Here is a 57,671-nt window from a genome sequence, read left to right on the forward strand (position 1 = left end):
CCCCTTATGTAGACGCGCCAGATATGGCAGATTTACCCAAAGAGTACCATCACGAGCCGCAGCATGCCCTTGCCTCAGGCTATGATGGGCTTGATTTGAGTATGCAAATTGTTACGCAGGCAGTTGAGCATTTATGCGACGATGGTTGGCTGTTTGTGGAAGTAGGCAACAGCGAAGTGAATTTTAAAGAGCGATTTAAAGAGCTCGAAGTTAGGTGGTGCGAATTAACACGCGGAGGCAGTGGAATATTCGCAATCAGCAAGGCGCAGCTACTTGCGCAGCAAGACATATTAGATGAGTTGGAGTAAGCAGCAGGATGTCAGGTAATACCTTTGGAAAAATATTCAGCGTCACAACGTTTGGCGAAAGTCACGGACTCGCGATTGGTGGCGTAGTAGACGGCTGTCCTCCAGGATTGGAGTTAAGCGCAGATGATTTGCAAGGTGACTTGGATCGCCGCAAACCGGGTACTTCCCGCTACACTACAGCGCGGCGCGAAGAGGACGAAGTCAAGATTCTATCTGGCGTGTTCGAAGGCAAAACCACAGGCACAAGCATTGGCTTGTTGATTAATAACACAGATCAGCGCAGTCAAGACTACTCAAAAATTAAAGACACCTTTAGACCAGGCCATGCCGATTACACATATCAACAAAAGTTTGGCGATAGAGACTACCGCGGCGGAGGGCGCTCATCGGCCCGCGAGACGGCAGTAAGAGTAGCCGCTGGCGGTATCGCCAAAAAATATTTGAAACAAACTTACGGCATAGAAGTCCGTGGCTATCTTTCACAGCTTGGACCGGTTGCGGTTGAGACCGTTGATCATAACATTACGAATACAAATCCGTTTTTTTGCCCTGACGAAAGCAAGCTTGAAGCCCTTGACCAATATATGCGTGGCCTTAAAAAAGAAGGAAATTCGATTGGCGCAAAAGTGAGCGTATCCGCTATCAACGTGCCGGTGGGGCTTGGTGAGCCAGTGTTTGACCGTTTAGACGCGGACATCGCTCATGCGATGATGGGAATAAATGCCGTAAAAGGTGTAGAAGTGGGTGATGGCTTTGATGTGATCACGCAAAAAGGGACAGAGCATCGTGATGAAATGTCGCCTGAGGGCTTCCATACCAATCATGCCGGTGGCGTGCTTGGCGGTATTTCTACCGGACAAGAAATACTCGTGCATATTGCGCTCAAGCCAACATCAAGTATTTCTATATCTGGCGATACCATTGACGTGCACGGTAATGCTGCAGAAGTGATCACAAAAGGGCGACACGACCCCTGCGTCGGTATTCGTGCAGTGCCAATCGCTGAGGCAATGCTTGCCTTAGTATTGATGGACCACCTGCTTCGACATCGTGCGCAAAACTCAGATGCTAAATCCATTACGCCTGTTATTCCTGCTCAGCGCTAATGACGAGCGCATGCAGGCAGTGAACTGAAAACCAGCAACTAAAAAGGTGGCCACCCGCTTGCTAGCAAAGCTTTTAGGCTCCTTTGCCGATCTAAACACTGGCGTTTATACCGCACGACAAAACCGGATTTTGCTGAGTATTACCTACGCCTTTTATTTTGGTCAATTGGGTGTGTTTGTACCTTACGTTGGCATCTATTTAGACGACAAAGGCTTAAGCTCCTCTCAAATTGGCACATTACTCGCGATTGTGGCGCTATCGAGAATTATTGGCCCCAACCTGTGGGCTAATTACGCGGACAGAAGCGGTCAAGCAGGTGAGGTACTTCGCTTTGGTTGCCTACTGTGCTTGTTGACTTTTGTGAGCATTTTGTTTGTTGATAGTTTTTGGGGAATGACGCTAGCCTTTTCCTGCATGATGATGTTTTGGACTGCCGTACTTCCGCAATTAGAGGTAATCACATCACAAGCGACAGCCGAGAGTAAAAGAGGCTATGGTGCGGTAAGGCTATGGGGCAGTATTGGCTTTATGCTGTGCACACTCAGCGTGGGAAGTTTATTAGATGTATTCGCTCCTGTAGTGATTGTTTATGCTTCCATAATGACGCTTGCAGGTTTGTTCATATCCTCAATGCTAATTGTGTCGGGGAACCATCAAAAACCTCTTGTATCAGAGCTATCGCATGAGAAAACACAGCCTTATGACAAGGCTGTTTCAAACTCGCTTGAACAAGCAAAAACGCTATCTGATTCATTAAGAGTAAATCCAATTTGGACCTTAGGTTTTATTGCTTTTTTGCTAGGAAATACACTATTACAAATGAGCTTTGGAAGCTTCTATAACTTCTTCACGCTATATATGCAATCGCTCGAATACAGCGGCATGCAAACGGGCATTTTTATCTGTCTCGGCGTTGCCGCTGAAGTGTTAATATTTATACATGCGAGTCGCTTGATAAAGCGATTTGGCGTAAAAGCCTTGTTGGTATTTAGCTTATTATTTACAGCAATGCGATGGTTACTGCTGGGATTGTTTGCAGAATTCACCGCAGTGATAGTATTTACTCAGCTTATCCATGCACTGAGTTTTGGTTTAACTCACGCGGTCTCAGTATTCTATCTTCAGCAAACTTTTCCAAAGGTATTTCAGAGCAGGGCGCAAGCTTTGTACGTCAGCATTGCATTTGGCTTCGGTGGTGCAGCCGGTAGCTATATAGCGGGGCTTACTTGGCAGGACGGGGCAGGGGCGGTGGTAAGCTTTTTCTTAGCAGCTGCTTGTGCCTTTATTGGCGCTATTTGCTTCTTGGCTATAGACGAAGATAGAGAGTATGGTGAAGAGCAGGCTAAATAATGTTAGCTGTCGTTCAAAGCGTCAGATGCTCCATCTGCCATTCCCGCAAAAAAGTCTACAATGCTGTCAAATCCAGCTATAAAAAGCATGAATATTAAGATTGCAAAGATAATGGTCTTTTGACGTTTGGTCATTTTTAGAATTCTCCTAGTTTCGAGCGAGTTTGCGGTAGATACAATCTACCGCCATATACATATATGCTTTACACTAATTTAGCTTCTCATATAGCCAAGCGCCTAAGTCTCTGCCGGCGTTACCACTTACAACGTATGCCGCTCCGTATCCCACATCATACCCGAGATCTCTTACTGTGTAGCCACCAGATACTAATTCTAGATTTGAATCATTTATTTCTGTCATCAATAGATCCTCCTCTAGTGTTTCTTGTGTAAAGCGTCATAAATACCAGCTCCAAGCCCACTACCAAATTCGGTTAGTTCGTTGAACGAACCAAGGTAACCCGTTAATAGCGTGAACGCTAAAGCAGCACTGCCACCTGTTACAGTCTCTAGTTTATTAGAACAAATTTCTTTCATAAATATCCTTATTTGATTAATACCTGACATTCTTGAATAGCACCAAGAACGATAATTATATTATGGTAATTCTAGATTATATAAAACTGGCCTTTCGTAGAGTAATTCGTGCTGGTAGCAAGGCGACCATTCGCGTAAAAGCGAGGAATTAAAAATCAGCATCGTAGAATAATAATGCTTGAGTATTTGGTGGAAATTACTTCTTTTAAAAAAGGAGTTTATCGGGAGCATCTTTAAAGGACGCTCTCGCAGCCGTTAATGTTCAGCAGACCATGGGTGATAATTTTTCTTGTATTGGTTGGTATTCGTTTGCTGACAGTAACTTAAAAAACATCAATCTGAACGTTTCTTGTTAGTTATAAAGACCTGAGTCAGCTTTATGTTGCGACAACTTTAAAAACGCCCTGAATAATCAGGGCTTTTTAGACTAACTATTATGTCTATTACGCAAAGTTGCTAGATGCAAATTCCCAATTTGCAAGTGCCCAGAACCCTTCAAGGTAGTTAGGACGAACATTGCGGTAATCAATGTAGTACGCGTGCTCCCACAAATCGACTGTGAGCAGCGGTGTTACGCCGTCATCGGTAATGGGTGTGCCAGCGTTGCTAGTATTAACGATGTCGAGACTACCGTCAGCGGTTTTCACTAACCATGTCCAGCTAGAGCCAAAGTTGTTGACTGCTTTATCGTTAAATGCTGTTTTAAAGTCAGCAAATGAACCCCACTTTGCATTGATTGCGTCAGCAAGTGCGCCGCTTGGCTCACCGCCGCCATTTGGACTTAGGCTATGCCAATAGAAGGTATGGTTCCAAATTTGAGCCGCGTTGTTAAATACACCGCCATCACTGCTTTTTACAATCTCTTCAAGAGATTTGTCGGCATAATCGGTACCTTCAATTAGGCCATTAAGCTTTGTTACATAGGTTGCGTGGTGTTTACCATAGTGGAAATCGAGGGTTTCAGCTGAAATATGTGGTTCAAGCGCGTTTTTTTCGTAGGGTAGAGCGGGTAATTCAAAAGCCATGTGTATTCTCCGTGTGAGTTTTGCTAATTCGAAACTGAAGTGCGGACGAAGGATTAAATTTCAAGCCTTCATGCCTTTAATTGTATTCCAATGAAGATGCAGTTTATTTCGTATTTAATGGCAAACAAGATCACACTTATTTACGATATATGGTGATATAACAGGCTAGATGTGTAAAAGCATGTGCTTGTGAACAATATAATGTGCTTAGCGCTTGATATTATGTAAACTCACCCATACTGTAGAGTGTGAATCCAAATTAATGTTGGTATACGTAATAACGTGTGTGCCGAGAGCGTGCGCCCCTTGTTTTGCACCAATTGCCCTTTAACATTTACATGAATCATGGTTTTGAAATGGAAACAATCGATAAAATTAAAGAACAAATTAGCGAAAATGCTATCCTTTTATACATGAAGGGATCCCCTAAGCTGCCGAACTGTGGTTTTTCTGCCCAGGCTTCTCAAGCGCTTATGTCGTGCGGAGAGCAATTTGCATATGTGGATATTTTGCAAAACCCTGATATCCGAGCTGAGTTACCTAAATTTGCAGACTGGCCAACCTTTCCGCAATTGTGGGTGAATGGCGAACTAGTGGGTGGCTGCGATATCATTCTTGAAATGTTTCAACAAGGAGAGTTACAAAGTTTGATAAAAGAAGCTGCGCCAAAGGACTCACCAGAGGCTTAGTTTTACTTTGCATAAACGATACAAAAAAGCCGGATTTTTTGACAAATCCGGCTTTTTCATTAATAGCTTTTATTTTTGGCTTTACTAACACACTTCTTTGAATAAAGACTCGTCAATAATTGTTCGGTCGATAATTGAGACCGCCATGTCCACACAGGTGCCGCACTGAGAACCCACACCAAGATGCTTTTTCAGCTCTCTAATATTGCCAACGCTGTCTTCTCTAACTGCGTTTTCAATTTGCTTATCGGTTATGCCGTAGCACATACAAACGAACATCTGCTCACCCATATAATTTACATGCAAATGATAATAGTTGTTGTTTACATTAAAGGCAAGTCTTTTTTACCTCGGGATTTATGTTGATGAGAGTGGCCAACCGCCAAGCGTATGATATTTATTGAGAATGTGGCAAAACAGCTCGGCAGTTTTATGCGTGTCATACAAGGCGCTGTGTGCTTGTGACTGCTGAAAATCAATCTCGGCAGCCTCACATGCTTTCACTAAGACGGTTTGCCCAAGGCTTAGAGCGGCAAGAGACGTAGTGTCGAAGGAAACAAAAGGATGAAACGGACTGCGTTTAATGCCATGTCGTTCAAGTGCCGCATTCACAAAGCTTTGATCAAAGTGCGCGTTGTGTGCAACTATCACGCTACGCTGACATTCGGCTGCTTTTTGCGCTTTGCGGATGTGTTTACATAAAGCCTTGAACACTTCTTCTTCAGGGAGGGCGCCTCTGAGCGCGCAAAAAGGATCAATACCGTTAAATTCAATCGCCGCCTTCTCAATATTCGCCCCCTCAAAGGGTTGAACATGCTCATGAAAGGTTTGGTCGAGTGAAAATGTCCCATCTTCACCGAGTTTAAGGGTGATAGCCGCAATTTCTAGAATGGCATCCGTATCGGCATTAAATCCTGCGGTTTCTACGTCAATCACGACGGGGAAGTAGCCACGAAAACGCTCAGAAAGTTGAAAAGATGTATTGTTGGACGCTTGAGATTTTTGCGAACTATCCGTACCCAAATTGCTGTTGTTCATTTATCGCAAATGTTCCTTATTTAAGGCTCAGCTAACCGCAGATTATTGTACATTCACGCTAGCAATGACTTTGCGCGTAGTATGCCGAACTTCAGCTATGAAGGCAAAGCTCACAGGCAATTTAGAGGCGTATTGAGCCTAAACATTTTCCATCGGAAGCCGATAGTCTTCATAAGAACCATATTTGGCTTTGCAAGAGACTGGCCGACGAATTTAGAGGTGTGTAGATGAATCCAATGATTGCTCGTTATGCAAAATCAGTTTCTATTGCGATAGTCACTATTTTGCTGATGATTTCGACAGATAGTTACGCCAGCTTGCGTCACTATGTAGTTGATGTTGAGCAATCAGATTGGAAGTTAAGTGAGCAAACGCGGCTTAAATGCGAGCTCAAACATGAGATAGATGGTTACGGTACGGCATTATTTTATTCTGAGGCCTCAAAGCAGTTGAACATGGAGTTCACTCTAGACATGTGGCGTTTACCTTCTCGATATGACAGCGCAAGAGTCTACTCTATGGCGCCTCGATGGATGTCGGGCGTTGCAAATCGTGAAATAGCAAATATGGATTTGCGCAAGCAATACGACGGCGATTTGCCCTCTGAATCTGCATGGCAAATGTTAACCGAATTGGAAAAGGGCTTTTTGCCTACCATTGAATACAGCGATTGGTTAAACCCCAACGATGGCGTAGCAGTTTCTTTAAATGCAAGTAAGTTTGGAGATAGTTATCATCAGTTTAGTCGCTGTATCACAAATTTATTGCCATACAGCCTTGAGGATATCGCCTACACCGTCCTTGCATATAAGAAAAACAGTACCGAGCTAACGCCATACTCTAAGCGTCGTTTAGACATGATAGGTGAATACTTAAAGGAAGACTTAGATCTTGATTTAGTGCTAATTGACGGCTACACCGATAGTTGGGGTGGATCGTACAACAACGAAAAGCTTTCAATTAAACGCGCGAATGAAGTAAAAGACTACTTTGCTGGCTTAGGGCTGCTTGAAGATAGGATCCAAATAACTGGCCACGGCGAAAAACGACACTCTTCTCCAAATGATACACGCTTAGATAGAGCTAAAAACCGTCGAGTGGTTGTGAGGCTTTCTAAAGAGTCCTAGTGTTCTGTCTCTTTAGTCTGGGCTATGAGTGCTGCTAAGCGCGGTCTCTTATTCAGAGTTCGGGTTCTTTCGGTTTATGTAGCATGTAGGGCATAACATGATCAGTAAATATGCCGTCAAGCCCAAGTGCCTGTAATCGAGAAAATGCGACGTCGGCCGGCATGGCTTGATTAATAACATCGCTTCTGAAAGTAAAAGGGTGTACAGCTAAACCGTGCTTCTGAGCGCGCTGCACCAGTCCGGTAGATGTATCGGTGTTTATATCAATAACTTTCGGGATCCAAGGCCCAATTGCCTGCGCGTAGCTAGCGATATTGCGTAAGCCTTCGTCACTAGTCAATAGCTCGTAATCAACCTGATTCAAATCCCAACTGTTGCTTGCGAGGAGCTGCGTCATTTTGAATTTAGCGCCCATGTCAAATCGTAAACGCTTGAGCACTGCTGGCTCAAAGCTCTGCACAAATATCCTTGCATCCGCTGAATTGAGTTGATGTTTTTTTAAGATATTAAATAGCAGTTGCGAGATGTCTTTCCCTTCGCTCAAATGCCAATGGTAGGCCTTAATCTCCGGGTAAATGCCAACTTGTTTATCAAAAGAATAATTGAGGGATTGGATGAGTTCTATATGCTCTTCAAAACTCGCGATGGTGAAGTGTGCATGCCCTTGATAGCGCTGAGCATAGACACGCAGCTTTTGATTATTTTCCCGCTCATGAACGCGCAATTGACGCAGCTCAGAAAGTGTAAAATCAACAGCGTACCAGCGCCCGTCTTCTCGAACTCGCTTAGGAAAGACTGACTCTACATCTGTTACGTTTTCTAAATAGATATCATGAAGAACGACTAGTTGGTTGTCCTTTGTTACCACTAAGTCTTGTTCGATGTAATCTGCGCCTTGCATGAAGCTAAGTACCAAGGCTTCTTTAGTGTGCTCGGGTAAAAATCCAGAAGCCGCTCTGTGAGCAATGATATCGATTGCCAAGAGAGGCTTGCACAGCAAGTACAACAACATAAACGTAAATGCTTTTACAAATAAGGTCTTACTAAACTTGACGATAATTAGCATGTGTTTTTTGAATCAGTCAGGTGTTTACTGTAGATGTCTTCATGATTATGCACATTCGCGGTCACAATAATAGGGCATGTTTCGATTCAAACATGACAGGCAATCACCTAATAATATTAAAATGTAAATTATTATTTAAAAATATGTTGCAATCATTAATGTTACCGATTACATTTCGTGTTAAGACCTTGTGAGTTAAGCCGTAGTGTTAAGGAAATGCATATAATATCAATAGCATATATCGACTTTGACGCAAATTGATGAAAAAGCACTTGTGCTCCTCTCACTTCCCCAAAAAAACAAAAAACAGTCTTAGCTGTTACTCAACAGCCTAACTTTGATAACTCGTTAGCTTTAATGATATGGCGTTGAAACGCCTTCCTTTTGGCTTGTGCATTGTGTGTCCTCTTATCGATTGCACACTTGGCGTAAGCAAAACCTTATATATTTATATTGGAGAATCCAATGAAACAAACAATTATTTCATTGCTCGCAGGTGCTTTTTGTCTCGTTAGTGCCTCATCAGCTTACACTGCAGCCCCGATTGATTCCGCGAACTTTGCAACGTGTAATGAATCCCCGGGAGGCTCTCGGACTGTGCGTTCAAACGGCTTTGTAAAGGGATTATTTGTTGTATCGTCTAATTTGCCGGGCGCAACGTTTTCAACTAATCCTAATGACGCAAATGGGCTTGCCGACCGCAATATTGAATGTGCGCATTTCGACGATAGAACGTCTGGTGGAACGGTCATTATCCCATGGCGTCAGTTTGACAGGGGACCAGGAGCACAAGGGGGCCGTTACAATTGGGATTTTGTCGAAAGCCAGATTCAGCCATGGGCTGACAGAGGGCAGGTGGTTAACCTGCTAGTGTGGCCCGCCGTTCAAAAGGAGTCACAGAAATTTCCGTCAGGTCAATCTGCGACTCCTCAATTTATATTGGATGAGCCCGGTGTAAGCTTCAAATGTCCAGAAGGCACGGCGCAGGGCACTGGCACAAATGGGCAACTTCCTTTGCCAAAATTTTGGGAAGGGCGAGTGAAAAACCCATATCGAACCGCTCTGAAAGAGTTGGTGAGACGTTACGAGAATGACAATAGAATCAACTACTTCAGATTTGGTATAGGGGTTGGCGCTGAATCCTATCCTGCAAACGGCACCACAACACCAACAAACTTCTGCCGAGATAAGTTCGTCAGTTTGTTCTCAGGCGCGAATGACACCGAAAAAGCGAATAAAGCTTTTACAACCTGGTTGAACTTCACCAAAGAAACCGTGAGAGTTTTTAGAAATTTTGATTCAAATAAGCCAATCGTGGTGACGTTGAATGATTTTCGCACGCGCAGTTCGCAAGGTGTAAACAAGTTCGCGAATGATACCGAAAATGAGGCAACACGGTCACTTGGCGGGGCACCGAAACTTGGCTTAGGCGTTCAGGGGGCAACTACTTCGGACCTTGATCGTTGGAATGCCAGCCCCCGACAGCGCTGCAATGCCAATTGGTGTAAGCTGTTCAATGACAATAAAAACGCAGGGATTGTATTACAAGTGCAAACGCCAACTCACAGCGGTGTGATTGGTCGTCCAAACGAGAATACTAACGTTCCTGAATGTGCTAGCGGTAATAATAATGGCGTGGCAGGGTGCATGAAGACAGGTAATTTAGTCGAGCTTATGGACTTTGCACGAAATCGCGGAGCTAATAGTTTTGAGCTGTATCCCTATGAGTGGTATGTCGTTAATGATACCGCGCTTAACTTTAATGCAAGCGACGGAGTCTCATACAGAAATGCAATGGATCGCGCTAAAAACTAACCCTGATTATTCTAGTAGGTAGTAACCCCTTCAATATCGTCCGTGCGCAAACTAGTGCATGGGCGTAACGCTAGCTGCTTAGCCGGTACGCACAAATATTTACTGCACTGGCTAAATTGAGCGAATCAATGCATCCGCTTCCTTTGATGGTAAAGGCATCTGCATTAAACGCTGACAGCGCTTCAAAGGGTACTCCTCGTGCTTCATTGCCGAATAAATAACAATCATAGTTGGTAAATTTTTCTGAACTGATGCTATTACCTTGCATATCCAAATACGCGAAATTTGTGAAACGTTCTTGCAAGTCCTCTAGGCTTATATCCAATTCAAGTGGCACATGAAAAATAGCGCCCATACTAGCCCGAACGACCTTAGAGTTGAATGGATCGACACTGTTGGCGCTGATTAACAAACGAAAATTTCCGAACCAGGCCAACGTTCGTATTATCGTGCCTAAGTTTCCGGGATCTTGCACTTCATGCAGATAAATACAGCGTTGTTGCTGCCCATGTGATTGTTCTTTTTGACTCAAAGCTTCGGGTTTCATTAGCGGTAGCGGAACACAGGCTATGATCCCTTGGGGTGTTTTTGTGTCACTAAGTTGAGCCATCTGTTTGGTAGTGACGCTGACTACCGTAAAATGAGATGCTAGCTGTGCGGCCCACTGCTGATAGTTATCAGTCACATATAGTGTGACTCCGTTTAAATATGGCTGCTTGAGTGCTGCTTTTTCCAACTCTAGAATGAGGTGTTCGCCCTCAACTAAATAATATCCCAGCTGTTTGCGGTACTTTTTTTGATGTAACTTTTTAACATCATCTAGCTTCATATAGCCCAACTTTAGATTCCTATTTGCCAACGCATAATAGCACTGCTCATTCATTTATGAGCTTAATTCGTTTATTTGCAACTACGAGGAATTTGCAAATACCTAAAGCCCGCTTACAATGAGCGTCGTATTTACAATCTTAATAGCTTAGTCACCTCATGGCACGATCAAAAAGCAGTAAAAAATGGCTTGAAGAGCACGTCAACGACCCCTACGTAAAAAAGGCTAAGGCTGACGGTTATCGCTCTCGTGCCAGCTACAAGTTGATAGAAATTAACGAAAAAGATAAGTTGTTTCGCCCAGGCAATGTGGTCATGGATTTAGGATCAGCACCGGGTGGATGGTCGCAGGTTTTGGTCCCCCTAGTCACTAATCGAAGCGACACAGGACGTGTGATTGCGTCTGATATTCTGCCTATGGACAGTATAATTGGTGCAACATTTATCCAAGGTGACTTCACTGAAAATGCAGTGTACGAGCAAATCTTACAGACTTTAGAAGGTGATAAGGTAGATGCAGTTGTTTCTGATATGGCGCCTAATATCAGTGGCGTGAATACGACCGATCAACACGCTTCAATATATCTTGTAGAGCTAGCGCTAGATATGGCTCGCAATGTATTAAAGCCAGGTGGCAGTTTTTGCGCAAAAGTGTTTCAAGGTGTGGGTTACGAAGAATATGTTAAAGATGTTCGTACTTCTTTTGACAAAGTACTCGTTCGCAAGCCAGCCGCCTCTCGGCCACGTTCTCGAGAAGTATATGTGGTCGCGAAAGGTTTCAAAGGCGCTTAGTTTTTAGGTGCTATCTCGTTATTTGCACGCGCAATGGCGGAAGTCACATTGGCCTATCTGCCAATGCCATAGTCTTTGTTTACATCGATAACACGAAGGCCAAGTTCCAAGGCTTTAACCGCGTCGAAAGAATCAAATTGTATTTTACATTCTGCATTTATCATTTCACGCCATACATGGCGCAGGCCGTCGGGACGGCGTCCAGTCCAGAAGTCTTCAGTTTTGTTGATATAGGCCACAACCGGCTCAATGTGCCCATCGCGATACAATTGGCGAATTAAGTTGAAGTCAGGGCCAAAAGCGCTTAATACTGCAGAATCACTGATTTCAATTGACTCCAATAACTCCTTGAAGGCTTCTTCATGCTTACCTTGTCTGTAGGCGAGCCAGGCTCGCGCAATGCCAACCGCGTGTGTTTCGCTGCTGAAGCTATCAAGCACGTAACCGGCTATTTGTTGCTCCTTACTCAACTCGTTAGCATGCTCGAAAATACGGTCTATTTTGGCATTAACCTCATCAAATGTGTCGAATTGGGCGCTATATCTGAGATGTCTACTTAGATCGCCAATCACCTGATACGGGTTGGCGCTTGTTGCGAGGCTTCGCTCATAATCGCTAAGGGTATCGTTCAGTAAACGTCGATTTTTTGTATCAAAACGATCAAATTGCTCTGCCATGTACTGATGATATTCAGGGTCGTTGCACCCAAGCGCATAGTCTGCATTAGCGCTAAAGTTCACCAACAAACTAATAAATGCAATTTTCCCAGCTAGCGCTTTTAACATCTGAAACACCTTTAATACACTCATATGATCTATCATCAAATTCGCGTTGACGAGACTTATGGAACACATAATGCCGCTAGGCTATGACTATTATTATCTGCTATGGTTTGGATTATATTGCTAACAAAATCAAGGTAAATGTCATCATGCAGAGAAACCTTTCCACTCTAATTCTCTTACTCACTGTTCTCACGAGTGCGTCAGGTTATGCTGCCTCAGCAGCGTCCTTTGATATTTATCTGATCCGCCATTTTGAGAAAGCCGCAAACACGAATGATCCTGACGTTCCTCTCAGCCAAAAGGGCGCATCCAATGCACAGTTGTTTTCGCAGTTGATGTCTGAACATCCCTTAAGCGCTATTTATTCAACAGATTACGTTCGAACACGTACCAGTGTCTCAGCACTCGCTAAGATCAAATCACTCGATATCAGTCTATACGACCCAAGGGCTCTTTCAGACTTTGCAATGGAGTTGCTTGCAAAGCAAGATAATGCTGTGATCGCTGGCCATAGTAACACGACAGGTGTTTTATATGCGGCTTTAGGCTGTGAGGAAGTCGTGCTTGGTGCAAACGATTACGGTGATATTTTTGTTGTACATGTTGATGGCGAAACCATCGAATGTTCCACAGAAAGCCTAGTTAGCTGGTCAGCTAATACCTCAAGCATCAAAGCTGACGAGGGCGCCGATGACTAACGAAACGACAATGCCGCAAACAACACAGCAAACAAGCAGGTTGTCAGAACTAGACTGGTTACGAGTGATACTAATTGTGGCCGTATTTGTGCATCATTGTTTTATGCCATTTAACGGCGATGGATGGCACATCATGAACGCTGACTCAAGCAAAGTGCTTGACGACATCATGGTATATTTTGAGCAGCTTCGCCTGCCTAGTTTGTTTTTTATTGCCGGGGCAGGAAGTTTCATACTGTTATCCAAATTAAGGTCTGTCAGCTTTTTAAAAGCTAAGGCGCTGCGGTTGTTATTGCCATTCACAGTAGGTGTGCTGTTAGTTGTGCCGCCTCAAACTTATTTTGAAAACATCGCTCAGTACCGTTCACTTATTTCCGCGTTTCCAACCTTAATGCTTGAGTTTAAGGTGAATCATTTATGGTTCATCGAATATTTATTGATATTCATGTTGCTCGCCATTGCAATTAAACCGCTTATTTCAAGTATATTTGCTTCACAAAGTGACAATGCGATCGCTAAGCGAATCGGCTTAAAAAGTGCGACGATTTTGATTGCGCTCATGCTTGCGATTTCAAGAGTGATATTTGAACATTTTTTTCCAGAGGATAATGCGTTTTTTATCAGTGAAATTTCAAACATCATTTTTTACTTGTCGTTTTTCATCATTGGAATGGTGTTTGTAGCACATCCTGTAGCTTGGAGAAGTTTTAGTAGTAATCGACGTTTTAGTCTGTATTGCTTTATTACTGTGAGTGTTGCGTTCTATGCTTATTATTTCCCTGACTATAGCGCCTATTTTTCATTGGCAACAAGATGGTCAATCTGGTGGTTTTTATGCACCCTGCTAAGCTATTTTGGGCTCGCCACAATGCTCGGTTATGCACAAACTTACATAAAATCGACACCCGCATGGATGCGAACTGCCAATCAGCTTATCTTCCCGTTTTATATTTTGCATCAAACCGTGATCGTAATAATTGCATTTTTTGTTGTACAGCTTACTCTCCCCGTTTGGTTAAAAGCGAGCGTGGTGCTGAGTGCTTCATTTTTGATAAGCGCCGGGCTTTGCAAGTACCTCATTTATAAGTTTGATGCTCTGCGTTTTTTATTCGGTTTGAAGCCTCGACATTAGTGAACTCCTTTTTTAGCGTCATCCATACTGAGTTGTTTGATTTCTCTTTGTATAGTTCGTCGTAGTGCAGATGTAGCGTTCCGGCTTGCTGATAGTCCCAATATTTCCAATAGGGCTTATGCTTGCCAAGTTCGTAATCCATTGAGTTCCAATTGTCCTCTCTGTAAGCGTAGAAGGCCCAATGCCATTTATGCTGATTAAAAATCTCCACTAAATCAGACAAATATTGAGCAGCACCGGGCATGGTTCTATCCACGCCGAACTCACTTGCCCAAATTCGGTTTGCAGGAATACTGTGCCGCTCAGCCCACTTAACTACCGGGGATAAAAATTGCTCAATGCTTACTTTGTTCATGTCAAAATTGTCTTCTAGGGCGGGGATAAACACCTTGCCGGGATACTCGAACTTGCCTTGGTTAATGCGTTTTGTTGTGTATTCATAAGGCTCATACATATGAAATGAATAGATCACGCGCTCATCATCCACTGGCTTAAGATATTTAAACGCCCAAGGCGTTGCGTGCAAGCCTGATTCAAGAACGATAGGGGTATGTTCATCTACTTCGCGAATGGCATTTACCATTTGTTGATTAAATCGATTAAGGTCACCAGATCCGCCTTTAACGCTCTGATACCACCTACCGTAATCACCGGTCCAAAATGTCTTTTTGTCATAGAACTTTTCCGGAAAGGGCTCGTTAATTAAGGTATAACCAATCACAGCAGGATGGTCTTTTAATTCGCCTGCCAAGTCCTTCCAAAAGTGCTTAGACTGCACTAAAAATGAAGTAGTATTGTTTGTAGAAACGACATTATCGACATTGTCGGAATTCTCAATCATGCCTTCCAACCAAAGACGCCCATCATTTTGATTGGCGTTGCTTTGTCGAAATCGTGCGCCAGGCAAACTTAGTGGTGTAATAACGACTTTGATATCGTACTCATTGGCAACGTCAAGATAGGTCAGTAGTTTTTTGAGGTCGGCTTTTACTAAGCCTTGATAATTGTCCGCATTGCCGAGCAAAAAGTCGCGCTGATCGCTTTGCCATTTTTCATAGGTAAATCGCACCGTATGAATGCCAGCATCGTGAGCCGCTTGAAACCAAGCTCGCTGTGGTATTTGGTTAAAATAATTGGTGCCTTTGCGTTGGGAATCCCAATAACTGAGTTTGTCAGGAGGCACTTGTTCAAAAGGTGTATCTTCACTGGCGTGAACCGCACCTATGGCAGCAAAAAATAAAGTAATGAAGGCAAATGCGAATCTATTCATATTTTATTTGCAGAAACAAATTCAATTTAAAACAGTATGCTAATTAGAGCAATGAAACAAGTTATCTGTGGTTTAAATCGTTTGCTCTATGACCGGAGCACTGAAGAATAATACTAGGTCTTAACAAAGCTTATACCTATGACTGAAGTTATTGCCCATATGCCAAAATGATGACTATTGTGCTTAACATGCAAGCGCGCACATCACCATAAACCCATGCTTGTAAATAAATATAATCGATAATATAGTTGATTATATAAATGATTATGCAATAACTTGAGTTTGAATATGAATGAAGATTTTCTCGACGAACTAGGAGAACTTGCCCTAGCTAGCCGATTAAAAAGACTTTCTGAAAAAATGTTGGCGGATGTAAGCAGCGTATACCAGCATTTTGACGTAAGCGTGCAAGCAAAGTGGTTTCCACTTTTTGCATTATTGGACAGTAAGGCTAGCGTCAGCATTGTCCAAGCGGCGAATTTGTTAGGTTTTTCCCAGCCGGCGATCAGTCAATTTTGCAAACAACTTGAGGCTAAAGACTTAATCATAATCCAAGTGTCAAATGAAGATTCTCGTAAAAAATATATCAGTCTAAGTAAGAAGGGTAGGTCCGAAGTTGCAAAGATGCGGCCTATGTGGAAAGCCGTTAGACAAGCGGCCAAACAGCTATGTGAGCAAGGTGGGAATGACTTTTTCGCATCTTTGGTGCGGCTCGAAAAAGCCCTTTATTCTCAATCACTATATACCCGAATTTTGGAGGAATCGAGTGCAGAAAAATAAGCTTACCGTACTCAACTATTCATCTGGGTTGTCCCACTATTTCGATAGTATTAATCGCCAGTGGTTAGAGGAGATGTTTGTCGTTGAACCCATTGACGATAAAGTCTTAAAAGACCCGCAAACTTACATCATTGAACCCGGTGGCGCTATTTGGTTCGTCAAACATGAAACTTTGGGAATAGTGGGCACATGCGCGCTATTGAACAAAGGAGATGGATATTTTGAACTGACAAAAATGGGAGTATTAGCAAACTGCCGTGGATTAAAAATTGGAGAAACGCTTTTGCAACATGTGCTTGAGTTTTGTAGTAAATCTTCACTGCCTCGTGTTTTCTTGCTAACCAGTACAAAATGTAAAGCCGCTATTCATTTGTATGAAAAACTTGGCTTTACTCATAGCGCTTTTATCATGCAAAAGTTTGGAAGCAGCTATGAGCGTTGCGATGTCGCAATGGAGTTATCGAAAGAAACGCAGCTAAGGGAAACTAGATAAACACGCTCTAGACCGCTAGGTAATTTAACTAACATGTGGTATTTTTAATTGACGTCTAAAAAGGAATTTAACATGCTTGTCAGTTTAAAAAATCTTTCTGGTTACATAGTCTTAGCACTTTCTATAGTTTCAATTTTTTTCAGTTACGCTGTCGCGCAATCAGGTGAATCTCAAGAACCGTCCGATGAAGATGATGCTCCCATTACAATAGAATCGCTTACCAAAGATGCTAAGCGATTTGGCGGTATCTTTACGTTTTATCAAAATAAAAACGACGGTAATTTGATGATGGAGATATCAGCTGAGCAACTTAATAGCGAGTATCTTTATTATGGATTCATCCAAAACGGCGTTGCTGACGCAGGCACACAACGCGGGTTTTACACAGGACAAGATGTAATTGAAATCCGCAAGCGCTTTAATCGAATAGACTTCATTAGCAAAAACACCAGCTACTATATTGATCCACAAAGTCCCCTCGCCAATGGTGGCTTTGCAAACATTACCGATGCAGTACTTGCTAGCATTGAAATACTCGCCGAGTCAGATGATGGCACCCGTTATTTAATAAATGCCGATGAAATCTTTCTTACTGAAGTACTTGCCAATTTAAAGCAAATGGTGGATGCAGATGACAATGACGAATTTGCATTTGATGTGGGGGATCTATCGGATGAACGGACCAGCTACGCGCATGTGGGGGTGTACCCTGAAAATGTCAATGTGCGCACTGACTACGTGTACAGTAACCCTGAACCAGATAATACCGGAAGTGAACGCACGGAGGACGCTCGGGCAACGACTATCACGGTTCAACACAGTTTTGTCGCGATGCCCGATGCTGACTTTGTGCCGCGTCTGGATGACAATCGAGTTGGGTACTTTCGAACGCAAGTTACCGATCTGAATTCATATGATATTACCCCTTACCGCGATTTAATTACCCGATGGAGGTTAATTAAGAAAGATCCAAACGCAGCTCTATCAGAGCCTGTAGAGCCTATCGTTTGGTGGATAGAAAATACCACCCCATATGAATATCGTGACATCATGCGAAAAGGTGTATTGCAGTGGAACAAAGCCTTTGAAAAAGCAGGGTTTAAAAATGCGATTGTGGTGAATATTCAACCCGATGACGCGGTATGGAGTGCAGATGATATTCGCTATAATGTTGTCCGTTGGTCAAATACACCTGAGGGCAGTTTTGCGTTTGGTCCGAGTTACATCAACCCACGCACGGGTGAAATTCTTGGTGCGGATGTGATGTTTGAACAATCCTTTTTAAATACCTATGGATTTCGTGCTGATGTATTGGGTGATCCTAATGCAAATTCGCTAAATTTTCGCAAACCGCAACATAAACACCAGTCACATCATTTTTGCTCAAAGGGTCATAGGCTTCAAGAAATAGTCTCTTTTGGTAGGGTTGCTCTAGATGCTATGGATGCATCTGTAAGCGAAAAACGTAAGGTTATCGAGCAAATGTTGTATGAGCTTATGTTGCATGAAGTGGGTCACACATTAGGTTTAATGCATAACATGAAAGCGTCGAATCTTCATTCATTAGCAGATATTCATCATGAAGAAGTCACGCAAGGTAAACTGAGCGCGTCTGTTATGGATTATGGAGCATTAGTGATTGCACCACCTGGTATTGAACAAGGTGATTTCTTTATGACGGAGCCTGGGGTTTATGATGATTGGGCCATACAATTCGGCTATGACCCAGAGATTGAAGGAGAGGCTCGTGTAGCTTTGTTATCTCGCTCAACAGAGCGGGAACTTAGCTTTGGAAATGATGCTGATGATATGCGAAGTCCCGGCGCGGGCATTGATCCGGATATTACTATTTGGGACATGAGTGATGACGGCATAGGCTTTGCCGAACAGCAATTTGAGCTCATTGATGCCATAACGCCCAATTTGCTCGATAAAATGCGAAAAGAGGGTGAAAGCCATGCGAAAATTCGGGCAGCACTTGGGATGCTCATTTCGTATAAGTACTCTGGTACTGCTAATGTTGCAAATTATATCGGCGGCGTTCACGTAGACAGGGCAAAACAAGGCCAAAAAGGCGCGAGCGTCCCATATTCGCCGGTTGGCTTACAAAATCAAAAGCGAGCGATGAATGTGTTGAAAAAACATGTATTATCGCCAGAAGCCTTTAGCCTGCCAGCATCTCTCATTGCTCATGCGGCGATGCAACCAAGGGGATTTGAGCATTACGAATATACCGAAGACCCTAAAATACATGAAGCGATTTCTTCAATTCAACACATCATTTTTGACAGGTTGCTAGACCCAGTATTGATGACTCGGATGACCGATACGCAGCTATACGGAAATGAATATTCTGTAAACGCAATGTTGGCCGACTTAAGCGATGCGGTATTTGCTAGCGATATTAGGTCCAGTGTGAATACTAAACGTCAGAATCTGCAAATCGAATATATCCATCGTTTAACTGGAATTATTAGCGAAGAAAGCTCCCACGATTATCAGTCTCAAGCCGCAAGTTTTCATGAGTTAAACAAGCTTGTTAAATTACTATCAAAATCAAAGCAAGGCGATGATGCAACTCAAGCGCACCGTGCGTATGCTTTGCACCTTATCGAATTAGCATTGGATAAACCATAATACCGCGGCATTGCAAATGCAATAAAAAACTGCACGCTTCAGATTGAAACATGCAGTTTTGAGATATTGTTAATAGTCTTGTTTTATTTACGCCGTAAATTGAATACCAAAGGTACCAAATACTCATACCTGAAGACATTAGAACCGCTTTTGAACATTCAATCTAACTGTTCGCCCATCATACTGAAGTCTTCTCGGTAATAATCGCGTAGTGTCAAATTCGAAAGGGTCTTCGTCTGTTAAGTTGAACAGTTGTAGTGTAAGTCGAATATCATTCTCAAAGTTATAGTTGACCTGCGCGTCTAATTGACCACGGGCATCAACGGTGCGTTCGCCCACAATTGCAGTATTTGCCCCTTCAACACCAAACTCATCACGATAGTTGTACGCTAGGCGTATTCCTAGGTTTTTAGTCTCGTAATAGCCAATAAGGTTGTATGTTTCTGGCGATACTCGGTTCAATGACCGTCCTTCGTCATTTTCATTATTAATTTTTGAATAGTTGATAGTAAATCCAAAGTCTTTGAAAAAGTTGTCTAAAAAGTCAAAGTTTTGTGTTATTTGAACTTCGAAGCCATCAACTTTAGTTATTGAATCCTGATTCACATTTCTATCAATACGAATTCGTCTGTTTCGTTGAATTTCATCACCGGTAAAGCCGTCGTCTATTCTGCATGTGGTGTTATCTAGCAAAAGTGGCCCTGATGTGTATGTACCAATTGATGTTTGCCCTGACTCGGCGGTGATTTCTCCATCAATTGTAATACCCTCAAGAGGACATACAATTTCGCGAATTATGTCGGCTTCAACATCTTTGGTAAAATAGTTAACGCCAATCATACTACCTTTGCGGTTGTACCATGCTAGACCTATATCGAAAGCAGTCGATGTTCTGGGTTCAACCTCAACATTAGACACATTGACTGAAACGTTACCTACCGGCTCAAATTCGTTATCTTCTTCTTCCTCATCTGGGTTGGGCGGATTATTGACGATAATGGTTGGTGACGGACTAAATTCAGTTAATTCAACCGTTTCAAATGTTTCGTAATATGCAGCGCGCATTACGATATCTTCTGTAAGCTCATAAATAACGTTAATTGAGGGCAGTACAGAACTATATGATCCCGTCGCATCAGGTGCGGTGGGTGAAGTAGGGTTATCGAGTCTGCCGGCGATATCCACATCAACATATCTAAGCCCAAAGTTACCGCGAATAGGAATGTCGTAGTCATCGCCACTAAATCTTGCCATAACATATGCTTCAACAGCGTCTCGTTCAGAGGTGAAATTTCCCCCCCTTGCTCTATTGATAGCATTCGGACCTCGCTGGTAAAATGGGCGTTGGTCGGAGAATAAAGGAATATCAGTAACCAATGGTTCATCAGTTTCGTTCGCGCTGGCGTCTAGCGGGAAAATGAAATCAATAAGTGCGTCGGTGTTAATGGACAAGTAGTTATCGATTTCGGCGCCCGGTACGCTGCCGCCAAAGAAACCATTTCCGTCGGTAATTGATTCGCTTTGAACAACTAAGGTATCGATGATGTCAGCATAACCACTTAAAGGAATACCAATGGCAGCAAGACTAGTCTGAGCCGATTCACCTTCTTCTTTAATATACATACCACCTACTTTGACGGCCGTAAGAGGACCTGCGTTATCAAAGCTGTATTCCCAGTCGGTACCAATGCTGGTGTATTCTCGCCGAGCTGCGCTGTTTCCGCCTGTTACAATAACGCCGTTTGCTACCAAAGAATTAAGTTCGTCATAAATAATGTTGCCGTTACTGTCTCTTAGGCACAGAGTTTCTGCTTCATTTAGTTGGCACCGCAGTCTTGGGATAGTTCCGGTAAACCCATTGACGGAGATATCATTGCCTGACAGATTACCTGTCCCTGCTAGCGCAAGTGCGCCATCCGGGATAAACAAATCAAATAGGAAATTATCGAAGTTACCTAGGCCCGTATTCACCTCCCCTCGAAGTCCGTTACTGTCGTCAAGATCGCTATTGTTGCCGACTTGACGAATGCCAAATCGAAACTGCTCTTGTCCTCTTAAGTTATTTGCCTCGGATATCGTGCCGACCACCCGGCCAGTGAGGTTTTCGCCTTCATAATTAAACTGCGGGTAAATCGCATATACTTCTTCACTTGTCGGGAAGTTCCTATTTTCGATATTGACAGAGGGGTCTTCAAATTCAAAGTTAGACATCACATAGGTAGGCGCTAATACAATCGGGTCATCTTCACCCTCTGCTACGAAGTTTGCCATACCAACGGAGGTCAAATCGCCAAGTTGTCTAATTTGGTTGGGTGAACGATTTAAGTCCACGATCAAGAAATTGGTTTTCGCTTCAGTTAGGTCACGTTTTGCATATAAACCATCTACTCTAAAACTCATTTCGTCGTTTATGATATATTCAAAGCCGGTTGCAACCGACACGCGCTCCCCAGTAGATATTTGTGATTCCTGTCTATATCCTTGGGGATATATTATCTCCGCGTTAGGCTCTAAACCAGCGTAATTGATGTCGGCATTAAGGCCAAAGTCGCCGGCAGAATTTCGGCCTATTGAGCGATAGCCATTAATATTGATAATATCCCTCCTAAAGCTCATGTCTTCCCAAGATACTGTGCCGTAAACACCAAACTTTCCGTCATTGAAGTGCTTGGAGCCAGTAATGAAGAACTCTGGGACAAAGTCTTCGGTCAGTTCTTCATATCCTCCACCTGCGCGAACAACAACTTGTCCATCCTTTCGCTTAAGCGCTGAGTTTATTCTTAAGTCAACATTAGCAGATAGGCCACCTGATAGAATATCTGGGCGAAAAGACTTGGTTACATATGCACCATTAAAAATGGCTGAATCAAACATACCAAAAGGGTTTGCATTGCGACCACGCCTTGCTGCAGAGGCAATTCCTAAGCCTTGCACAGTTGTTAAGGCAAATGAGCCAGGAAGTCCACGAACGGAAATAGTCGCTTCACGGCGCGCATTTTCTCGGTCAATCTGCACGCCTGGAATGCGTTGTAAGGCTTCGCCTAAGTTTAAGTCAGGAAAGTTACCTAAATCATCAGCAGATATGCCGTCAAGAATCACATCCGATGCTCGTTTTTCTAACAAGGCCCCCTCGATTGACGATCGTATACCTGCTACCTCTATGACCTCGACAACATTCTCTTCGTCGCCTTCATCTGCATTGGTCTGTTGAGCATTTACACTTGCAGATAGCATAAGGTTTGAAGCTAAAGCAGCTGATATTAAAAGTGCAATTTTTGAACGGCTAATATTATGTGGGTCACTAGCAGATGGTGATTTGGTCATTCCGATATCCTTGTCCTAGACTGTTTATTTTAAGGTTTGTAAGTCTATTTCGCTAAAGCCTTACTACAACAGTACACAGTGCGTTAACACAAAATTTACATCACTTTACAATCATGATCAATCACTTTCAGTCTTTTGTGGACAGTAAATATCGCAAATTAAATAATAAATACTAGAAAAAGGTGTGAAGAGAGTATTAAAAAAGGTGCTTTAGTGATAGTTAACCCGTGGGTAAATCAAATTTGAAGGTTAGTTAAGTTTATAATAAAAAAAGAAAATACATAGGATTATGAGTGATTGTATGAACCGGATTGTTGTTCAATAACAGCCTATATTTAAGTCCTAATAGTTATATTGAGTATACCAAAAGCTGTATTTTGACGGTGTTTGTCACATAAATATACTTTAGATAACTGCGTATGCGAGTTGCTTTTGTTGCAATCTAATAGTCTAAGTGTGCCTTTATGAATTTTATTGATTGAAATTGATTGATGTGAATATTTGTAAGGATACATTGCATTTTGGCTTTAGTCTTCTGAGCCAATGTTAAAATCGAAGGTATGAATAGCACTGGGCATTCCATACTGAGCTCCTTCGGGCTCTTGATGCCACAATACGCTTACTCTTCCTGACTCCAGCATTGACAAATCCCATGATATATACCCTCTGGATATTGCCACCTCATCCAACACTTTTGGAAGCGCAATGGTCTGCCATTTTGAAAAATTACTATCTCGTGTCGAATAGTATATGTTTGCTTCAGTACGCCCAGCAAAAGCAAACATATGATCACCGATGATGCGTAAGCTTACATTGGGTGACGATAAGTCATATGCCTCAGAATGCCATTGTGCATCCACTGTGCGTTTATAGCGGTGCAGTAAGCTTGTTCCACTTTGCTCATCGATATGCTCAACAAATGCGTAATAATCGCCAGTTTCAGAATCAATGACGGAGTTAAGGGCAACATTTGAAGGGCGTAATAGTGTGCTGATATCCGCTACCTGAATTCCAGCTGTTTCTATCGAAATAGCTTGGCTTTGTTGCGTATTTGCAATTAAAAGACCGTCGTTGTTGTACCATGTTACACCTTCGTCATCACTGTATGCGAAATACAAGCCGTGGTTACAATCTCGACCGCCGCCGCTTCCTCCAATATTGCAGTTAATTGGTTTTTCGCGAAACAGCCAACTGATATGTATCCGACCGTTTTCATCAATTTTTGGGCCGCCAGTCGTATATGGACCACGGAAGCTTGGTGCTTTGTTGGTGGTCACAGTGTTGGCATAGTGTCCAGCGCGACTCGAAATTTTGCGAATAGATTCCCATTCACTTTTCGCCGCATTATATTTTGCTAAGGTCATCGCCCCTTGGGTGCTTCCACCCGTTCTAAAGTACATCAAAAGATTGCCACCGGGCAGCGGATGAAAGGTCGGGTACGTGACTCTTCCAATCGCGTCTTTTTCAAAGCCCATATTGCGCTCAAAATTAAATACAGTGTCATTCCATTCATGCTGACTTGGATTATCTGCAACACCAATGGCGGTGTGCGCATAATTAATGCGAGGCGTATTGTGATGGTCGAATGCGACATGGATAACCCCATCACCCTTAGATATGGCAATGGATGCTCTGTTGTGAGCATCGTCAGAGGTAAGTCGATAAACGGGAAGGGTGGAATACTGCCACACTGCGTCGTTAAGTTTGCGGCGGGCTATTTGAACTTCTGCAAAAAGGTCGCCATAACCACCCCGGTCTTTCGCGGTATAAAAAATGGCATATTGGTAGCCTTTGTAAGTCGTAGCATTCGCGCCTAATGAACCCACGAAACGCGGTATACCGTTTTTTGCTCGATCACTGCCGTCAGATGTATGAGAGGTCTTAGTCAGCAAGGTTGTATTTTCTAATATTGCTTGTTTGAAGTATGGCTGATCAGCGTGTGCGATAAAACAAAACATCGTGAGGGAAGCAGCATAAATAGTGAATTGAAGCCCGAATTTTATAAACTTAGTCTGCATTTTTGATGCGTCCCATGGTAATGAAAAGTGGTTAGCCCTCAACATAAGGCTTTTTGCAATAAGGTATAGCAATGGTTAATCGTTATCGAAGTGCCATAAACTGATTTAAAACGCACTAGTTGTAGGGGCGGGTGCCAGTCACCATAAGCACCCAACTTCAACTTAAGTGCTAGCCTCGGAAACGAATTTATCTAACTGATCACCCTTCCATTCATCCTGGCCAATCGGCAATGCGGGATCAGTTGGAATGTGTTGGCGAAGTTGCTCTGCTATCTTGTCAAACTGAGGTTTTCCAGACAAATTTTCTTGTTCTAATGGGTCATTTTTAAAATCATATAGCTCTTCTTGGCCGTCTCTGTATTGGATCAGTTTCCACCTGTTTGATTTCACCGCGAAGTTCTTATAGTGCCAAGACACCAAAACCGGTTGCGAGCGAGATGCCTGTGGGTTTAGTATCTGCGGCAATAAGCTTTCACCAAAAATTTTGTTGTGCTTAGGTAAACCGACGATGTCGCAAATTGTAGGGTAAATATCTAAAAGGCTGACAGCCTCATTGCATGTTTGAGGATTACTCAAACCACCAGGAGGACAAATAATCAAAGGGGTTCTTGTGGATTCATCCCACAGACACATTTTTCGCCAGTTCTCTTTTTCACCAAAATTCTGACCATGATCAGACATCACAAAAATCCATGTATCGTCAGCTTTACCGCTTTCCTCTAGCGCTTTCAATACAACTCCCACCTGGTCATCAACGAATGCTATGCTGGCTAAATATCCTTGGATGAGTTCTTTCCAGTACGTTTCGCCTAATTCCAATACGGCCTTATGGTCCCCTCCGGGGATCAAGCCCATGGTCATCGCTATGCCGTACTCAGGTATATCTTTCATATCGTCGACACTGGGAAGCGTGATGTTGTCTATATCGATTGCATCAAAGTACTTTTGAGGTGCCGTGTAAGGAACGTGTGGCCTTAAAAACCCTCCGGCCATAAAAAAGGGTTTACTGCTTTTTTCATTGTTGAGCTTTTGGGCCAGCCAATTTGCTATTATTTCGTCAGGCATCAAAGAATTTATCATATTCGTTTCTCTGTCAACCGGACCCGCGACGAGCGAATTGCCTACCTTAATGCCCAATTTATCAACAATTGGATTCGTTGTTGGAAAGGGGTAAAATTTTTCTGCTGCATAGCCGTCGCCGTGTTGCTTCACCTCTTCAGAAATCGTAATTTCGGGCATAAACGTATCGTAGTGTTTAGAGTGATCTTCTTCATCAGAAACCCAGCGATGGTAAATTTTTCCTGCCCCCAAATTTCGATAACCCTCTCTTTTAAGCAACTGTGGTAGGTGCATCACATCAGCTATGACCGAATGAGCATTCCCGCGTCTGGCGCCAGTAGTGACGGATTGAGCGTTGGTATAAAGTCCACTGATATGAGGAGCGACGCCGGTCATTAAAGCTGCTCTGGAAGACGCGCAAACAGGCGCTGCACAATGAGCGTTTGTAAACCGAACAGAACGATTCATTAATTTGTCTATGTTATTGCACGTTACAAGAGGATGACGTTGCTTACCCATTATCCACGCATTTAAATCATCAATCGTAATAAACAGAATATTGTCTTTTCGAGGATTGGCTGATGTGCCGAATGAAACCGGTAATGCAGTAGCCGCAACCGTGGCGAGAGTCGATTTTAAAAATGTACGCCGAGAATTTTTCATTTATAGCTCTATTGTTATTGACATTGGCTTTCTTATAAATCCAAGATATAAGCCTAAAATCATATATTGTCACATTAGGTCATTATTGGACTTTATCGACTTTATTTAATCATGTAAACTCATAGTGTTATGTAAACATTATGTGAAATCTAAGTCACAACGCGATTATCCTTAATCACAAATAACGTTTTCTATCAAATTCCGATTATTTGCGTGTGTTTTTTAAGTGCACTAATGCCAGCACGCGCCGAGGCAACAGAGCGTCTAATGATTTGGGCGACAGCCGCTAAAAAATCGATAATATTTAATAAAATCGTTAACGGACTGCTTGCGTCGCAGCGTTTTGTCGAGCATTTAGACAGTGCTTGATAAACATAATCGAAGACAAAATACGCACGTCGTCGTGATGACATTTTATATTTATTGGCGAATTAAGCACTTTGTATCTGGAGGCAGGTGAAAGGTGCCGTTTTAAACAACAGCACCTCAAGGCAAATTCCTCAGGCTTTGGATGCTAGTCTTTTGAATAGACATTCAATTTACAATTTAATATAAGGTTCACTTCATGAAACTAGTAAGGCTAAGCAAGTCAGCATTAGGTATTGCAGCATTAGTCGGCATCGCGGTGTCATTGTCAGCACATTCACAAGAGTTATATGTTCCTTATTCAGATATCAATGTCGAACAGATAGAAGTCGACAACCAGCATCCCTCTCTATTTTTTACCCTTGACGATTTGCCCGCTATAAGAGAACGCAGTGAAGCTTTGCCATGGCTTAAAGATACTCGTGAGCAGGTGAAACTAAAAGCTGATGCCTATATGCAAATTAGTCCAACGCCTTACCCGTTGGTAAATCAGTTCAATGGTTTTGGCACGGCTGGTAGAGGGCTCCAAAACTATGTTGGTACGCTAGGCTTCGCCAGTTATTTGTTTAACGAGCCAAAATACTTAGAAAAAGCCAAAGAGTTGCTTCTTGCAGTGGTCATGCAAACCGAGCCAGATAATCGTTCGCACTGGAGAGCTCATTTGCAGGTATCTGATGCTACTCAGGGGATGGTATTGGGATATGATTTTGTTTATCCCATCCTGAGCAAAGACGAAAGGCAGCTAGTTAAAGATGAGATTTACAAGTTCGCTAAGGAGCTTACCCACCATAAATCTGCGTGGGGTATGGAGGCGCCCGGTGTACTGTCATGTAACCACAATACGGTACATTACGGCGCTTTAGGACTTGCAACCCTAGCCCTGTGGAACGATGACATTGCTGAAAAGAAAGAGTGGATGCAACGTGCCATTGGTCGCGTAGATGGGTACTTGGCAAGTTTTATTGATGCTGATGGCTATGGTACGGAAGGACATCATTACTATGCCTACGGCTTGGGTGGAAGCTCTGTCTTTGCATGGGCACTGGCGCGTTCAAATGGTCCAGACTTAATGGCTAAGAATGAGAGAATAGCCCTAGCAGGTGACCAAGTTCTATGGAAGTTGCTACCCTTTGAAGGTCGTATGCTTGCATTAAATGATAACGACGAAATTCCCTCAGATGTCGCGGGAATGTCGGGCACGCTTATTTATCAAAAGCCCAACCAGTTATGGGCGTGGCTGGAGTCAGTCTACCAGTCGGGTGAAAAGCATCTATTGGCCGGATTTGGTCGAACAACCTACACGACTCCGTTTTTATTTATGTGGGGAGACGAACCCCTAGCGCCCGTTCATCCAAAAGATAGCGATACACCGTTAGGTAAACATTTCGAATCTGGCAGAGTGTTTTTACGTAGTAGTTGGGAAGGCGAGGGGGCCGCCCACTTTTCGATGACTTCGGGCATAGATTTTCATCGTGGGCACGATCACCAAGACGAAAATTCTGTCACCTTTTTTGCCTACGGCGAGGGTTTTTTGATTGACCCGCAATATATGCCAGAGCAAAGCGAAGCACATACAACACTTAAAATTCAAGGCGCTGAGCAAATCAAAGGCGGTGATGGCTATATAGCGAAATACCGTGAAGATGAATTTGGGGCGCTCGTTCAAGGCCAGGCTGAACATGCTTATGATTTTACGAAAGCCTATGTGGGGTATGCCGATCGCAAATCCTATTTTGTTCGGGGTCCGGTACCCTATTTGGTTATGCGTGATGACGCTCAGGTCGAGCATGACAGAGCAGGCGAATATGTCGGACGCTATATTACTTATCCGGGTAATGCTATCGAAAAAGATGGCAAATCAATTATTATCAAAGGACAAAGAGGAAAAGCGTCAGCTAAACTTATGGTGTTTAGTAACGGTATACAAGTAAGTGTTGAAGAAGATGATCTCAAGAATCAGACTTTTGTTCGACGACGGAAAGCATTGCCTTACCTTGACTTTTTGCGACGTGCCAGTGTTACAGTCAATGAAGTGAATCCCAAATTTTTGTCTATTCTTATTCCGTTTACTGATGCTCAACCTCTCCCCTCAGTGAAGGTCACATTCGATGAAAAGGCAGACATCTATACGGCAAGGCTTTCGTTTGAAACGCACACAGATGTTTTGCAGTTCAATCAATTTGATGGGATTTTGACTAGAAGCGGTGCTGAAGAATAGGAGTCGAAACAGTACACTAAAAAACAATTAATCCACGTGTAAAACACCGTTCTACATGTGGATTAAATTGTATTTGCTCAGACAGCATCGCCTGCTTTTCAGCATTCTAAAAATGCTTCACCCATTTATCTAAATCGCTAAATGTATTGCTGTTTATTGATGTACCGGTGGTAGATCTACCGTCTTCATCTCTTGTTACGACACCATACGCAGTTGTTGAACTTTTGCGGCTACCGGTGACACCATAAATTTTGTTGTAGCGAATATAATTGGTTCCTTGCACACCATTGAGTGCTATCCCTTCATAATGGTTACCGTATTTATTTCTTGGCGAGTTTTCGCCTGACACCTTCGCGCCTAGCGTATAGATGGTGTTGTCTTCAATCGTAACGTTGTTTGCCCTTTCAACGCTGATAGGCCTTACACTTGCAGTTATATCATTATCTTTAATGGTCACATTTGTTGCAGTCCAGCCGCTAAATACCCTTTTTATGCTCAATCCAACAACTGTATTTTCTATCGTGTTGTTTAACATCTTAATATTATCGGCACCACGTTTACTGGTTATCCCGTCAAATGCACGTTCAATATAATTGTTTGAAATCGTAAAATGATCACCATAGACGCCATTCGTTCCGCCTGCAGATACATAAATTGCAGCATCTCTTACCCCATAAAACGCGTTATCTTTTATCGTTGCTTTAAGAGCGCCAGTCATTAGAATGCCGCTGTCTCCGCCTGCCAAATAAAACGGATCGTTCGAGGACTGCGTGCCAGTGAATGTGATATCTCTGATAGTAAGATGATCTAATTTGCTCGTGCCATTGCCGCTTACCCCTCTTATTGAGAGTGCATCGGCAGTGGCTTTTTGTCCTTCTCTGCCTGATGGTGTCAAGCTGCTGTAGGGAACGACAGTCGCCACTTTTGCATCTGCCATATTAAAGCTACCACCTCTCCATGTTACATCAGCGAGTTTACCCGACGTATTGCACTCGTTTGACTTGGTACTGTGCGCATCTATGCTGAACATATCGCCGTCAAGATTGCTCGTTGCAATAAAGTTTGCACCCGATGCATTTACAATAAGGTCTTTCTTCAAGAATATTTGAATATCAGAGTCGATGTAGTAAGTACCAGTTATTCTGAGTGACTTTCCAGAGTTTGTTGCTTGTTGAAGCGCGTCTTTCAACTGATTCACATCTCCACTCGGATTGCTTGGCGCGTTGTGGCAATTGAGCGCAAAACCGCATTGGCTAAAGCACAATATGCTCACAGCGGTAAAACCTCTTAAAATTGAATTAATATTGATCATTTCGAATCTCTTTTAGTCATTTAAGGTCAGAATGAACAAAATATAATCAAAAATAATAAAAATCAACATTATATTAAAAAGGTTTTAACATGTAGTGGTTAGACCGAAGTCATTGTTTGTGCCGACAGTGATAAGCAAATACATAACGAAGCATTGACGCTAGGTCGCTAGGAATATAGAAAATCTCATAGATTGCTTGGTCGGGAGACGATTTGCAGCTCTGTCTATTTAATCGGTCAAACTGATTAATAGACTTGTTGATGTCGAAATCAGTGTTTTTTTAGTGCGCTTTTCGCAATTAAAAAGCGCACAAATAGATAGCGACAGAATTTACATTTTTTGTCTGAAGACTGCGTAGCCGACAAAAACCATCATCAGCGCGCTGATGTCTTACTGAGATAGTGAAGCCATTCTTCCTGAGTCGATATTACGCCCGCTCCTTCCCATGCAAAACCGGCTTTATATGACAGCTCACCATTGTCTGACGTGTGGGTAATCAGCCATATATGGCTGACATCCTGTTCTTCACTCACCACATGTTTGATCTCATCTACTTTATCTGCCGCGACAAGTACACCTGTACCTACCCCAAGAGTATCGATTATTTCCCAGGTAGATATGTGGCCCGCTTCCTGGTTGAAATTTACGCCTGCTCTTTCGTCGTGAGTCGCTAAGCCTATAGCAACAGGCAAGCGTGTGGGTTTGCCATCCAATGTGAATTTCGAATCTACGTTATAAAGTTGTGAGCCTAGTTCAAGGGTAACTTTTTTGTTTTCCTTTACCAAACCAAGCGGCGTTTCCCACTCGTATCTAATCACAAACTCAACAGTATCTTTGCCGCTTTGTAGAATATTATAGCTTTTGAATGAATGGGCAGAATAAGGTTCGCCATCAACCCAAATTGAGGAACCACCTACGCCTCGGCTAGTTCCTGTATGGTAGACGTCATATCCCTCGCCTCGATCTTCATGATATGAATAACCCGAAGCATTACCCAAATACCACTTATCAATGATCGAATAATCTACTTTTTTAAACCATGCATCCACGCCACTTGAGTGACCCGCCAACGGAGCAGCCGGGCCGTAGACTCTGAACGCCACCTTGTCATTTTCCCACGCCAAATCGTCTTGACGTTCTGGGACGAAGCGCGCGTAGGCCTTAACTTCAGAGTCGACGGTGTTAATCTCTCCAGACATTTCGCGGTCTAACTGTAGGTCATAAATCGCTGACCCAGCCAATAAAAACGCTCCCACGCCATAAATCTGTGAGTCGTCGAAGCTGACACCCCCTGGTGCAGCACCTATCCCCTGCACCCAACCGAGCTTTCCGTCAGGGTGAATAGCTGAATCTAGCGCGTTCCAGCCTTTTGCGATAGTCTCTTCAAATTCTGCAAGGTCGAGAATACCTTGGTTGACTCCCCAAGCAAGCCCGTAAGTAAAAAAGCCGGTTCCGCTAGTTTCAGGCTGAGGCATTTTTTCACCTGCTAATAAGGACATAGCCCAGGAGCCATCTTCTTTCTGTAGCGCTTTTAATCTATATGACATCCGTTTGAACAAATTGACATAGAAATCGCGGTCAGGATGATCATCGTCGATATATTCCATTGTTCTCGCCAGGCCAGCAAATACCCAGCCGCTTCCTCGCGCCCAAAATAGAGACTCTCCAAAGTCTCCCTTCATGTCAAAGAAGCGGCTGTCTCTAAACAATAAGTCGTTTTCTTCGTCGAATAGGAAATTTACGGTTGCTTTGAATTCTTCGTTGGCATAGTCAGCATATTTAGGATCGCCTGTCACGTCTGACAAACCAAACCAAGTTGCAGGCGCCATGAAAAGAGCGTCAGCCCAACACCATCTAACCTGACAGGTATAAATGTCATTATTGTCTTTGTCTTCTGTGAACAACAAATCTGCCGCGGGTGGGTTAGTCAGAATCTCATCGAATGCCTGTTTCGTGGGTTCAATAATGCTTGGTTCTTGTCGATGATTTTTGTAGTACCACAAATAGGTTTGCCCGATTAGCTGGTCATCAGCATAGTAAGTATAAGGACCTAACTGCCAATTCCATGTTTCTCCTTTATGAGAAATCCATTGCGTATAAAACGTATTGCGAGAACGTTCAGCCAGTTGTGTTAAACCAGCATAAAACGCACCTTGCACCCAACGTTTCTGCTCTAAAGACTCAAAACGCTTGAAACTGAGGTAATCGAGCTGCTCAATACGTGGTGTTTGCCAATTGGCCACATGTTCCATTCTCTGCATGGTATAAATGCTAGAAGGCAATGTAGTTTCAGTTGAAGACGCAGTCGTTGAAGTTTGTATCTGTGCGTTCACTGTATCGCTATTGTCGCATGACAATAAAAATAACGTTCCGATTGTTAAACCGGAACTTTTGAGTAGAGCACTGAAACTCATAAATAATGTATCCTTTTTTGAGATTGTTGAACCAGTGTTGTTAGCTTCATCTATAAACAGGGTGTTTTAGAAACCGACGAGTTTAAACAATAAACATAAATGGCTATCGCAAGTCTTTGTCTATTCATCGCTCAACCTTGTGATTGATTATGAATACATATGACTAGTTATGCAATTAGCATTTACTTGTTATAGTAAGTCGGACACAGATTAAATAAAGAATGGATTTTAAAACTCGTATTCACAAGAACGTCAAAAAAATCAGAGCATGTTTACTTTACAAATAATTGTTTATTTATCGATGATAATAGGATCTAGGATTTTTTAAGGGCTCATGGAAATCGTTTTAGTTCGCCATGGCAAACCTGCAAGTGCTTCCAATCAAAAGTTAAATGCCGCGGGTTTCGCAAATTGGGTAAGAAACTACAATCATGCATTAGTATCTGACAGCAGTCGTCCTAACACTCATTTGCGCGAGCGCTTCGATGGTTTTTATGTTGTTTCAAGCGATTTACCAAGAGCGATTGATAGCGCCAAAATTTAAATGGACACCTATCCTATTTTTACGTCTGCTCTGTTTCGTGAGATGGACATTCCGAGGTTTAAATTGCCCTTTAAATTGCGAGCATGGACATGGGTTTATCTTAATCGTTTTCTTTGGATGATGGGCAAAAAGGGGAGTTTTGAGTCATACGCACAAGCTAAACATCGTGCGCAAGTGGCGTCCTGCTACCTGACAGACCTAGCGAGAAGGCACAAACAAGTCATCGTATTTGCACACGGTTATCTGATTCTTCATATGAGATATGTTCTTCGAAAGCAGGGGTTTAAACAAATCGAAAAATCGAATGCATACTGGGGAGTGTCAACGTTTAGAAGTTATCAAGTCTTCATGCCTATATGGCAGGGCTAGGGGTATAGTTGACACAGGGTATTGAACGCCGCCGTTGACGTGGCTCCTACACCATTAGTGCAACATCATTACAAACATCTGCAACACTTTATCACGTAGCAAACTCATTAAGGGGATCCCTAAAAATGCTCAATCCAGCCAGCGATCCATATGCTGAGTGATTTCCATTATTTCAACCTCTTCAACGCTATCATGACCATCTTTCTCAATAAGCTCATCATACAACTCTGCTTGAAAGTCGTTGTAATCGGCCCAAATTTTCTTTCCACTCACAATCCGTTGTTCCAAAATTATATTAAACCAATCTCGTACCTCGATCATCGCTTTCATTGGGTCGTCATTATGACTTCTGATGTCTGAACCGGAAAGATCTGATATCGCGCTTTGATATCTATATTTTTCTATATCCAAAATTAAGATTTGTTTTTTGCTCCAAGGCAAACCGCTAAGCTTTTGACAGGCATAATCGATTCCCAGCTCGAAAGGCATGTTCATTCTAAACGTTTCGTTGTTTTCTTGTGAAACCATTCGAGATAAGTCGTGAATACCAAATTTTGATTGTTTAATAAGATTTACTATCTTATCAATTCGAGTTTCAGCAGCGTCAACGCGCTCTAGCGACAATCTCGGCTTCAAGCCAATGTGCTTTAACGTGAATATCATCGCCAACAATGTTTGACGGTATTCATTATCAAACGGGCAATTTACAAAAACATTTAAATCAAATTCATCCATGAACGATTTTTTATCCTTTCGGGGGGTGAGGATCTTTGCCGTAAGAATTCTTTTCTCGAATTTTTCCGTCTCTTCCATGAACATAAAATTCTGCATTTTGATGTTTAGCGATTTCTCTACCCCAGATGATCGCTTCATCTTGAGTCTCGAAATGCTTTGTAGCTTTACTGCTACCACCTTTTCTCACAACCCAACCACCATCTGTAGCTCTGACAACATGCTGAGTATTATTAGGCATAACTAAAATCCTTATATTTATTAACCTTCGAATTCGCCAAGTGCATTCACCGAACTCTTCATTTAAGTGTATATTTAAACAGTGGTTAGTTCAATTACTAAACCAAGAAAGATGTCCGACAGATTGAGTAGGCTTGAGCATATTAAGTCTCTTTGTATCAAATTGCTCATCATGGTCAGAAGTCTGATATCGCTAATTTTTCCCGTGGCGATTTTGGATGTTTTCCTCAAAAGGTGCAGGCCCCACCAAAACAATTATGAGGGTGGTGCTCGTGCTGTATTGGATGCTGGGTCTGAGGCTAGTGCGGTTCATCCGGGACGATTTAGTACATGGACTGAAAGGCGTGTTCAGCTCGCCACCAATCGCCTCCATCTCTGTCGGTGCTATATTTATGATGGCTTTGGCAGCAAGAGTAATCGGCAACTATTGTAATTTAAAGCAAGCACTAATGCTGCATATTATCAGTTTGGATTTCAGCTAAACCAAACCCCTTAATAAATAGCCAGAATGGCAAAAGCAGCTCAAATAGTGCGCCAGGCATATACAGATATTCACCACCGAAATTAATTGCAAAAAAATCAAAAGTCACTTTCAGCAATAGCAATAAATAGCCCAACAGTCCCAGCGCAGATAACAACCTAGGTACTAAACGGTACTGGTAAAAGGTCATGCAGAGCGAAAAGCCACACAGTGCCAATGGGATCATGCCAAGTTGAAATGAAAAATAACGTTCGTCTTTTAACATTTCAGCCAAGATAAATAAGTATTCAACATCTCTTGTTGAAGATTTGAGAAATTCTTCGCTAAGAGTGATGAGAGATAGCAACGCGACAGTACCGGTGAGTAACATTATAGCCTCAACAATCCTGAAGCTAAGATAAGTCAAAGCAATTCGCTGGCTGAAAGGTCTGATAATGGGCAGCATGACGATTGCAACCCCTACCACGGAAGCAGAGTTAATAAATTCTAATAGTGCAGCTAGCGTCAGTAAATTTTTGCTGGGAAATACATGTTCAATAAAATTAGGTGAGCTCAATACGCCCGAAATTAATTCGCTTGCTGTTAAATAGGAGCCGGTAGAAATAATAAATAATAAGCCTACCAAGCGCGCTGCGTGAACGTTTGACATTCGATCTTTCCTTACAGATAAGTTGGATTTCTCAGGAAAGCGTGCCGTATGTTAAGTGCAAAGTCGTCTAAATGGGCCTATTCGTACCTTAAATCTCAGATATATTTAAGTCAGTGAGTTGTTTACGATATTGTGATGGTGTTAAGCCTTCCGCTTTTTTAAATGCTGCATTAAATGTAGAGCGCGAGTTAAAACCTGACTCGAGAGATATATCGACAATTGAGAGCTCTGTGTTTGCCAACAAGGTTTTAGCTTCATCGACACGATACTGGTTTATGAACTTAAAAAAGTTAAGGTTTAAATATTGGGATAAGGTTTCAGAAATATGGTTTTCTGATACGTTGATTGCGCTTGACAATCTATGGAGTGTTAGTTCATTTTCACAAAATAGCCGCTCGCGTTGCATCGCGTGATGCAACTTTGTGGCAACACGTTCCATCCTGCTCATTTCGAGCGATGGCGTTCTAGTTAGTGATTCACTCTCTTCTGATTTATGTTCGTGAGATAACATGGGTTGATTAAGCGATAAGTTAGCAAACGCAAGAAGTAACAATAGATTCAGCAACGGGATTACAAAAGCAGAACCCGCCCAATCAACGCCTATGAAGCTCGAAACATATTTGATTGTGTAAAGTATCCAAACACTCCCCCACAAAATAAGAATTGACTGGAGCCAGCTTAATGATTTCTTATTTATATCAGAAAATCTGTTCATTAGCTGGGCAGTATGTCTTATGGTAAGTCGATATGTGGCACCGAAATAAAGCAAAGTAGTGACTAAAAAAATGACAGTTGACAGTAAACAGGTAATGAGAGCAAATTGGTATAGCTCAGCGTCGCGGGTTAAGGGATTCGCCAACGCGAGTTTTTGTTCGGCGTTTAATCCTATAGCGAATGGTAGCAATGCAAATATGCCCAGCAATGGGCCAACACAAGCTAACGCAATTGATTTACTGCTTAGTGCATCGGCACGAGTCGTCATAGAGCGGGCATAGAAGTAAAATGCAGGACCAATCAACGTTGCTAAAGGCCATTGTAAGCCAACGAAATTCGGGAAAAACCGATATCCACCTGAAGCTATTAACAAATCTCCAAGTGTATGTATAGAGAGGCATATAAGCATGCCAGACAAGTAGTAAGAGTATTTTTTCTCACGCCTATTACCTAGTAAAGACTGAGCAATAGCCAGGCTAGCGATTCCCAACTTGAATGAATAGATTATCGTCGTTAACACATCAGTAATTATACGAGATTTTATCTCGCCCTCTGTTATTTAAAGACGCGTCGAAAACGATGACTTTTTCGATAGATGTGAACATCTTAGAAGATAATTCTGACTCAAATTGAGCTTTACAGATTTGCATAATCCAGTGCCCAATTCACGTAAATCTCAGTACCTACTTTTAATGCGCTCTCATCTGCAAAAAACAATGGAGAGTGATTACTAGGCGCAGTAGCTGGGTTTTCACCCTCTGGTGTCACGCCTAAAAATACGAACAAACCCGGCACCTCCAGTGCGTAATACGAAAAGTCTTCTGCGCCTGTAATTAAAGGGCTAATGTGGACTTTTTCTTTGCCTGCCACTCGCTCTACAGTGGGTATCATCTTGCGCGTTAGCTCAGGGTTGTTAATGGTGACTGGATAGCCTTCGTCAATATGCACATGCGCCTGTGCACCGCTTGCTTGCGCGGTCATTTGCGCTGTGGATTTTAAGTCTTCAAATATCTGAGCACGGTTATCCATATCAAAATTACGGATAGTGCCCTCTAAATACACCTCATCTGGGATGATATTATTGCGCACACCGCCTTCGACAATGCCAAAACTTACCACCGCCGGTGCTTTGGTAATATCCACTCTTCGACTCACGATGGTTTGCGTATTACCGATGATTTGACCCGCTGTAACAATGGGGTCTACGCCGCCCCAAGGCCGCGAACCATGCGTTTGCTGACCTTTAACGGTGATCTCAAAACGGTCTGATGATGCCATTAAAGGCCCCTCGCGATATGCAACGTGACCCACAGGTAAAGCTGAACCCACGTGAATACCAAACACAGCCTCTGGGCGATTGGTATCAAATAGGCCCTCTTTTAACATCAGCTCTGCGCCACCTTCTTCACCTTTTGGTGCTCCCTCTTCTGCAGGCTGAAAAATAAAGACAACGGTGCCTTGAATTTCATCCTTCATTGAGGAGAGCTTTTGTGCTGCACCCATTAACATTGCCATATGCAAATCGTGGCCACAGGCATGCATCACGCCCACTTCTTTACCACGGTATTCAGATATTGCGGTTGATTTAAACGGCACATCGGTTTGTTCAACTACGGGAAGTGCATCCATATCGGCACGAAGCGCAACGATTGGACCGGGCTGACCGCCCTTTAACACGCCGACTACACCTGTATGCGCTATTCCGGTTTGCACGTCTAATCCAAGGCTTTTAAGGTGCTCACTGATAACTTTTGAGGTACGAAACTCTCGATTACTCAACTCAGGATGTTGATGTAAGTCACGGCGCCATTCAATCACCTGCTGTTCCAATTGCGATGAAATAGTGACGGGCTCTTGTGCTATTGAGCGAGTGCTGAAACATAAAGCGGTAATCAGTGCGAGGCGAGATAAGGACGTGAGCATGCAAATTCCTATTGAATGACGGGTGTGTTAGTAGCTTTTACATTACTTGATAGCGATTATCGATACAAGAATCAACTCAGAAATGTGAAGCCGCTATTTCATGCAAAAAGTCGCATGCAAGAAAAGTCTCAGGGGCAGGCGATTGCAACGCATAAATATGCTGATTGTGGCGTCGAGATCATACACATCATCTTATCGCTCTTTGAGCGGATCGGAATTGGCGCTATGATAGTTAGAATATAGGACGTACTGGTGACAATTTGTGTGGATTTCGCTGGTCAATAAAGGCTAGATCAAATTTGCATGGCAGCTGATGCACTAAAAGAAAACGGATAGCTTATGCAAAAAGTGTCTTTTTGCGTCAAAGCTTAAATAACCGGGGATTATGTGAATTTAGAATTGGTAAAACTATTTACTGCAATCACGGTTGTTATAAGTGCGATAAATGCATCTATAGCAAAAGAGCAGGCATTTGATAGCGCAGGTTTGAATAGCGCATTAGAAACTGCTTACGAAGCATCAGCTGCTCACAACCTGTTCATCAATGCCCCGTTAGAATATAGATTTTTATACGAATCAAAGCTCTCTAAATTTGCAGATGAACTGTATGAGAGTGCAAAACGCGAGAATGGAGAGGCGCAATACTATCTTGATAAAGTCATTCTAACATGCGCATCGGTGTTGTTAACTGATCATGAAGCGCTCGAAAGCAAGTTAACACTCTTTGATATGGAATTAAAACGACGCTGCTCTGGATTTTCATCACCTAAACTTCAGTCGCTTATCAATGCCGGTCGATGGATTGAGAATGCTCGAGATAATGGGTATTTTTTAGCCAAAATGCTGTTTTTTGATAAACGTCCCGACCTCAATGAGAAAGAACTTATTGCGTTAATTGAGGAAGGTATTCGTTCAAAGCATCCCGACGCATTTCATATTATATCTATAATGAGTACATCTTCAGTTCACGAGAAAGCTTGGAATTTACTCTCGTGTGATTATGGTCATCACTGTGAAAGAAGATTCGATTCAAATTCAATATTTTTCAAGACCTGGCATAGCAAAGCATCGAAAGCATGTACACTGAGAGAAGACAATATATGCGATCCGAATAACCTAAAGTATGTTGATTATTTGGCATTAACGTTGCCAACTGAAGTGTTTAAAGATGTTGTACAAACAAAGATTGAATTTCAACACGCGATCGAAAATGGTGATATTGCTAGTCTTTCTGCCATGGTGAAAAATTACGTTGAGCCATTATAAGTATAAAAACTCTGTCATTCGCGCTGTTACAGTCACTACTATTCAAGCCGCATTGTCAATTTCCTGAAAAAGCATGTTTTGATTTGCACGGTTTTTAATTTAGGTCGTAGAATAGAATAAATACACCAAATACAAGCACAAATAAATCCATCCGACCTGTATGAGGGATAAAACGCTGGCAAGCATTAACAGTACACCTAGCAACCGGTTGCGAAGCTTGCATAAAGTATCAAGTTAAGTTGAGATCACGGGTATAGATCAAAACCTCAGTTCAACAAGTCTATTCTTGTTTGAAGGTCGCTCAATAAACGCATAGCAAGATGTATCCCTTGGCTATGTTTCCATGCTTAGCTAGTTCGTGTAGTCCACGGTCGATATCAGAAGCGATCACATAAAAGAGTATTCTATTGAGCTTGCTGCTCCGTATAATCGTTTGTGAGCGAATTTCATTAAATGCCCCGCTGATGATTGCGCGCCGTCCGAAGAAAATTCACTACCATTTGTCGAAACTAGCTGTAAATTTCTTATTAAGTTCAATTAAATCGTTATTGTCTCAATATACAAATAGATAACTATGCCAAGAGTCCTTCGATTTTTCTGTTTTACCGTTTTTCTGCTGACAGTTTTTGGCTGTCACTTTGCTTCTACTGACGAAACTGGAACAACGCTCAAACCGCAAAAACGCAGTGATGGATGGCAAGTGTCCTCGCTAGCAGATAAAAACTTCGATACAAACCTCCTGATGAACATGATGGAAGCCATCGAAAAAGGTAAGTATGTTGGTATTAGCAGTGTTTTAATTGCAAAAAATAACGAGTTAGTCTTTGAAGCGTATCCCGGTAAGTTCGGCATCAACGATATTCACTCTACACGCTCAGCAAGCAAATCAATAACCTCTGTGTTAGTTGGCATCGCGATAGACAAAGGATACTTATCATCCGAACATGAAAAAGTGTTGCCTATGTTCCCGGAGTACGAGGGAAAGATCGCTGCATGGAGCGAGCAGAAACTCGACATAAGTCTGCATCATCTGCTGTCGATGACTAGTGGGGTGAAAGGTAATGAGAGTGCGATGTACCATAGTGACGATTGGATAAAATTCTTCTTTGATCAGCCGCTGGTAAATACACCCGGAAGGGCTTTTTCCTACGCTACTAGCGGTGCAGTGGTATTGGGTAATGTGATTACTAGAGGATCTAAAAAACGCATCCCTGAGTTTAGCAATACTTACCTATTTGAACCATTGGGGATCACAGAATACAAATGGCCAATTACTAATTCACTGGGCAGTCAGGGCTTAGCAATGACCGGCGGTGGCTTACAGCTAAGACCAAGAGACATGCTAAAAATCGGGCAACTCTACTTAAACAATGGGACTTGGAATGGCCAGCAAGTTGTTTCTAAACGTTGGATAGAAAAAAGTGTTTACCCGCATTCAGTTAGTGATTTGTACGGCGAAGGGTACGGCTATTTGTGGCGAATAATTGAACGCAAAATAAATGGCAAACCGCTGATAAGCTATGAAGCATGGGGCAATGGAGGGCAATTCATAATGGTTTTTCCAGAGCTTGAATTAGTAACAGTGTTTACAGGGGAAAATTATGGAAAATTCCCCGAAACCGAACAACCTTTTGAACTGCTTGATAAGTTTATTTTACCGGTGTTTTTGAAGGGCAAATAAGGCATATGGCTGAACATCGTTTAATGTTATCCAGAATCGAATCTTGTGCCCTGTTGTTTGCTGATGGTTAAGTAAGTACACCTGAAATATGGCGTTCTAGCGATGTCTTTCAATTCGATCATAAAATATGAAGCTCAGGTCAGAGCGCTGCAATCTAAACTAATATGTACATCGCTTTTGATTGCAGCCAACTGCAAAACAACTTTTCAAAATACGACAGTATTAAAAAACGCCTGCACAAACTCAGATTGCTCAATCCGCGCTTGGTCTATAGGGTTTTGCCACCAGAGACCTTCGCTATTTGCAAGGATAATAAAACTTAAGTTCCTTTGTGGTAACCTAATCATAATTGATGAAAAGCCAGCATCCGGATCCCAACCTGAATGCCACATTAATGATTCGCCACGATAGGTTTGAAAATACCAGCCGTAACCATACACAGATTGCTCGCCATTCTTGAAGGTGGCGGGTTTATGAAGCTTTTCAAAGATTGTGTGAGGTGCAATCAGTTTAGATGAAATGGCCGCGTCGTATTTCACCAAGTCTGAAAGCGTCGATACCACTCCTGCTCCTCCCGCGATGTGCTTTTCAGGCGTTCTTAGTTTGGTTTTAGAGCCTTTTTCAATATCGATCTTGTAGCCGTCTGATAAATCGTAAAAAACATCCATTTTGCTTCTATCCCACATGCTGGCCATGGTGCGCTGCATGTTTGCCGGTTTTAAGATGTATTTGTCGATACTTTGTGCAAGATAATTGTGTCTCCCTTCAATATCTTTGACATCGTTTCCTTGAAGGTGCTCTAGATATCGCGAGAGCCTAGAGTACATAATAGGATTGTACATGAAGCTCGTTCCTACAGGTTTGTTGACCTGATGCTTTAAAATATGATCGATGCTTATCGGTTCAGCGCAATCAAGTCCGTTGGAGAAGGCAATGCCAGATTCTGAAAGCCAGTCGCAAAGCGCGAGAAAATCAGGTGTTTCTGACGCTAGGTCATTTAAATTAATCTCATTTTGTTCAGCTAAATGCAAAAAGCTTAGCCCGACGAAGGTTTTTGTAATCGACGCTATCCAAAACGGAGTGTCATTGGTTATTGGAACGGTTCTGCTAACATCAGCATGGCCGTAGTTCTTACTCCACAGTAATTCACCATCCTTCACTACGCCAACGGCCATTCCTGGAATAAGGTGTTGCTTTCTCAATTCGCTGAGCTGGGTTTCTAGATTATTTAGGCGTTCATCATGTCCGAGGGGATGACCATTGCTCCTATCATCAGTGCCATGAGCGTAAAAATATAGTGAAACGAAAAGCAGAATGATCGGAATGAATTTGTACATTGAATTAGCCTTACCATCGCATATATCTGGATAAATGTTTAAAGGTTCAATGTAATGACGAAGGAACATTTGGAAATCTTACAATTATTTCGCGCTATTTTAGATATGGCTGGGACGACGGAGTTAGAACAACAGTTGTTAAGCATTTACCGACACTGCGAGCTTCTAGCGCTCATAAATGGGAAGCTCGTCTTGGAATAGGAGGCTACTCTTCACCTATTAAGATTTGCACCATGAGTCGATGCTTGTTCAAAAAGTTTTTGTCACTGCATAGTGAGCTGTATCTTCGAACTTAGTTTCATTTATCCCGTTTTCATCAAACTGATAAATTTTTGCACGCGGGTAAGCCAAAAGAATAGGGGAGTGAGTAGCGATTATACGTTGCAAATTTTTTTCGACTAAGTTATGAATAATAAATAGTGCGGACAACGGCTTTATTAGCGATAGAGCTGCTCTAATTGCCTTTTCACAGTGTTTAACCATCTTTGCTAAACATCTCAAAAAACACCTTCACAAATGTTGTCTCCGACACGATTTAAATACTTATCGCACATGAGCTTTGCACTATCCCTATCACCCTGTGACGCTAACAGCAGCGCCAAACCACGAGTCGCTCTGCTGTTAAGCGGCGAAAAGCTTAGCACATGCCGGTACCAAATTTCGGCATCTTGAAGTTGTCCAAGACTTAGGTGCTTTTCGCCTATCATAGCACCAACATCGGCGTACCAAGGCGCTATGCGCGCAGATTGTGAGCTATAGAGTTCAGACATTGCATCAAAAGAGCGCTCGTAATAGACAATCGCTTCATCAAGCCGCCCTTGAATTTCAAGTATATCACCTATGTTAAGTAGAGCATCCCAGGCGAGTTGTCCTGTTTCAATAGCGTTTTGGTAGCTTTCAATGGCGTCGTCAAAGTCTCCCATTGCTCCGTAAACAAAGCCTAATGCTTTATGCGTCCTAGATTGCTTAGGCGATATGGTGACCGCACGCTGAGCTAACGCAAGCGCACGCTGCAACTTTTGCTGGGAAGTATCGGTGCGTATGTACTTCATTTTCAATGCTTGCCCTAAAGTCGTGATCCGCAGGTCATCGGTATTGGCAGGATTGGGCCATCGAATTACTTGCTGAACAAGGGCATTTGCTAGTCCGGCCAGACCGGCACCAGAGTCAGGTTTTAAGGCAATTATTTGTTGATAAAGCTCAATAGCCATTTCATTATCCTGTCTTCGGATGCGAAAATAGTAATCGTCGGCTTTATCTAAAAGTGCTTCGCTATTAGGCGTGTTGACCAGATTGTGATTATCGTTTTTATGTAAAGAAGAAAAGTAAATAGCTACACCAAAGGCGGCTATCAATAATACAATTAGACTTGGACGAGCCGAACGCAGTGTGGCAGAGATTGTTGAAAAAGGCGGTTCAACTGATTTTGGAACTCTAGTAGGCTCGCTGCCCTGAGGTATTGTATCCTGAGTATTGTCAATGTATTCAGAGACCTCTGCTATTAGTCGATATCCACGCTTGGGGATGGTTTCAATAAACAGTGGTTCTTTTGGATTATCTTTAAGGGCTTTTCTTAGGCGTGACACGCATCTTGTCAACGCATCATCTGTGACAACTTGACCGGGCCAAATAGATTCAATCAACTGATCTTTGTCCACAATACGCTTTTGGTGGTCAAGCAACACGCTTAAAAACTTGATACACTGAGGCTCTATTCGGCCAATAATTTTATTGTGTGCATTTGGGTCAGTGTCGTCATTTGCAGCACGAATTTCACCTGTGCTCAAATCAATTAGCCAATTATTTACTTTAAATTTCAAACTATTAACACTCACACTTAAGATGCTCTTGTATAATTTAGTCGCTATCTTTGTCAGCACAATATCATGTTTTTGTCAGGACAATTATGCGTCTCTTGCAGATGATAAACGGAAATTCATACACAGGTAATAACAATGTTAAGTTTCATACTACAGCTGCGATCACTGACGTTCACACTCTTGGTTTGCTTTGCCAGTACCCTAATGGCTTCAACTACCGAGGAAGTGCTGTTTCCTATTGACGAAATTAAAGCAGACTTGAGACAACTATTCACTGAACTGGAATCATCGCATTACGATTTGTACGCAAATATAAGCAAGGAAGATTATCAAATAGCGTTTGCCGAAACTGCTAGCAAGATCACTAAGCCTATGAATAAAAAAGAGATTGAAATCTTATTTCAGCGATTTGTAGCCTTAGGAAATGTTGGACATTCACGGATTGATTTACCTATACAAAACTTTATGCACTATCGTGCTAGTGGCGGAACTATGATCCCGCTATTTGTCGAATTTAACGATCTAGGCGTGTTTATTTCAGAGGTTTATTCACAGACACCCGGTTTGAAACCAGGGATGCAAGTTACAGCCATTGACAACACATCAATAGAAGAGTGGATAAACGAATATTCGTCATATATTTCTGCCGATAATCAGGCTTTGGCCAATACACTTATTGAAGGACAACTTCCTTTTTTACACTGGTTGATTGTGGGAGAAAAAGAGGAGTTCAGCATTACCATCAAGCAAGGTGATAAAGCGGAAGTATTTCCGTTAAAGGCACTTAGCAGGGATCAGCAAGATATCTTAATCGCGCTACAAGAAACGGAAGAAAGTGAGAAAGATCTACCAAAGCCACGGGAAGCAAAAATGCTTGCTAATCAAATTGCTTATTTAAAACCAGGCCCTTTCTACAACGTTGATATTGATAATGGAAACTCATGGGATACAAGTGCTTTTTACACTTTCATTGACGAGGCATTCGATACATTTAGACGAAAGGATGCAAAAGCACTCATTATTGATGTTAGAGGCAATCCCGGCGGTACTAACTCTTTTAGCGACTATTTGATTTCCTGGTTTGCAGACCGCCCGTACAGATTTGCTTCTAAATTTCTTATTAAAGTGAGTGAGCATGCAGAAAAAGCGAACCTGGAACGTCTTGCCTCGATGGAAGAGAAAGATGAAACGAGTTTGAAACTTGCCCAGTTCTATAGAAAACATGCTAACGGTGAAAGGTTTGAGTTCTCGCTTCCAGATTCAGTCCCTCACAAAGACAAACAATTTAGCAAACCCGTTTTTGTGCTAATCGATAATAAAAGCTACTCCAACGCCGTATCAGTAGCAGCAATTGTTAAAGACTATGGATTTGGCACCGTTATTGGCCAAGCAACCGCAGATTACGCAACAACCTATGGTTCAATGGAGCATTTCTTTTTGGACAATACACAGATTAAAGTAGGCTTTCCCAAATCGCTGATTGTCAGGCCAAATGGAGACACCACGCCAAAGGGGGTAAGTCCTGATATTGCTCTGCAACCAGCGATAAACGAGGGTGGGAAAGATCTCATGCTGGAGCAGGCTAAGTTGCTAGTCATAAATGAGATTTCTACTGTATATTAATTTTTGATCCGGACTAGGAATCAAGGCTGCATTGATAACTGCCGGCACTCAAATTCTAATGACCTAGACCCAGTTATTAAGCAATAAGAGCTTATTCTATAGGCGTCCAGTTTCGCTAGTCGCGCTTGATATTCAGATTTTGTGATTGAATCACGTCAATTTGAGTTATTGTACTTCCTTTAAAAGTGAAGATTTCAACAATATCAGCTGGCTCGCTTTGTTCCTGAGAGAGCCAGACCAAATCGTGCATGACCACTCGGTCATCAATTTGTACAATATGAACTAATTCATTTCTCGCATCTGGATATAAGTCAAAGTGCTTGGTTCTATTTTCTTTAACGGCTTTTAATCCCTCCAGTATTACCTTGCCATTATACATCGTTACGACTACATCATCGGCCAGATCTTTGACGTACATTTCGCTATCTTTCGCGTTTACGGCATCGACAATGTTCTTAGCTGCAAGTTCTCTTGCGCTGAATTCACGACTTAAGCAACTAATTGATATAAATAATGCTAAGAATAGAATGATGAGTTTAGATTTTTGCATGAATAAGTACTTGTAAAATACTCGTATATTCGAGGTTAACACAGTGTATTTGTGTGTCAACATACGCATTTTTATATGGGATGTATAGGGCGATAGCATGAACTGAACAGTAATTGTTACTCACGTACATGACAGCACCACGAACGGTCGCCGGAATAGTAAAATAATTGAAATCCACGAACCTATCTTATTTGTTTCGTATTGAGCAGCGAAGGTCTTATTTGTCGAAAGACAGTATTCTTAAGCTAGCGAAATAACAAAAGGTTTTGATCATCAAGCCATATACCAAAGTCAGGATGCATACTGCAAAAGCAGGGAGAAAAACATCAGCGAAAACCTCTTTAGTAATGTTGCTCGACATAGCTACTAAGCCACTGACTATGCCAAACCAAGCCATCAGCATTGCCGTTTTTATCGTCGCTAATTTTGTACGATTGCTAACGCAATAAATATGTGTATCTACCGCAATAGTAGGCTAGTCGAGATGAAAGGAAGGTAGATAAAATTGCTTTAATAAATTTTGACCATGCCAACTATATATAAATAAAAATAGTTATCATTTGCAATTACATATATATTCATTATTATTGTGCCCTTGTTTATAAGAGGCCTTTTCTTTATGTTTAATCGCTCGTGCATCAGTCTATGTGTAGTCGCAAGTTTATCCTCAATTGCCAGTGCTCAAGAGACCAGCAATCAACCAGCGAACACCCGAGATGAAACGCTAACCAGTATTGAAAGTATCGTTATTACAGGCGAGCGAAGTGACAAAACATTACTTGAAACTGCGTCTTCAGTTAAAGTATTCACTACCAATGAGCTAGACTTCCTAGCGGGCGCGGACACATTAGCCACGTTATTCGAACAAACACCGAACGTGACGCTTACCGGTGAAGGTAATCAAGGCCCAACCATTAGAGGGATTAACACTAGTGGTATCCTTACCAGTTTAGAGTCTTTCTTCGGTGGCTCGCAGCCACGCACCACGGTACAAATAGACGGGCGACAGCTTACTTTCAACGAGTTCGTATACAGTGGTGAGTCTGCTTGGGATATTGAGCAAGTTGAAATATTCCGTGGTCCACAAACCACTACGCAAGGTCGTAATGCCATATCAGGCGCTGTTTTTATTAGCACCGCGAATCCGAATCATAATGAGGCTGAGGCTAGGGTTCGCTTAATCGGTGGGCAAGAAAGTACACAGCAGCTGTCGGCAGCGTATTCAGCACCTATAGGTGACGGCGATTTTGCATTTCGTGTATCTGCCGATTATCGCAAAGCTGACAGTTATATTTCGATTCTGGGGGTGCCAAATGATTTTACTGAAGATGTTGACTTAAAAGAAACGCTTAATTTTCGCGCTAAATTGGGTTATCAACCACAGGCAAACGATGCGCTTGATGCTTTGTTTACGTTTACACATACCGATACGCGCCGCCCACAAACTGATAGCGTTGATGCTCCCTTTGAATCACTGAATAGAACCAACCCGGGCATTTCAATATTTGAGACGAAAGCAAATAGCGCCATTGCTGACGTCAGTTATGAGCTATCTGATAGCCTGACACTCTCAAACATACTAACGGTAACCAGTATATCATCAGAGCGCTTGGTTACGCTTGGTCAGGGCAATGCACTAATTGACAATGACGAAGTAACAAACGAGCTATTGTTGCATTATGACAACAGTGGCTCACTGACTGCGATTGGTGGCGTTTACTTATCGCAAATTGATACAGATGAAAGTTTGAACCTTGATGCCTTTGGTTTAGGTATTGGTGACTTCACTGAGACCCGCAAAAGCGTTGGCATATTTGCAGAGGCTAGTTACAACGTTGATGATGTAATCATTACCTTGGGTGGTCGCTTCCAACGAGATAGTCAAGACAGAGACGGCGGTTTTGCGGACATTATTCCTGTTGATTTTGATGATAGCTTTGATGCGTTTCTACCAAAACTAGAAGTTGCCTACGCGTTAGATAGTAACCAACGAATTGGGGTATCAACTGAGAGAGGGTTTAACGCCGGCGGTTTCACGTTTAATTTTGATACTTTCTCTACTGAAACCTTTGACGAAGAATCATTAACTAATTTTGAAGGATTCTATCGAGGCGCATTGCTTAACAACAAACTCAATGTAAACGCTAACGTTTTTTACAGTGACTTTGACGATATGCAAATTGCTACTTTAGTTGATTTAGGCGATGACTTTTTTGCTAATGTATTTAGCAATGTAAAAAGCGCTAAGAGTGTTGGCTTAGAGATTGACTTAAACTATCAAGCAAGCGACCAGTTGAGTTGGAACTTAGGGCTCGGCTTAGCAAACACTGAGATTCAAGCTAATTCAAATGCTGGTGCCGTTATACAAGGTAACGAATTTCAGCGTTCACCAGATGTAACTGCTATTGCAGGGAGTATTTGGCGACCGATAGATAATTTGTCTTTAAGCGCGTTTGCTCGCTACAGTGATGGATATTACAGCGATGATGCTAATTTAACGGCTAATCGTACAGAAAGCTTTACCGTGATTGATTTGCAAGCCAGTTACCAGGTGAACAACGTTCGGGTGTTCATAGATGTTACGAATGCATTTGATGAGTTTTACACAGTTTCGGTGTTCGACTCAGGCACACTGGCAAGTGTAGGTGAGCCAAGAAATGTCAGCGTTGGCATAGAATGGGAGTTGTAGCCGATTCAGTAATTTCTTTTTACAAAATGCAGCGAGCAAAAGCTTGTCGTGTCAGACGAGCAAGAATTTGTGAGATCGGTAATGAAGGTAGGCAGTAACTCAGTAAAATGTTAAACAAGATCATCTTTCACACCCATGCCTGGTTGGGCTTTATTTGCAGCCTGTTTTTGTTAGCGGTAGCGATTACAGGTCTTGCATTTGCTTTTTCCGGTCCTTTACTGCATTTAGAGACGGGTGCTTTCCCGAGTGAAAAAGCGCGAGCAGATACCTCACCCGTCAACATCACACAACATGTGGAATCGGCGAAAAAAGCTACATCCCCTGCCTTTATTCCCTTGGGGTACATCGGTGGTTTTGCAGAAGTAGAGACGCCAATAGAAATGCTCTATGGTTTGTCTAATGCGCCTGAGCAAGGCGGCGAGGTGCAAATAGTAACGTTTAATCCTAGAACTGACGCCGTTATAGATAGTTTTTACTTAGACCACACCATAACTCATCATATTATTGATTTTCACTACACACTGTTGCTCGGCGATATCGGATTATTTGTGCTGGCGGTGGTAGGCATTTTAATGGCGGTGATGGCACTGCTAGGACTTGTCATGTGGTGGCCTCAACGTGTTTCTGCTTTAGTGTTAACGCGTAAGGCACTAAAACTGAATCTAACAGGTACGCTGAGACAAATTAACTTCAGTTTACATAGCATCATTGGGTTTTGGGGGGCAATTTTTATTGTTGTGTGGGGCCTTACCGGTACGTTTTGGTCGAAACCAGATTGGCAACCCAGTTGGATGCTAGCTAATACCGACCATCCGCCAGTTGAAGTATTAACCCTGCTAGAAACAGCAAGATGCGATGCAACTGTCACAATTTCAGAGGCTGTTGCAATAGCACTCGGCCAGTTTCCCAATGCAGCTGTGATTGAGACTGAATTCCCTGCGCCATGGCAACCCTATCATGTATTGTATCTAAGTGATGGTAGCAATGTGGACACAAAAGATGGTGATATTCGGGTGTGGGTATCGGCTAGCTGCATTGGTGTTGTTCATGTTGAACAGAACGAGGGTTTGCATTTAGTCGGTGCTGCTAATAATAGTGTTCATGCTGGTACTATGTTTGGAATGTTTCGTTTGCCAATTATCATATCCGTCGGTGTCGCTCTTATTTTTTTATCGGTGACTGGTCTGGTTTTATGGTGGAAACGCTACCTTAAGATTTTTATCTGACGATAACGGGGACGATTGTTTGGCAATCATCAAATATCCCTAGTTTAATTTTTTTATAAGCCCTATTCTTGGAGAGAATATTGTTAAAACTAATAGCGATATCAAGCATCGCAGCCATATTCTTTGCTAGCCCAGCGCTCGCAGATGACACAAATCAACATTTTGTCCCAATTGATTCACCCGACTTGACCGCAGCCATATGTAATGCTCAAGCGCACAATAAAAAGCTTGCACCATTGGTAGCAAAGGAATCACACACGGTAGAGGACCTGTTAGAAATACACGAGATTACATATACGCTTGAAAATGCGCTTATGCGAATAGAGAAAGACCTGGAAAAAATGAAAAACGATTTGGAAGAGATTCACCTTGGCTCAGAAAGCATGAAAGCCGATAGGATTTCAAAGTTTGGGGCTGAGTATTTATCAGCAGTTAATTTACTGCTGAATGGCGTGGAATGTTCCAAGAAATGAATAGTATTTCAGTTAATACGAAACTGCATCAACGTTACCGAATGTCCGCGACTTGCTTTTTTCTTACCTTGCCTATTCCATTTTCTCTTTAAACTCGCACAAATCCTCAATAATGCAAGAGCCACATCTGGGTTTGCGAGCGACACAGGTATAGCGTCCGTGCAGAATAAGCCAATGGTGCACATCCACTTTAAACTCTTTAGGCACCACCTTGAGAAGCTTCTCTTCGACTTTTTCAACGGTTTTGCCCATCGCTAATTTTGTACGATTGCTGACACGGTAAATATGTGTATCTACCGCAATAGTTGGCCAGCCAAAAGCAGTATTTAACACCACATTAGCCGTCTTGCGACCCACACCGGGTAGGGCTTCGAGGGCTTCTCGGTTTTCTGGCACCTCGCTATTGTGCTTTTCAATGAGGATTCGGCAGGTTTCTAGTACGTTTTTGGCTTTTGAGTTAAACAAACCAATGGTTTTGATATAGCTTTTGAGACCATCCAGCCCGAGTGCATAGATAGCTTCTGGTGTATTGGCAACGGGGAAGAGTATATCGGTAGCTTTGTTTACGCCAACGTCAGTCGCTTGAGCTGATAATATAACCGCGATAAGCAGTTCAAATGCATTGCTGTAGTTAAGCTCTGTCGTTGGGTTTGGGTTGTTCTCTCTTAGGCGCGAGAGTATTTCATAACGTTTTTGTTTGTTCACAAATCGGTCCCTGTTACGCGTGCGCGTTGCACCACTTTTTCACCCGTTTTCAACTGTGCTGCGCGTTTTTCAAGCACATTATCTATTAAGTTTTTAGCCGCAATTAGCAAGCCCATCCCTAGAAATGCGCCGGGCGGTAAAATGGCAAGTAAGAAGTTTGCATCCGTGCTGTATATTTGAATTTCTAATGCGCTTGCCCAGTCACCCAAAAGTAAGTCTGCACCGGCGAATAAGGTGCCAAAGCCTAACACTTCACGCATGGCACCGAGCACGACCAGAATAAAGGTAAAACCCAAGCCCATAGCGAGTCCGTCAAATGCGGCAAATTGAACTGGATTTTTGGATGCGTAGGCTTCAGCGCGGCCAATAATGGCACAGTTGGTAACAATCAGTGGGATGAAGATGCCGAGCGCTTGATAAAGCTCAAAAGTGTAGGCGTGCATTACCAGCTCAACCATTGTTACAAAGGCGGCGATGACCATTACGAAAATGGGAATGCGAATTTCATTTGGGACAAAGTTGCGCACCAAAGATACGGTGACGTTGGAGCCGAGCAAGACTAATGTGGTCGCAAGACCTAAGCCTAAGCCATTAATTACCGTGCCTGTGACAGCAAGCAGGGGGCATAGTCCAAGCAATTGGACAATGGCAGGATTGTTTTTCCATAAGCCCTGTATGCTGAGGGCTTTGTATTCGTCTAGCTTATTCATGAGCCCACGTCGCTACTTGTAACGGTGTTATTAACCCCTAAGTTCTTACTCGCATCCGCACTGCAATTTGACGGCGTTTCAAAAATAGTTTGTTGATGTTTAGATACGTAAATCACCGTATTTTTCACCGCGTCTACTACTGCTCTTGGGGTTATTGTTGCGCCTGTAAACTGGTCAAACTGCCCGCCATCTTTTTTCACCTGCCAGCGCTGCTCGCTTCGCTCGGAGTAGCTTACCCCTGAAAAAGACAATATCCAGTCACTTACTCTCAAATCTATCTTATCTCCTAAACCTGGCGTTTCTTTATGCTCAACCACGCGTGCGCCAAGGGAGGTATTCTCGGCGTCTACTGCGACCACCAGATCAATGTCGCCGCTGTAGCCATTCGGTGCGGTAGTCTCAACAATTGCCGCCACAGGCTGCTGGTTCATTCTAGCGCGAAATATTCGTTGCGTCTCGCCAGTATCCGTGCCCAACAGCTCATCTCCTGTAACAATAATGCAATCTAGATGAAGCTCGTTATCGTGCGCATCTTCAGGCACAAGTTCGTTGAGTACACTTAAGAGCTGCTTCTCTTTCTCGGCCTCAATTTTGTCTCTAGTGGCGCCAAAAGTGAGGGCAATTAATGCGGTTGTTACCAGAGCAAAAGCGGCCAAAATGACGCCGTTTTTACCAATGGCAGAGGCTAAATAAGCTTTGATTGATTTGTCTTTTGAGCCGGGCATGTTAACGCTCTTCCTTCTGAGGTTTTGACTCAGATATCGTTGGCGTTTTTAATTTGTGCCCATAGGTTCTTGGGCGAGTGTAGTAGTCGATTAACGGCACTGCCATGTTCATCAAAATTACGGCAAATGCGACTGCATCCGGATAACTCCCCCAAGTGCGTATAATGATAATCCACACACCGATAGACGCACCAAATATTAAGCGTCCGCGATTGGTAGTAGCCGCTGAAACCGGGTCGGTTGCGATAAAAAACGCACCAATAATGAGTGAGCCATTGAGTAAATGAAATAGGGGGGATGCATGTTGCGACGTATCGGCTAAATGCAGCACAAGCGCAGTTAACATAGCTCCTGCAATCATGCTGCCGGGAATGTGCCAGTTGATGATTTTAAGTTTTAACAGGGCGAGTCCACCTGCTAGATAAGCTAATGCGACAGGCGCCCAGCCGACTCCCCACCACTGTGACATGATTGACGAGGCATAAGCTTCCCCAACGGTATAACCCTCGGTTAAACTGGTTTTTACATGGTCGAGCGGGGTGGCCATACTGAGGCCATCGTAACCAATTTTTAGCTGTTCAATACTGTATCCGTCCACGGTAAAACCGGTAAAAACGGTGAGAAGCGCATCAATAAATCCAAAACTCTGTTCCGCTAGGCTTGTTGGTGGAAGCCAAGCGGTCATTTGCACGGGAAAAGAAATGAGCAGCATGACGTAACCTGCCATAGCAGGATTGAACATATTGAAGCCAAGCCCGCCATAGGCTTGTTTCACAATCGCAATGGTAAAGAAGCTACCGATTACAATAACCCACCAAGGTGCAAGCGATGGAACGCTGATCCCCAAAAGTAGGCCTGCTAGCGCCGCCGAGGAGTCTTTTACGACTCTCTCAGTGTCTTTTTTACGCACTTCGACAATAATTGCTTCGGTTATTACTGCAGTCACAATGCCCAAGCTCACTTGAATGAGGGTACCAAACCCGAAATACCAAGTTTGCATCAATATGCCGGGTATACAGGCATACATTACCCAGCGCATGACTTGGCCGGTATCACGTTGGTTGTGATGATGCGGCGAGCTACCTACCGTTAATTTTGTCATCTGGCTTTAGTCATCCTGACGCTTCTCATTGTTTTTGATGTCTGCAGCTGCTGCGGCTTTTTTCGCTTTTGCGCGCGCAATGGCAGCGGCAACTTTGTCGTTAGCCGTCGATTTAGAGCTGTTCCCCTCTTTATTCATCGCTTTTTTACGCGCCTCAGCAGCTAAGCGATGCTTTTCTTCGCGCGCTTCTTTCTCGCGCTGAAGTCGCGCTTTTCTTGCCTCAAATCGAACCCGCGCCTTTTCTGCTTTTTCTTTTTCACTTTGCTGAGCGCGTATGTCAGCTTTTGCTTTTCGATAATAGTGTACTAGTGGAATTTCGCTTGGGCATACGTAGGCGCAGGCTCCGCATTCAATGCAGTCAAACAAGTTGTACTCCTGTGCTTTATCATACTCTTTTGCTTTGCTATGCCAGAACATTTGCTGCGGTAAGAGTGAGGCAGGGCAGGCGTCAGCGCAAGCTGAGCAGCGAATGCAAGCGCGCTCATCTTCCACTATGGGTAGTTCGCCGCTGGCGGGTACAAGTATACAGTTGGTGATCTTAACCACAGGAACTTGCACGGAGCTCAAGGTAAATCCCATCATGGGACCACCCATAATGACTCTTGGATACGGCTGAAACTCAGGCTCATACCGGGCGTAATGCAGCAAATGTTTAATCGGCGTGCCAATTTTGGCCCATACGTTTTGTGGTTTCTGAGCAGCTTTACCAGTTATGGTAACAACTCGCTCAATTAGAGGCTTTCCTTCCATTATGGCGTCTGCTATCGCGTAGCATGTGCCAACGTTATACATCAAACACCCTACGTCTATAGGCAAGCCATCTGCGGGGACTTCTCTTGAGGTCAATACCTGAATGAGCTGCTTTTCGCCGCCAGCAGGGTATTTGGTCGGCACACTAATAACTTGATAGTTCTCTTGCTGCTGACAGGCAATCGACATCGTCGATAAAGCTTCCGGCTTATTGTCCTCAACTGCTACGATGACTTGTTGTGCTTGCAAAAGATGCATCAGAATATCGATGCCTTGCCTAATTTGCCAAGCGTGCTCGCGCATTAACCTATCGTCAGAGGTAATATAGGGTTCACACTCGATGCCATTGATGATTAAAAACTCAATGGGTTTAACGTTGGTTGATTTTAGATGGGTTGGGAAGCCAGCGCCGCCCATTCCACTGATACCTGCTTTGCAAATGGCTTCAATAATCTCGGCTTTGGAGTGCTGCTTATAATCCGAAAGTGGTTTTGGTTCACACTCTAAGTCTTTACCGTCCGCTTCAATGGTAATGGTGGGCTCTTTTAAGCCTGAAGGATGCGCTGCAACATGTTCACCAATGGAGATAACTTTGCCAGAAGTTGAAGTGTGTATGGGAACGGAAAAGGCATTATCACTCGCGGTTAAGGCTTGGCCTTTTAATACGGTATCGCCTTCTTTTACGATAAGCTCGCCTTTAACACCTATGTGCTGTTTGAGCGGAATATAAACGCGCTCAGGAAGGCTCATTGTTGCGATGTCGCTTTGATTCGAGAGCTCTTTGTATTGTTGTGGCTCGACACCCCCCGGAAAATCCCACAGGTTTTGTTGCGCGAGTCGCTCCATAATTAAGTCGTAGTCTGCAAACATCGCTTTTATGACACCTGCTTTATTGGAATGTCGCCCGTTGGCACGCGATCAAAATTCCACTGCCAACTTTCGCTACTGTCGTTAAGTGGCACCATGTCTATGCAATCTACAGGACAGGGGTCCACGCACAAATCACATCCGGTGCATTCATCAATAATGACAGTATGCATTTGCTTTGCTGCACCAAGAATGGCATCTACTGGGCAGGCTTGAATACACTTTGTACAGCCTATGCATTCGTCTTCTCGAATAAAGGCGACTTTTTTAATATCTTCAACGCCGTGGGCGGCATCCAGGGGTTTCGCTTCTACGCCCATTAAGTCGGAAAGCTCTTTAATAGTTGCCTCACCGCCAGGTGGACATTTATTGATTTCGTCGCCATTTGCGATAGCTTCTGCATAGGGTCTGCAACCAGGGTAGCCGCATTGTCCACATTGCGTTTGGGGTAGTATTTGATCAATTTGTTCAACCAGCGGATCGCTTTCAACTTTAAATCGAACAGAAGCAAAACCGAGGATAGCGCCAAACACTAGCGCTAATCCACCAATGATTAAAATAGCGATAATGGCTATACTCATTTAATCAGCCCAGTAAAACCCATAAACGCCAGTGACATCAACCCAGCCGTAATCATGGCAATTGACGCGCCTTTAAACGGAGTGGGTACATCGGCAGCTGCCAAACGCTCGCGCATGGCAGAAAATAGAATAAGAACAAACGAAAAACCCACAGCAGCGCCAAATCCATAGACTATAGACTCCACAAAATTGTGCTGTTTAGTTGTGTTTAATAAAGCAACGCCTAACACGGCGCAGTTAGTCGTGATCAGCGGTAAAAATATCCCTAATAGGCGATACAAACTAGGGCTAGTTTTCCGCACGACCATTTCCGTAAATTGCACCACAACAGCTATCACCAAAATAAAGCTCAACGTACGCAAATACTCAATACCTAAAGGACTGAGAATATAAGTCTCTACCAAATAACTGCTCATCGAAGCAAGTGTCAGCACAAAAGTAGTCGCCATGGACATGCCCATAGCGGTCTCTAATTTGCCGGATACACCCATGAATGGGCACAGCCCTAGAAACTGAACCAAAACAAAATTGTTCACCAAGACCGTGCCCAGCAGTAATAGTAATAATTCAGTCATCAATAGTCGGTTTAAAATTTGTTTGTGTAAAAACTGTGCAAAAGAGCGGAAGCTCAAATCCAAGTCTATGAAGCCTAATCATAAGTCACGCGTTCAACGCATGAGCGCGACAACGCAAAACCAGCGAATTATCGCTTGTTCAGGGTGATTTAACAATACGAAATCAGATTAAAATAGACGCTTGGAATTTAAGATGTACGACAAATGATACAAGGCATCGTCCGAAGACTGAGAAAAGTGGCTCCCCCTCCCCGACTCGAACGGGGGACCTGCGGATTAACAGTCCGTCGCTCTAACCAACTGAGCTAAGGGGGAATTTTGTGTGCGTTTTCGTTGAAAAGATGGCTCCCCCTCCCCGACTCGAACGGGGGACCTGCGGATTAACAGTCCGTCGCTCTAACCAACTGAGCTAAGGGGGACCGGTCTTTCAACGGATGCGCATATTAATGAGCATCCACATTGCTGTCAATAAACAATTGAGGTTTTTTC

50 protein-coding genes and 2 tRNA genes (1 of these 52 only partly in view) are annotated in these 57,671 nt (G+C 42.9%); 20 read left to right on the plus strand and 32 right to left on the minus strand.

Annotation, left to right across the window (positions count from 1 at the left end; genetic code table 11):
- The 3 genes in view from prmB to PN836_RS00295 are tightly spaced (at most 58 nt apart) and all read left to right on the plus strand, a layout consistent with a single transcriptional unit that may run on beyond the window.
- Positions 1 to 308: the 3' portion of a 50S ribosomal protein L3 N(5)-glutamine methyltransferase gene (prmB, locus tag PN836_RS00285; protein WP_395342215.1), read on the plus strand. The gene continues 688 nt to the left of window position 1, outside the view; 308 of the gene's 996 nt are visible here — the last part of the coding sequence; the start codon falls outside the window, past its left edge; it ends in the stop codon at positions 306 to 308.
- Positions 309 to 316: 8 nt separating this feature from the next.
- Positions 317 to 1,414, plus strand: coding sequence for a chorismate synthase (gene aroC, locus PN836_RS00290; RefSeq protein WP_395342217.1), 1,098 nt, complete (start codon positions 317 to 319; stop codon positions 1,412 to 1,414).
- A 58-nt stretch (positions 1,415 to 1,472) separates the two neighbouring features.
- Complete coding sequence (locus tag PN836_RS00295; RefSeq protein ID WP_395342220.1) at positions 1,473 to 2,765, plus strand: MFS transporter; 1,293 nt, start codon at positions 1,473 to 1,475, stop codon at positions 2,763 to 2,765.
- Positions 2,766 to 2,767: 2 nt separating this feature from the next.
- On the opposite strand, the gene PN836_RS00300 is transcribed toward PN836_RS00295, so the two are convergent.
- From PN836_RS00300 to PN836_RS00315, 4 genes are all read right to left on the minus strand, one after another.
- Positions 2,768 to 2,899, minus strand: a complete 132-nt coding sequence (locus PN836_RS00300) for a hypothetical protein (protein WP_395342222.1) — start codon at positions 2,897 to 2,899, stop codon at positions 2,768 to 2,770.
- A gap of 73 nt (positions 2,900 to 2,972) precedes the next feature.
- The gene (locus tag PN836_RS00305) at positions 2,973 to 3,125 is read right to left on the minus strand and encodes a hypothetical protein (protein ID WP_395342224.1); all 153 of its coding nucleotides are present in this window, start codon (positions 3,123 to 3,125) and stop codon (positions 2,973 to 2,975) included.
- A gap of 14 nt (positions 3,126 to 3,139) precedes the next feature.
- Positions 3,140 to 3,301, minus strand: coding sequence for a hypothetical protein (locus PN836_RS00310; protein WP_395342226.1), 162 nt, complete (start codon positions 3,299 to 3,301; stop codon positions 3,140 to 3,142).
- Between the two features lie 443 nt (positions 3,302 to 3,744).
- Positions 3,745 to 4,326 carry a Fe-Mn family superoxide dismutase gene (locus PN836_RS00315; protein WP_395342228.1) on the minus strand — a complete coding sequence of 194 codons (582 nt, stop codon included), beginning with the start codon at positions 4,324 to 4,326 and terminating at the stop codon, positions 3,745 to 3,747.
- 356 nt (positions 4,327 to 4,682) lie between these two features.
- On the opposite strand from PN836_RS00315, the gene PN836_RS00320 reads away from it, so the two are divergent.
- Positions 4,683 to 5,015, plus strand: coding sequence for a Grx4 family monothiol glutaredoxin (locus PN836_RS00320; protein WP_395342230.1), 333 nt, complete (start codon positions 4,683 to 4,685; stop codon positions 5,013 to 5,015).
- Positions 5,016 to 5,099: 84 nt separating this feature from the next.
- Here the strand turns inward: PN836_RS00320 and PN836_RS00325 are convergent, their stop codons facing one another.
- Together PN836_RS00325 and rnt are read right to left on the minus strand one after the other, a co-directional pair.
- Positions 5,100 to 5,294, minus strand: a complete 195-nt coding sequence (locus PN836_RS00325) for a (2Fe-2S)-binding protein (RefSeq protein WP_395345382.1) — start codon at positions 5,292 to 5,294, stop codon at positions 5,100 to 5,102.
- A gap of 78 nt (positions 5,295 to 5,372) precedes the next feature.
- Positions 5,373 to 6,053, minus strand: a complete 681-nt coding sequence (rnt, locus tag PN836_RS00330) for a ribonuclease T (protein WP_395342231.1) — start codon at positions 6,051 to 6,053, stop codon at positions 5,373 to 5,375.
- Between the two features lie 227 nt (positions 6,054 to 6,280).
- Between rnt and PN836_RS00335 the strand changes: the two genes are divergently transcribed.
- Positions 6,281 to 7,180 (plus strand): flagellar protein MotY, encoded by a 900-nt coding sequence (locus PN836_RS00335; RefSeq protein ID WP_395342233.1) that lies wholly within the window; start codon positions 6,281 to 6,283, stop codon positions 7,178 to 7,180.
- A gap of 52 nt (positions 7,181 to 7,232) precedes the next feature.
- On the opposite strand, the gene glpQ is transcribed toward PN836_RS00335, so the two are convergent.
- Positions 7,233 to 8,162: a glycerophosphodiester phosphodiesterase gene (gene glpQ / locus PN836_RS00340; protein ID WP_395342235.1), complete on the minus strand. Its 930-nt coding sequence runs from the start codon at positions 8,160 to 8,162 to the stop codon at positions 7,233 to 7,235.
- 549 nt (positions 8,163 to 8,711) lie between these two features.
- Between glpQ and PN836_RS00345 the strand changes: the two genes are divergently transcribed.
- Positions 8,712 to 10,061 carry a hypothetical protein gene (locus PN836_RS00345; RefSeq protein ID WP_395342237.1) on the plus strand — a complete coding sequence of 450 codons (1,350 nt, stop codon included), beginning with the start codon at positions 8,712 to 8,714 and terminating at the stop codon, positions 10,059 to 10,061.
- 70 nt (positions 10,062 to 10,131) lie between these two features.
- Here PN836_RS00345 and PN836_RS00350 read toward each other — a convergent pair whose 3' ends face one another.
- The gene (locus PN836_RS00350; RefSeq protein ID WP_395342239.1) at positions 10,132 to 10,890 is read right to left on the minus strand and encodes a TrmH family RNA methyltransferase; all 759 of its coding nucleotides are present in this window, start codon (positions 10,888 to 10,890) and stop codon (positions 10,132 to 10,134) included.
- Between the two features lie 158 nt (positions 10,891 to 11,048).
- On the opposite strand from PN836_RS00350, the gene rlmE reads away from it, so the two are divergent.
- Positions 11,049 to 11,681, plus strand: coding sequence for a 23S rRNA (uridine(2552)-2'-O)-methyltransferase RlmE (gene rlmE, locus PN836_RS00355; RefSeq protein WP_395342242.1), 633 nt, complete (start codon positions 11,049 to 11,051; stop codon positions 11,679 to 11,681).
- Between the two features lie 53 nt (positions 11,682 to 11,734).
- On the opposite strand, the gene PN836_RS00360 is transcribed toward rlmE, so the two are convergent.
- Positions 11,735 to 12,466 (minus strand): hypothetical protein, encoded by a 732-nt coding sequence (locus PN836_RS00360; RefSeq protein ID WP_395342245.1) that lies wholly within the window; start codon positions 12,464 to 12,466, stop codon positions 11,735 to 11,737.
- An 83-nt stretch (positions 12,467 to 12,549) separates the two neighbouring features.
- Between PN836_RS00360 and PN836_RS00365 the strand changes: the two genes are divergently transcribed.
- A complete protein-coding gene (locus PN836_RS00365) occupies positions 12,550 to 13,164 on the plus strand; it encodes a histidine phosphatase family protein (protein WP_395342246.1) in 615 nt (204 codons plus the stop codon).
- A gap of 10 nt (positions 13,165 to 13,174) precedes the next feature.
- Positions 13,175 to 14,296 carry an acyltransferase family protein gene (locus PN836_RS00370; RefSeq protein WP_415926382.1) on the plus strand — a complete coding sequence of 374 codons (1,122 nt, stop codon included), beginning with the start codon at positions 13,175 to 13,177 and terminating at the stop codon, positions 14,294 to 14,296.
- Here PN836_RS00370 and PN836_RS00375 read toward each other — a convergent pair.
- On the minus strand, positions 14,241 to 15,566 hold the full coding sequence (locus PN836_RS00375; protein WP_395342250.1) for a glycoside hydrolase family 5 protein: 1,326 nt from the start codon (positions 15,564 to 15,566) through the stop codon (positions 14,241 to 14,243). The two genes, PN836_RS00370 and PN836_RS00375, sit on opposite strands and share 56 nt — an antisense overlap.
- Positions 15,567 to 15,854: 288 nt before the next feature.
- Here PN836_RS00375 and PN836_RS00380 point away from each other — a divergent pair, with 288 nt between their 5' ends.
- The 3 genes from PN836_RS00380 to PN836_RS00390 all read left to right on the plus strand — a co-directional run bounded on the left by PN836_RS00380 (position 15,855) and on the right by PN836_RS00390 (position 19,476).
- Positions 15,855 to 16,346: a MarR family winged helix-turn-helix transcriptional regulator gene (locus PN836_RS00380; protein WP_395342252.1), complete on the plus strand. Its 492-nt coding sequence runs from the start codon at positions 15,855 to 15,857 to the stop codon at positions 16,344 to 16,346.
- A complete protein-coding gene (locus PN836_RS00385) occupies positions 16,333 to 16,839 on the plus strand; it encodes a GNAT family N-acetyltransferase (RefSeq protein WP_395342255.1) in 507 nt (168 codons plus the stop codon). The genes PN836_RS00380 and PN836_RS00385 overlap by 14 nt, the downstream gene beginning before the upstream one ends.
- Positions 16,840 to 16,911: 72 nt before the next feature.
- Positions 16,912 to 19,476: a zinc-dependent metalloprotease gene (locus tag PN836_RS00390; protein ID WP_395342257.1), complete on the plus strand. Its 2,565-nt coding sequence runs from the start codon at positions 16,912 to 16,914 to the stop codon at positions 19,474 to 19,476.
- A gap of 138 nt (positions 19,477 to 19,614) precedes the next feature.
- Here the strand turns inward: PN836_RS00390 and PN836_RS00395 are convergent, their stop codons facing one another.
- The 3 genes from PN836_RS00395 to PN836_RS00405 form a co-directional block, all read right to left on the minus strand.
- Positions 19,615 to 22,800 (minus strand): TonB-dependent receptor, encoded by a 3,186-nt coding sequence (locus PN836_RS00395; RefSeq protein ID WP_395342259.1) that lies wholly within the window; start codon positions 22,798 to 22,800, stop codon positions 19,615 to 19,617.
- 527 nt (positions 22,801 to 23,327) lie between these two features.
- Complete coding sequence (locus PN836_RS00400; RefSeq protein WP_395342262.1) at positions 23,328 to 24,818, minus strand: BNR-4 repeat-containing protein; 1,491 nt, start codon at positions 24,816 to 24,818, stop codon at positions 23,328 to 23,330.
- A gap of 162 nt (positions 24,819 to 24,980) precedes the next feature.
- The gene (locus PN836_RS00405) at positions 24,981 to 26,540 is read right to left on the minus strand and encodes a sulfatase-like hydrolase/transferase (protein WP_395342263.1); all 1,560 of its coding nucleotides are present in this window, start codon (positions 26,538 to 26,540) and stop codon (positions 24,981 to 24,983) included.
- 565 nt (positions 26,541 to 27,105) lie between these two features.
- On the opposite strand from PN836_RS00405, the gene PN836_RS00410 reads away from it, so the two are divergent.
- On the plus strand, positions 27,106 to 29,124 hold the full coding sequence (locus PN836_RS00410) for a hypothetical protein (protein WP_395342265.1): 2,019 nt from the start codon (positions 27,106 to 27,108) through the stop codon (positions 29,122 to 29,124).
- Positions 29,125 to 29,230: 106 nt separating this feature from the next.
- On the opposite strand, the gene PN836_RS00415 is transcribed toward PN836_RS00410, so the two are convergent.
- The gene (locus PN836_RS00415) at positions 29,231 to 30,436 is read right to left on the minus strand and encodes a right-handed parallel beta-helix repeat-containing protein (RefSeq protein ID WP_395342267.1); all 1,206 of its coding nucleotides are present in this window, start codon (positions 30,434 to 30,436) and stop codon (positions 29,231 to 29,233) included.
- A gap of 374 nt (positions 30,437 to 30,810) precedes the next feature.
- The gene (locus PN836_RS00420; protein WP_395342268.1) at positions 30,811 to 32,850 is read right to left on the minus strand and encodes a glycoside hydrolase family 88 protein; all 2,040 of its coding nucleotides are present in this window, start codon (positions 32,848 to 32,850) and stop codon (positions 30,811 to 30,813) included.
- A gap of 334 nt (positions 32,851 to 33,184) precedes the next feature.
- Between PN836_RS00420 and PN836_RS00425 the strand changes: the two genes are divergently transcribed.
- Positions 33,185 to 33,394 carry a hypothetical protein gene (locus PN836_RS00425; RefSeq protein WP_395342270.1) on the plus strand — a complete coding sequence of 70 codons (210 nt, stop codon included), beginning with the start codon at positions 33,185 to 33,187 and terminating at the stop codon, positions 33,392 to 33,394.
- 498 nt (positions 33,395 to 33,892) lie between these two features.
- On the opposite strand, the gene PN836_RS00430 is transcribed toward PN836_RS00425, so the two are convergent.
- The 5 genes from PN836_RS00430 to PN836_RS00450 form a co-directional block, all read right to left on the minus strand.
- On the minus strand, positions 33,893 to 34,498 hold the full coding sequence (locus tag PN836_RS00430) for a hypothetical protein (RefSeq protein WP_395342272.1): 606 nt from the start codon (positions 34,496 to 34,498) through the stop codon (positions 33,893 to 33,895).
- A gap of 10 nt (positions 34,499 to 34,508) precedes the next feature.
- On the minus strand, positions 34,509 to 34,736 hold the full coding sequence (locus PN836_RS00435) for a DUF2188 domain-containing protein (RefSeq protein WP_395342274.1): 228 nt from the start codon (positions 34,734 to 34,736) through the stop codon (positions 34,509 to 34,511).
- A 445-nt stretch (positions 34,737 to 35,181) separates the two neighbouring features.
- Complete coding sequence (locus tag PN836_RS00440) at positions 35,182 to 35,841, minus strand: DUF4386 domain-containing protein (protein WP_395342276.1); 660 nt, start codon at positions 35,839 to 35,841, stop codon at positions 35,182 to 35,184.
- Positions 35,842 to 35,953: 112 nt separating this feature from the next.
- Positions 35,954 to 36,952, minus strand: coding sequence for a helix-turn-helix domain-containing protein (locus PN836_RS00445; RefSeq protein ID WP_395342278.1), 999 nt, complete (start codon positions 36,950 to 36,952; stop codon positions 35,954 to 35,956).
- A 263-nt stretch (positions 36,953 to 37,215) separates the two neighbouring features.
- On the minus strand, positions 37,216 to 38,502 hold the full coding sequence (locus PN836_RS00450; protein ID WP_395342280.1) for an amidohydrolase: 1,287 nt from the start codon (positions 38,500 to 38,502) through the stop codon (positions 37,216 to 37,218).
- Positions 38,503 to 38,889: 387 nt separating this feature from the next.
- Here PN836_RS00450 and PN836_RS00455 point away from each other — a divergent pair, with 387 nt between their 5' ends.
- Together PN836_RS00455 and PN836_RS00460 are read left to right on the plus strand one after the other, a co-directional pair.
- Complete coding sequence (locus tag PN836_RS00455; RefSeq protein WP_395342283.1) at positions 38,890 to 39,768, plus strand: hypothetical protein; 879 nt, start codon at positions 38,890 to 38,892, stop codon at positions 39,766 to 39,768.
- 574 nt (positions 39,769 to 40,342) lie between these two features.
- Positions 40,343 to 41,449, plus strand: coding sequence for a serine hydrolase domain-containing protein (locus PN836_RS00460; protein ID WP_395342285.1), 1,107 nt, complete (start codon positions 40,343 to 40,345; stop codon positions 41,447 to 41,449).
- Between the two features lie 206 nt (positions 41,450 to 41,655).
- On the opposite strand, the gene PN836_RS00465 is transcribed toward PN836_RS00460, so the two are convergent.
- Both PN836_RS00465 and PN836_RS00470 read right to left on the minus strand, forming a co-directional pair.
- Positions 41,656 to 42,786, minus strand: coding sequence for a serine hydrolase domain-containing protein (locus tag PN836_RS00465; RefSeq protein WP_395342288.1), 1,131 nt, complete (start codon positions 42,784 to 42,786; stop codon positions 41,656 to 41,658).
- A 497-nt stretch (positions 42,787 to 43,283) separates the two neighbouring features.
- Positions 43,284 to 44,621, minus strand: coding sequence for a tetratricopeptide repeat protein (locus PN836_RS00470; RefSeq protein WP_395342290.1), 1,338 nt, complete (start codon positions 44,619 to 44,621; stop codon positions 43,284 to 43,286).
- 189 nt (positions 44,622 to 44,810) lie between these two features.
- On the opposite strand from PN836_RS00470, the gene PN836_RS00475 reads away from it, so the two are divergent.
- Positions 44,811 to 46,229 (plus strand): S41 family peptidase, encoded by a 1,419-nt coding sequence (locus tag PN836_RS00475; RefSeq protein WP_395342292.1) that lies wholly within the window; start codon positions 44,811 to 44,813, stop codon positions 46,227 to 46,229.
- Between the two features lie 115 nt (positions 46,230 to 46,344).
- Here PN836_RS00475 and PN836_RS00480 read toward each other — a convergent pair whose 3' ends face one another.
- The gene (locus tag PN836_RS00480; protein ID WP_395342293.1) at positions 46,345 to 46,779 is read right to left on the minus strand and encodes a nuclear transport factor 2 family protein; all 435 of its coding nucleotides are present in this window, start codon (positions 46,777 to 46,779) and stop codon (positions 46,345 to 46,347) included.
- Between the two features lie 619 nt (positions 46,780 to 47,398).
- On the opposite strand from PN836_RS00480, the gene PN836_RS00485 reads away from it, so the two are divergent.
- The 3 genes from PN836_RS00485 to PN836_RS00495 all read left to right on the plus strand — a co-directional run bounded on the left by PN836_RS00485 (position 47,399) and on the right by PN836_RS00495 (position 51,167).
- Entirely contained in the window at positions 47,399 to 49,468 is a 2,070-nt protein-coding gene (locus PN836_RS00485; protein WP_395342296.1) for a TonB-dependent receptor, read from the plus strand.
- Between the two features lie 107 nt (positions 49,469 to 49,575).
- A complete protein-coding gene (locus tag PN836_RS00490; protein WP_395342298.1) occupies positions 49,576 to 50,694 on the plus strand; it encodes a PepSY-associated TM helix domain-containing protein in 1,119 nt (372 codons plus the stop codon).
- An 80-nt stretch (positions 50,695 to 50,774) separates the two neighbouring features.
- Positions 50,775 to 51,167, plus strand: coding sequence for a DUF6746 family protein (locus PN836_RS00495; RefSeq protein ID WP_395342300.1), 393 nt, complete (start codon positions 50,775 to 50,777; stop codon positions 51,165 to 51,167).
- Positions 51,168 to 51,239: 72 nt separating this feature from the next.
- On the opposite strand, the gene nth is transcribed toward PN836_RS00495, so the two are convergent.
- From nth to PN836_RS00540, 9 genes are all read right to left on the minus strand, one after another.
- Complete coding sequence (gene nth, locus PN836_RS00500; protein WP_395342303.1) at positions 51,240 to 51,872, minus strand: endonuclease III; 633 nt, start codon at positions 51,870 to 51,872, stop codon at positions 51,240 to 51,242.
- A complete protein-coding gene (locus PN836_RS00505) occupies positions 51,869 to 52,582 on the minus strand; it encodes an electron transport complex subunit E (RefSeq protein ID WP_395342305.1) in 714 nt (237 codons plus the stop codon). The genes nth and PN836_RS00505 overlap by 4 nt, the downstream gene beginning before the upstream one ends.
- Positions 52,579 to 53,307 carry an electron transport complex subunit RsxG gene (gene rsxG / locus PN836_RS00510; protein WP_395342306.1) on the minus strand — a complete coding sequence of 243 codons (729 nt, stop codon included), beginning with the start codon at positions 53,305 to 53,307 and terminating at the stop codon, positions 52,579 to 52,581. Before rsxG ends, PN836_RS00505 begins: the two co-directional genes overlap by 4 nt.
- A 1-nt stretch (position 53,308) precedes the next feature.
- On the minus strand, positions 53,309 to 54,409 hold the full coding sequence (gene rsxD / locus PN836_RS00515) for an electron transport complex subunit RsxD (RefSeq protein ID WP_395342308.1): 1,101 nt from the start codon (positions 54,407 to 54,409) through the stop codon (positions 53,309 to 53,311).
- 6 nt (positions 54,410 to 54,415) lie between these two features.
- The gene (gene rsxC / locus PN836_RS00520) at positions 54,416 to 56,029 is read right to left on the minus strand and encodes an electron transport complex subunit RsxC (protein ID WP_395342310.1); all 1,614 of its coding nucleotides are present in this window, start codon (positions 56,027 to 56,029) and stop codon (positions 54,416 to 54,418) included.
- A 5-nt stretch (positions 56,030 to 56,034) separates the two neighbouring features.
- Entirely contained in the window at positions 56,035 to 56,607 is a 573-nt protein-coding gene (gene rsxB, locus PN836_RS00525; RefSeq protein WP_395342312.1) for an electron transport complex subunit RsxB, read from the minus strand.
- Entirely contained in the window at positions 56,604 to 57,182 is a 579-nt protein-coding gene (gene rsxA, locus PN836_RS00530) for an electron transport complex subunit RsxA (RefSeq protein WP_395342314.1), read from the minus strand. Before rsxA ends, rsxB begins: the two co-directional genes overlap by 4 nt.
- A 238-nt stretch (positions 57,183 to 57,420) precedes the next feature.
- Positions 57,421 to 57,497 (minus strand) — tRNA-Asn (locus PN836_RS00535).
- Between the two features lie 27 nt (positions 57,498 to 57,524).
- A tRNA-Asn gene (locus tag PN836_RS00540) sits at positions 57,525 to 57,601 on the minus strand.
- Between the last annotated feature and the right edge of the window lie 70 nt (positions 57,602 to 57,671).

Source organism: Ningiella algicola (assembly GCF_028401415.2).
GTDB lineage: Bacteria > Pseudomonadota > Gammaproteobacteria > Enterobacterales > Alteromonadaceae > Glaciecola.

Excerpts from the sequence above, each read along its gene's own strand:
- rsxD (WP_395342308.1), bottom strand. The coding sequence starts at position 54,409 with ATGACAAAATTAACGGTAGGTAGCTCGCCGCATCATCACAACCAACGT.
- PN836_RS00350 (WP_395342239.1), bottom strand. The coding sequence starts at position 10,890 with ATGAAGCTAGATGATGTTAAAAAGTTACATCAAAAAAAGTACCGCAAA.
- PN836_RS00320 (WP_395342230.1), top strand. The coding sequence starts at position 4,683 with ATGGAAACAATCGATAAAATTAAAGAACAAATTAGCGAAAATGCTATC.
- PN836_RS00505 (WP_395342305.1), bottom strand. The coding sequence starts at position 52,582 with ATGAATAAGCTAGACGAATACAAAGCCCTCAGCATACAGGGCTTATGG.
- PN836_RS00345 (WP_395342237.1), top strand. The coding sequence starts at position 8,712 with ATGAAACAAACAATTATTTCATTGCTCGCAGGTGCTTTTTGTCTCGTT.
- rlmE (WP_395342242.1), top strand. The coding sequence starts at position 11,049 with ATGGCACGATCAAAAAGCAGTAAAAAATGGCTTGAAGAGCACGTCAAC.
- PN836_RS00400 (WP_395342262.1), bottom strand. The coding sequence starts at position 24,818 with ATGCAGACTAAGTTTATAAAATTCGGGCTTCAATTCACTATTTATGCT.
- aroC (WP_395342217.1), top strand. The coding sequence starts at position 317 with ATGTCAGGTAATACCTTTGGAAAAATATTCAGCGTCACAACGTTTGGC.
- PN836_RS00370 (WP_415926382.1), top strand. The coding sequence starts at position 13,175 with ATGCCGCAAACAACACAGCAAACAAGCAGGTTGTCAGAACTAGACTGG.
- PN836_RS00410 (WP_395342265.1), top strand. The coding sequence starts at position 27,106 with ATGAAACTAGTAAGGCTAAGCAAGTCAGCATTAGGTATTGCAGCATTA.
- rsxA (WP_395342314.1), bottom strand. The coding sequence starts at position 57,182 with ATGACTGAATTATTACTATTACTGCTGGGCACGGTCTTGGTGAACAAT.
- PN836_RS00390 (WP_395342257.1), top strand. The coding sequence starts at position 16,912 with ATGCTTGTCAGTTTAAAAAATCTTTCTGGTTACATAGTCTTAGCACTT.
- PN836_RS00460 (WP_395342285.1), top strand. The coding sequence starts at position 40,343 with ATGCCAAGAGTCCTTCGATTTTTCTGTTTTACCGTTTTTCTGCTGACA.
- PN836_RS00420 (WP_395342268.1), bottom strand. The coding sequence starts at position 32,850 with ATGAGTTTCAGTGCTCTACTCAAAAGTTCCGGTTTAACAATCGGAACG.
- PN836_RS00325 (WP_395345382.1), bottom strand. The coding sequence starts at position 5,294 with ATGTTCGTTTGTATGTGCTACGGCATAACCGATAAGCAAATTGAAAAC.
- rsxG (WP_395342306.1), bottom strand. The coding sequence starts at position 53,307 with ATGCCCGGCTCAAAAGACAAATCAATCAAAGCTTATTTAGCCTCTGCC.
- PN836_RS00315 (WP_395342228.1), bottom strand. The coding sequence starts at position 4,326 with ATGGCTTTTGAATTACCCGCTCTACCCTACGAAAAAAACGCGCTTGAA.
- PN836_RS00465 (WP_395342288.1), bottom strand. The coding sequence starts at position 42,786 with ATGTACAAATTCATTCCGATCATTCTGCTTTTCGTTTCACTATATTTT.
- PN836_RS00485 (WP_395342296.1), top strand. The coding sequence starts at position 47,399 with ATGTTTAATCGCTCGTGCATCAGTCTATGTGTAGTCGCAAGTTTATCC.
- PN836_RS00380 (WP_395342252.1), top strand. The coding sequence starts at position 15,855 with ATGAATGAAGATTTTCTCGACGAACTAGGAGAACTTGCCCTAGCTAGC.
- PN836_RS00450 (WP_395342280.1), bottom strand. The coding sequence starts at position 38,502 with ATGCTCACGTCCTTATCTCGCCTCGCACTGATTACCGCTTTATGTTTC.
- PN836_RS00335 (WP_395342233.1), top strand. The coding sequence starts at position 6,281 with ATGAATCCAATGATTGCTCGTTATGCAAAATCAGTTTCTATTGCGATA.
- PN836_RS00365 (WP_395342246.1), top strand. The coding sequence starts at position 12,550 with ATGACTATTATTATCTGCTATGGTTTGGATTATATTGCTAACAAAATC.
- PN836_RS00490 (WP_395342298.1), top strand. The coding sequence starts at position 49,576 with ATGTTAAACAAGATCATCTTTCACACCCATGCCTGGTTGGGCTTTATT.
- PN836_RS00395 (WP_395342259.1), bottom strand. The coding sequence starts at position 22,800 with ATGACCAAATCACCATCTGCTAGTGACCCACATAATATTAGCCGTTCA.
- rsxB (WP_395342312.1), bottom strand. The coding sequence starts at position 56,607 with ATGAGTATAGCCATTATCGCTATTTTAATCATTGGTGGATTAGCGCTA.
- PN836_RS00415 (WP_395342267.1), bottom strand. The coding sequence starts at position 30,436 with ATGATCAATATTAATTCAATTTTAAGAGGTTTTACCGCTGTGAGCATA.
- PN836_RS00305 (WP_395342224.1), bottom strand. The coding sequence starts at position 3,125 with ATGACAGAAATAAATGATTCAAATCTAGAATTAGTATCTGGTGGCTAC.
- PN836_RS00405 (WP_395342263.1), bottom strand. The coding sequence starts at position 26,540 with ATGAAAAATTCTCGGCGTACATTTTTAAAATCGACTCTCGCCACGGTT.
- PN836_RS00430 (WP_395342272.1), bottom strand. The coding sequence starts at position 34,498 with ATGGATGAATTTGATTTAAATGTTTTTGTAAATTGCCCGTTTGATAAT.
- PN836_RS00425 (WP_395342270.1), top strand. The coding sequence starts at position 33,185 with ATGGAAATCGTTTTAGTTCGCCATGGCAAACCTGCAAGTGCTTCCAAT.
- PN836_RS00475 (WP_395342292.1), top strand. The coding sequence starts at position 44,811 with ATGGCTTCAACTACCGAGGAAGTGCTGTTTCCTATTGACGAAATTAAA.
- PN836_RS00300 (WP_395342222.1), bottom strand. The coding sequence starts at position 2,899 with ATGACCAAACGTCAAAAGACCATTATCTTTGCAATCTTAATATTCATG.
- PN836_RS00375 (WP_395342250.1), bottom strand. The coding sequence starts at position 15,566 with ATGAATAGATTCGCATTTGCCTTCATTACTTTATTTTTTGCTGCCATA.
- PN836_RS00435 (WP_395342274.1), bottom strand. The coding sequence starts at position 34,736 with ATGCCTAATAATACTCAGCATGTTGTCAGAGCTACAGATGGTGGTTGG.
- rnt (WP_395342231.1), bottom strand. The coding sequence starts at position 6,053 with ATGAACAACAGCAATTTGGGTACGGATAGTTCGCAAAAATCTCAAGCG.
- PN836_RS00360 (WP_395342245.1), bottom strand. The coding sequence starts at position 12,466 with ATGTTAAAAGCGCTAGCTGGGAAAATTGCATTTATTAGTTTGTTGGTG.
- PN836_RS00310 (WP_395342226.1), bottom strand. The coding sequence starts at position 3,301 with ATGAAAGAAATTTGTTCTAATAAACTAGAGACTGTAACAGGTGGCAGT.
- PN836_RS00480 (WP_395342293.1), bottom strand. The coding sequence starts at position 46,779 with ATGCAAAAATCTAAACTCATCATTCTATTCTTAGCATTATTTATATCA.
- rsxC (WP_395342310.1), bottom strand. The coding sequence starts at position 56,029 with ATGTTTGCAGACTACGACTTAATTATGGAGCGACTCGCGCAACAAAAC.